This window comes from Sphingomonas sp., assembly GCF_039594485.1.
In the GTDB taxonomy this organism is placed as follows: Bacteria; Pseudomonadota; Alphaproteobacteria; order Sphingomonadales; family Sphingomonadaceae; genus Sphingomonas.
Window position 1 is genome coordinate 55,391 of the sequence record NZ_JBCNNI010000010.1, and the last position, 53,778, is coordinate 109,168.

Annotated in this window: 66 protein-coding genes (2 of these 66 only partly in view); 38 read left to right on the plus strand and 28 right to left on the minus strand. The window is 67.1% G+C overall.

Translation table 11 applies throughout. The features are described from left to right. Positions 1-482, plus strand: the 3' end of a protein-coding gene (locus ABDV78_RS06575) for a cystathionine gamma-synthase family protein (RefSeq protein WP_343526555.1). It extends 850 nt beyond the left edge of the window; only the last 482 of its 1,332 coding nucleotides appear in the window; its start codon lies off the left edge, out of view; the stop codon is at positions 480-482. A gap of 37 nt (positions 483-519) precedes the next feature. Here the strand turns inward: ABDV78_RS06575 and ABDV78_RS06580 are convergent, their stop codons facing one another. From ABDV78_RS06580 to ABDV78_RS06600, 5 genes are all read right to left on the minus strand, one after another. Beyond that, positions 520-1,098 carry a TetR/AcrR family transcriptional regulator gene (locus ABDV78_RS06580; protein WP_343526556.1) on the minus strand — a complete coding sequence of 193 codons (579 nt, stop codon included), beginning with the start codon at positions 1,096-1,098 and terminating at the stop codon, positions 520-522. A gap of 3 nt (positions 1,099-1,101) precedes the next feature. After that, complete coding sequence (locus ABDV78_RS06585) at positions 1,102-1,566, minus strand: nuclear transport factor 2 family protein (protein WP_343526557.1); 465 nt, start codon at positions 1,564-1,566, stop codon at positions 1,102-1,104. Positions 1,567-1,670: 104 nt separating this feature from the next. Continuing rightward, positions 1,671-2,195, minus strand: coding sequence for a GNAT family N-acetyltransferase (locus ABDV78_RS06590; RefSeq protein ID WP_343526637.1), 525 nt, complete (start codon positions 2,193-2,195; stop codon positions 1,671-1,673). A 5-nt stretch (positions 2,196-2,200) separates the two neighbouring features. After that, complete coding sequence (locus ABDV78_RS06595; RefSeq protein WP_343526558.1) at positions 2,201-2,758, minus strand: XRE family transcriptional regulator; 558 nt, start codon at positions 2,756-2,758, stop codon at positions 2,201-2,203. Between the two features lie 229 nt (positions 2,759-2,987). Continuing rightward, on the minus strand, positions 2,988-3,836 hold the full coding sequence (locus ABDV78_RS06600; RefSeq protein ID WP_343526638.1) for a cold-shock protein: 849 nt from the start codon (positions 3,834-3,836) through the stop codon (positions 2,988-2,990). 299 nt (positions 3,837-4,135) lie between these two features. Between ABDV78_RS06600 and ABDV78_RS06605 the strand changes: the two genes are divergently transcribed. The 6 genes from ABDV78_RS06605 to ABDV78_RS06630 all read left to right on the plus strand — a co-directional run bounded on the left by ABDV78_RS06605 (position 4,136) and on the right by ABDV78_RS06630 (position 8,869). Further along, on the plus strand, positions 4,136-4,756 hold the full coding sequence (locus ABDV78_RS06605) for a ribonuclease D (RefSeq protein WP_343526559.1): 621 nt from the start codon (positions 4,136-4,138) through the stop codon (positions 4,754-4,756). A gap of 37 nt (positions 4,757-4,793) precedes the next feature. Further along, positions 4,794-5,432: an LPS export ABC transporter periplasmic protein LptC gene (gene lptC / locus ABDV78_RS06610; protein WP_343526560.1), complete on the plus strand. Its 639-nt coding sequence runs from the start codon at positions 4,794-4,796 to the stop codon at positions 5,430-5,432. Between the two features lie 6 nt (positions 5,433-5,438). Continuing rightward, positions 5,439-5,978: an LptA/OstA family protein gene (locus ABDV78_RS06615; RefSeq protein ID WP_343526561.1), complete on the plus strand. Its 540-nt coding sequence runs from the start codon at positions 5,439-5,441 to the stop codon at positions 5,976-5,978. A 59-nt stretch (positions 5,979-6,037) separates the two neighbouring features. Next, on the plus strand, positions 6,038-6,826 hold the full coding sequence (gene lptB / locus ABDV78_RS06620; protein WP_343526562.1) for an LPS export ABC transporter ATP-binding protein: 789 nt from the start codon (positions 6,038-6,040) through the stop codon (positions 6,824-6,826). Positions 6,827-6,904: 78 nt separating this feature from the next. Next, complete coding sequence (gene rpoN / locus ABDV78_RS06625; RefSeq protein ID WP_343526563.1) at positions 6,905-8,389, plus strand: RNA polymerase factor sigma-54; 1,485 nt, start codon at positions 6,905-6,907, stop codon at positions 8,387-8,389. Between the two features lie 72 nt (positions 8,390-8,461). After that, entirely contained in the window at positions 8,462-8,869 is a 408-nt protein-coding gene (locus ABDV78_RS06630) for a hypothetical protein (protein ID WP_343526564.1), read from the plus strand. 304 nt (positions 8,870-9,173) lie between these two features. Here ABDV78_RS06630 and ABDV78_RS06635 read toward each other — a convergent pair whose 3' ends face one another. Continuing rightward, positions 9,174-9,425, minus strand: a complete 252-nt coding sequence (locus tag ABDV78_RS06635; protein ID WP_343526565.1) for a hypothetical protein — start codon at positions 9,423-9,425, stop codon at positions 9,174-9,176. 60 nt (positions 9,426-9,485) lie between these two features. On the opposite strand from ABDV78_RS06635, the gene ABDV78_RS06640 reads away from it, so the two are divergent. Beyond that, on the plus strand, positions 9,486-9,977 hold the full coding sequence (locus ABDV78_RS06640; RefSeq protein ID WP_343526566.1) for a MucR family transcriptional regulator: 492 nt from the start codon (positions 9,486-9,488) through the stop codon (positions 9,975-9,977). 230 nt (positions 9,978-10,207) lie between these two features. On the opposite strand, the gene ABDV78_RS06645 is transcribed toward ABDV78_RS06640, so the two are convergent. The 14 genes from ABDV78_RS06645 to flgB all read right to left on the minus strand — a co-directional run bounded on the left by ABDV78_RS06645 (position 10,208) and on the right by flgB (position 21,524). Next, entirely contained in the window at positions 10,208-10,624 is a 417-nt protein-coding gene (locus ABDV78_RS06645; RefSeq protein WP_343526567.1) for a VOC family protein, read from the minus strand. Between the two features lie 243 nt (positions 10,625-10,867). Further along, on the minus strand, positions 10,868-11,758 hold the full coding sequence (locus ABDV78_RS06650; protein ID WP_343526568.1) for a flagellar motor protein MotB: 891 nt from the start codon (positions 11,756-11,758) through the stop codon (positions 10,868-10,870). 3 nt (positions 11,759-11,761) lie between these two features. Then, positions 11,762-12,625, minus strand: a complete 864-nt coding sequence (gene motA / locus ABDV78_RS06655; protein WP_343526569.1) for a flagellar motor stator protein MotA — start codon at positions 12,623-12,625, stop codon at positions 11,762-11,764. A 114-nt stretch (positions 12,626-12,739) separates the two neighbouring features. Beyond that, positions 12,740-13,630: a flagellar hook-associated protein FlgL gene (flgL, locus tag ABDV78_RS06660; RefSeq protein WP_343526639.1), complete on the minus strand. Its 891-nt coding sequence runs from the start codon at positions 13,628-13,630 to the stop codon at positions 12,740-12,742. A 5-nt stretch (positions 13,631-13,635) separates the two neighbouring features. Beyond that, the gene (gene flgK, locus ABDV78_RS06665; RefSeq protein ID WP_343526570.1) at positions 13,636-14,979 is read right to left on the minus strand and encodes a flagellar hook-associated protein FlgK; all 1,344 of its coding nucleotides are present in this window, start codon (positions 14,977-14,979) and stop codon (positions 13,636-13,638) included. 15 nt (positions 14,980-14,994) lie between these two features. Continuing rightward, positions 14,995-15,315, minus strand: coding sequence for a rod-binding protein (locus ABDV78_RS06670; protein WP_343526571.1), 321 nt, complete (start codon positions 15,313-15,315; stop codon positions 14,995-14,997). Then, entirely contained in the window at positions 15,312-16,406 is a 1,095-nt protein-coding gene (locus tag ABDV78_RS06675; RefSeq protein WP_343526640.1) for a flagellar basal body P-ring protein FlgI, read from the minus strand. Before ABDV78_RS06675 ends, ABDV78_RS06670 begins: the two co-directional genes overlap by 4 nt. A gap of 15 nt (positions 16,407-16,421) precedes the next feature. Then, positions 16,422-17,081: a flagellar basal body L-ring protein FlgH gene (locus tag ABDV78_RS06680; protein WP_343526641.1), complete on the minus strand. Its 660-nt coding sequence runs from the start codon at positions 17,079-17,081 to the stop codon at positions 16,422-16,424. Positions 17,082-17,155: 74 nt separating this feature from the next. Further along, positions 17,156-17,944, minus strand: coding sequence for a flagellar basal-body rod protein FlgG (gene flgG / locus ABDV78_RS06685; protein ID WP_343526572.1), 789 nt, complete (start codon positions 17,942-17,944; stop codon positions 17,156-17,158). A gap of 13 nt (positions 17,945-17,957) precedes the next feature. Beyond that, positions 17,958-18,713 carry a flagellar basal body rod protein FlgF gene (gene flgF, locus ABDV78_RS06690; protein ID WP_343526574.1) on the minus strand — a complete coding sequence of 252 codons (756 nt, stop codon included), beginning with the start codon at positions 18,711-18,713 and terminating at the stop codon, positions 17,958-17,960. Positions 18,714-18,742: 29 nt separating this feature from the next. After that, positions 18,743-20,032: a flagellar hook protein FlgE gene (locus ABDV78_RS06695; RefSeq protein ID WP_343526576.1), complete on the minus strand. Its 1,290-nt coding sequence runs from the start codon at positions 20,030-20,032 to the stop codon at positions 18,743-18,745. 27 nt (positions 20,033-20,059) lie between these two features. After that, positions 20,060-20,758, minus strand: coding sequence for a flagellar hook capping FlgD N-terminal domain-containing protein (locus tag ABDV78_RS06700; protein WP_343526577.1), 699 nt, complete (start codon positions 20,756-20,758; stop codon positions 20,060-20,062). 2 nt (positions 20,759-20,760) lie between these two features. Further along, positions 20,761-21,171, minus strand: a complete 411-nt coding sequence (gene flgC, locus ABDV78_RS06705; RefSeq protein WP_343526642.1) for a flagellar basal body rod protein FlgC — start codon at positions 21,169-21,171, stop codon at positions 20,761-20,763. A gap of 2 nt (positions 21,172-21,173) precedes the next feature. After that, positions 21,174-21,524 (minus strand): flagellar basal body rod protein FlgB, encoded by a 351-nt coding sequence (gene flgB / locus ABDV78_RS06710; protein WP_343526579.1) that lies wholly within the window; start codon positions 21,522-21,524, stop codon positions 21,174-21,176. A gap of 250 nt (positions 21,525-21,774) precedes the next feature. Between flgB and ABDV78_RS06715 the strand changes: the two genes are divergently transcribed. The 10 genes from ABDV78_RS06715 to ABDV78_RS06760 all read left to right on the plus strand — a co-directional run bounded on the left by ABDV78_RS06715 (position 21,775) and on the right by ABDV78_RS06760 (position 29,844). Next, positions 21,775-22,464, plus strand: a complete 690-nt coding sequence (locus ABDV78_RS06715; protein ID WP_343526580.1) for a MotA/TolQ/ExbB proton channel family protein — start codon at positions 21,775-21,777, stop codon at positions 22,462-22,464. Then, positions 22,461-23,003: a flagellar motor protein MotB gene (locus ABDV78_RS06720; protein WP_343526581.1), complete on the plus strand. Its 543-nt coding sequence runs from the start codon at positions 22,461-22,463 to the stop codon at positions 23,001-23,003. The genes ABDV78_RS06715 and ABDV78_RS06720 overlap by 4 nt, the downstream gene beginning before the upstream one ends. Continuing rightward, the gene (locus ABDV78_RS06725) at positions 23,000-23,494 is read left to right on the plus strand and encodes a flagella basal body P-ring formation protein FlgA (protein WP_343526582.1); all 495 of its coding nucleotides are present in this window, start codon (positions 23,000-23,002) and stop codon (positions 23,492-23,494) included. Before ABDV78_RS06720 ends, ABDV78_RS06725 begins: the two co-directional genes overlap by 4 nt. A 167-nt stretch (positions 23,495-23,661) precedes the next feature. Continuing rightward, the gene (gene flgM / locus ABDV78_RS06730) at positions 23,662-23,919 is read left to right on the plus strand and encodes a flagellar biosynthesis anti-sigma factor FlgM (RefSeq protein ID WP_343526584.1); all 258 of its coding nucleotides are present in this window, start codon (positions 23,662-23,664) and stop codon (positions 23,917-23,919) included. Continuing rightward, positions 23,906-24,217 (plus strand): flagellar protein FlgN, encoded by a 312-nt coding sequence (locus ABDV78_RS06735; protein WP_343526585.1) that lies wholly within the window; start codon positions 23,906-23,908, stop codon positions 24,215-24,217. The genes flgM and ABDV78_RS06735 overlap by 14 nt, the downstream gene beginning before the upstream one ends. Positions 24,218-24,451: 234 nt before the next feature. Then, positions 24,452-25,309 (plus strand): lytic transglycosylase domain-containing protein, encoded by an 858-nt coding sequence (locus ABDV78_RS06740; protein ID WP_343526586.1) that lies wholly within the window; start codon positions 24,452-24,454, stop codon positions 25,307-25,309. Between the two features lie 3 nt (positions 25,310-25,312). Next, on the plus strand, positions 25,313-27,394 hold the full coding sequence (flhA, locus tag ABDV78_RS06745; RefSeq protein ID WP_343526587.1) for a flagellar biosynthesis protein FlhA: 2,082 nt from the start codon (positions 25,313-25,315) through the stop codon (positions 27,392-27,394). Further along, on the plus strand, positions 27,391-28,200 hold the full coding sequence (locus ABDV78_RS06750; protein ID WP_343526588.1) for a FliA/WhiG family RNA polymerase sigma factor: 810 nt from the start codon (positions 27,391-27,393) through the stop codon (positions 28,198-28,200). The genes flhA and ABDV78_RS06750 overlap by 4 nt, the downstream gene beginning before the upstream one ends. 64 nt (positions 28,201-28,264) lie before the next feature. Next, positions 28,265-29,002, plus strand: a complete 738-nt coding sequence (locus ABDV78_RS06755; protein WP_343526589.1) for a HipA family kinase — start codon at positions 28,265-28,267, stop codon at positions 29,000-29,002. Beyond that, a complete protein-coding gene (locus ABDV78_RS06760) occupies positions 28,999-29,844 on the plus strand; it encodes a DUF3037 domain-containing protein (protein ID WP_343526590.1) in 846 nt (281 codons plus the stop codon). Before ABDV78_RS06755 ends, ABDV78_RS06760 begins: the two co-directional genes overlap by 4 nt. 146 nt (positions 29,845-29,990) lie before the next feature. Here ABDV78_RS06760 and ABDV78_RS06765 read toward each other — a convergent pair whose 3' ends face one another. Together ABDV78_RS06765 and ABDV78_RS06770 are read right to left on the minus strand one after the other, a co-directional pair. Further along, positions 29,991-30,827: a flagellin gene (locus tag ABDV78_RS06765; protein ID WP_343526591.1), complete on the minus strand. Its 837-nt coding sequence runs from the start codon at positions 30,825-30,827 to the stop codon at positions 29,991-29,993. Positions 30,828-31,028: 201 nt separating this feature from the next. Further along, on the minus strand, positions 31,029-31,877 hold the full coding sequence (locus ABDV78_RS06770; RefSeq protein ID WP_343526592.1) for a flagellin: 849 nt from the start codon (positions 31,875-31,877) through the stop codon (positions 31,029-31,031). Between the two features lie 63 nt (positions 31,878-31,940). On the opposite strand from ABDV78_RS06770, the gene ABDV78_RS06775 reads away from it, so the two are divergent. From ABDV78_RS06775 to ABDV78_RS06865, 19 genes are all read left to right on the plus strand, one after another. Beyond that, on the plus strand, positions 31,941-32,186 hold the full coding sequence (locus tag ABDV78_RS06775; protein ID WP_343526593.1) for a hypothetical protein: 246 nt from the start codon (positions 31,941-31,943) through the stop codon (positions 32,184-32,186). After that, complete coding sequence (locus ABDV78_RS06780; protein WP_343526594.1) at positions 32,152-33,435, plus strand: sigma-54 dependent transcriptional regulator; 1,284 nt, start codon at positions 32,152-32,154, stop codon at positions 33,433-33,435. The genes ABDV78_RS06775 and ABDV78_RS06780 overlap by 35 nt, the downstream gene beginning before the upstream one ends. Next, a complete protein-coding gene (fliE, locus tag ABDV78_RS06785; protein WP_343526595.1) occupies positions 33,432-33,806 on the plus strand; it encodes a flagellar hook-basal body complex protein FliE in 375 nt (124 codons plus the stop codon). Before ABDV78_RS06780 ends, fliE begins: the two co-directional genes overlap by 4 nt. Position 33,807: 1 nt before the next feature. Continuing rightward, positions 33,808-35,658, plus strand: a complete 1,851-nt coding sequence (gene fliF / locus ABDV78_RS06790; protein WP_343526596.1) for a flagellar basal-body MS-ring/collar protein FliF — start codon at positions 33,808-33,810, stop codon at positions 35,656-35,658. Beyond that, on the plus strand, positions 35,655-36,686 hold the full coding sequence (gene fliG, locus ABDV78_RS06795) for a flagellar motor switch protein FliG (RefSeq protein WP_343526597.1): 1,032 nt from the start codon (positions 35,655-35,657) through the stop codon (positions 36,684-36,686). The genes fliF and fliG overlap by 4 nt, the downstream gene beginning before the upstream one ends. Further along, positions 36,679-37,479, plus strand: coding sequence for a FliH/SctL family protein (locus ABDV78_RS06800; RefSeq protein WP_343526598.1), 801 nt, complete (start codon positions 36,679-36,681; stop codon positions 37,477-37,479). The genes fliG and ABDV78_RS06800 overlap by 8 nt, the downstream gene beginning before the upstream one ends. Further along, positions 37,473-38,810, plus strand: coding sequence for a FliI/YscN family ATPase (locus ABDV78_RS06805; protein ID WP_343526599.1), 1,338 nt, complete (start codon positions 37,473-37,475; stop codon positions 38,808-38,810). Before ABDV78_RS06800 ends, ABDV78_RS06805 begins: the two co-directional genes overlap by 7 nt. A 17-nt stretch (positions 38,811-38,827) precedes the next feature. Then, a complete protein-coding gene (locus ABDV78_RS06810; protein ID WP_343526600.1) occupies positions 38,828-39,268 on the plus strand; it encodes a hypothetical protein in 441 nt (146 codons plus the stop codon). A gap of 13 nt (positions 39,269-39,281) precedes the next feature. Next, on the plus strand, positions 39,282-40,745 hold the full coding sequence (locus ABDV78_RS06815; protein WP_343526601.1) for a flagellar hook-length control protein FliK: 1,464 nt from the start codon (positions 39,282-39,284) through the stop codon (positions 40,743-40,745). A gap of 11 nt (positions 40,746-40,756) precedes the next feature. Further along, complete coding sequence (locus tag ABDV78_RS06820; RefSeq protein WP_343526602.1) at positions 40,757-41,458, plus strand: flagellar basal body-associated FliL family protein; 702 nt, start codon at positions 40,757-40,759, stop codon at positions 41,456-41,458. A gap of 3 nt (positions 41,459-41,461) precedes the next feature. Further along, complete coding sequence (locus ABDV78_RS06825; protein WP_343526603.1) at positions 41,462-42,448, plus strand: flagellar motor switch protein FliM; 987 nt, start codon at positions 41,462-41,464, stop codon at positions 42,446-42,448. After that, positions 42,445-42,735: a flagellar motor switch protein FliN gene (gene fliN, locus ABDV78_RS06830; RefSeq protein WP_343526605.1), complete on the plus strand. Its 291-nt coding sequence runs from the start codon at positions 42,445-42,447 to the stop codon at positions 42,733-42,735. The genes ABDV78_RS06825 and fliN overlap by 4 nt, the downstream gene beginning before the upstream one ends. A gap of 8 nt (positions 42,736-42,743) precedes the next feature. Next, positions 42,744-43,097: a flagellar biosynthetic protein FliO gene (locus ABDV78_RS06835; RefSeq protein ID WP_343526606.1), complete on the plus strand. Its 354-nt coding sequence runs from the start codon at positions 42,744-42,746 to the stop codon at positions 43,095-43,097. Continuing rightward, positions 43,094-43,972 carry a flagellar type III secretion system pore protein FliP gene (fliP, locus tag ABDV78_RS06840; RefSeq protein ID WP_343526607.1) on the plus strand — a complete coding sequence of 293 codons (879 nt, stop codon included), beginning with the start codon at positions 43,094-43,096 and terminating at the stop codon, positions 43,970-43,972. Before ABDV78_RS06835 ends, fliP begins: the two co-directional genes overlap by 4 nt. A gap of 111 nt (positions 43,973-44,083) precedes the next feature. Continuing rightward, positions 44,084-44,353 carry a flagellar biosynthesis protein FliQ gene (gene fliQ, locus ABDV78_RS06845; RefSeq protein WP_341505761.1) on the plus strand — a complete coding sequence of 90 codons (270 nt, stop codon included), beginning with the start codon at positions 44,084-44,086 and terminating at the stop codon, positions 44,351-44,353. A gap of 1 nt (position 44,354) precedes the next feature. Continuing rightward, positions 44,355-45,128: a flagellar biosynthetic protein FliR gene (fliR, locus tag ABDV78_RS06850; RefSeq protein WP_343526608.1), complete on the plus strand. Its 774-nt coding sequence runs from the start codon at positions 44,355-44,357 to the stop codon at positions 45,126-45,128. Further along, the gene (locus ABDV78_RS06855) at positions 45,128-46,252 is read left to right on the plus strand and encodes a flagellar type III secretion system protein FlhB (protein ID WP_343526609.1); all 1,125 of its coding nucleotides are present in this window, start codon (positions 45,128-45,130) and stop codon (positions 46,250-46,252) included. The genes fliR and ABDV78_RS06855 overlap by 1 nt, the downstream gene beginning before the upstream one ends. Positions 46,253-46,331: 79 nt before the next feature. Further along, positions 46,332-47,798 (plus strand): flagellar filament capping protein FliD, encoded by a 1,467-nt coding sequence (gene fliD, locus ABDV78_RS06860; protein WP_343526610.1) that lies wholly within the window; start codon positions 46,332-46,334, stop codon positions 47,796-47,798. 1 nt (position 47,799) lies between these two features. Beyond that, on the plus strand, positions 47,800-48,219 hold the full coding sequence (locus ABDV78_RS06865) for a flagellar protein FliS (protein WP_343526611.1): 420 nt from the start codon (positions 47,800-47,802) through the stop codon (positions 48,217-48,219). 58 nt (positions 48,220-48,277) lie between these two features. On the opposite strand, the gene ABDV78_RS06870 is transcribed toward ABDV78_RS06865, so the two are convergent. Genes ABDV78_RS06870 through argH form a run of 5 tightly spaced genes read right to left on the minus strand, consistent with a single transcriptional unit; the run spans position 48,278 to position 52,916 of the window. Continuing rightward, complete coding sequence (locus ABDV78_RS06870) at positions 48,278-49,231, minus strand: zinc transporter ZntB (protein ID WP_343526612.1); 954 nt, start codon at positions 49,229-49,231, stop codon at positions 48,278-48,280. Then, complete coding sequence (locus ABDV78_RS06875) at positions 49,228-50,001, minus strand: bifunctional precorrin-2 dehydrogenase/sirohydrochlorin ferrochelatase (protein WP_343526613.1); 774 nt, start codon at positions 49,999-50,001, stop codon at positions 49,228-49,230. The genes ABDV78_RS06870 and ABDV78_RS06875 overlap by 4 nt, the downstream gene beginning before the upstream one ends. A gap of 52 nt (positions 50,002-50,053) precedes the next feature. After that, positions 50,054-51,316, minus strand: coding sequence for a diaminopimelate decarboxylase (gene lysA / locus ABDV78_RS06880; RefSeq protein ID WP_343526614.1), 1,263 nt, complete (start codon positions 51,314-51,316; stop codon positions 50,054-50,056). Continuing rightward, on the minus strand, positions 51,316-51,552 hold the full coding sequence (locus ABDV78_RS06885) for a hypothetical protein (protein ID WP_343526615.1): 237 nt from the start codon (positions 51,550-51,552) through the stop codon (positions 51,316-51,318). Before ABDV78_RS06885 ends, lysA begins: the two co-directional genes overlap by 1 nt. Then, positions 51,549-52,916 carry an argininosuccinate lyase gene (gene argH, locus ABDV78_RS06890; protein ID WP_343526643.1) on the minus strand — a complete coding sequence of 456 codons (1,368 nt, stop codon included), beginning with the start codon at positions 52,914-52,916 and terminating at the stop codon, positions 51,549-51,551. The genes ABDV78_RS06885 and argH overlap by 4 nt, the downstream gene beginning before the upstream one ends. Positions 52,917-52,932: 16 nt before the next feature. Between argH and ABDV78_RS06895 the strand changes: the two genes are divergently transcribed. Further along, positions 52,933-53,553, plus strand: a complete 621-nt coding sequence (locus ABDV78_RS06895) for a redoxin family protein (RefSeq protein ID WP_343526616.1) — start codon at positions 52,933-52,935, stop codon at positions 53,551-53,553. A gap of 160 nt (positions 53,554-53,713) precedes the next feature. Here the strand turns inward: ABDV78_RS06895 and ABDV78_RS06900 are convergent, their stop codons facing one another. Beyond that, on the minus strand, positions 53,714-53,778 hold the 3' end of the coding sequence (locus tag ABDV78_RS06900) for a TonB-dependent receptor (protein WP_343526617.1). 2,773 nt of this gene lie beyond the right edge of the window; only the last 65 of its 2,838 coding nucleotides appear in the window; the start codon falls outside the window, past its right edge — the gene reads right to left on this strand; it ends in the stop codon at positions 53,714-53,716.

A 53,778-nucleotide genomic window follows, 5' to 3' on the forward strand; every position in this document is an offset into this window, starting at 1 on the left:
TCGGCACCATCTGCGACCCCAACACCGCCTGGATGCTGCTCCGCTCGCTGGAGACGCTGGAGTTGCGCATGAGCCGTGCGGGCGAGAACGCCGCCAAGGTCTGCGCCTATCTTCGCGACCATCCCAAGGTCGAGCGGGTCGGTTATCTCGGCTTTCTGGAGGGGACGCCGGGCATGGAGCGGCAGGCGGACATCTATCGCCGTCACTGCACCGGCGGCGGCTCGACCTTCTCGCTCTATCTGAGGGGCGGCGAGGCCGAGTCGTTCCGCTTCCTCGACGCGCTTCGCATCGCCAAGCTGGCGGTCAGCCTGGGCGGTACCGAGACGCTGGCCAGCCATCCCGCGGCGATGACGCATCTGTCGGTCCCCGACGAGCGCAAGGCAGCGCTGGGCATCACCGACAATCTCGTCCGAATCTCGATCGGGGTGGAGGATGCCGATGATCTGATCGCCGATTGCGAACAGGCACTGGCCGCGATCTGACGCACGGCCATGAGGGGGAGCGCGTCGCCCCTCCCCCTCATTCGGCGGCGGCGGCGAGCGCGGTGTAGAGCCGCGCGGTCAGCCGCCCCAGCGTCGCCCGGAACAGCGCGCTGTCGTTCAGCGCCCGCGACAGGGTGATCGCCCCCTGGATGCCGCTGACCACATCCTGCGCCAGCGTCGCCGCACGGTCGCCGGCCACGCCACCGCGTTCGAGCGCGTCCGCCAGCACCGCGATCCAGCGCCGAAAATACGCCGCGATCGCCGGACCGAAGGGCGCGCGCGTCGCCCCCAGTCCCCAGGCACCGACAAGGCAAGCCTGCTGGCCGGAGCGGAAATAGCGGTCGATCGCCATCATCATCGCATCGATGCCTGCACGCGGATCCTCCGCCTCGGCCAGCGGGGCGAATACCCGTTCCTCGAACCAGTCGCCGATATCGGTCAGGACCGCCTCGGCCATCTCGCGCTTGCCGCCGGGGAAGAAGTGATAAAGGCTCCCCCGCCCCAGCCCCGTCGCCGCGCCGATCAGCGACAGGCTGGCCCCGGCATAGCCATGCTCGCGAAAGACCTCTGCCAGACCCGGCAGCGTATCCGCCCGCTCGGCGATCAGTCGGGCCATGGCCTAGAGCCCCAATGCGCTCAGCGACGGGTGGGCGGCCGGGCGGGTGCCGAGCGGCCAGTGGAACAGCCGCTCATCCGTCGTGATCGGCAGGTCGTTGATCGACGCGATCCGCCGCCGCATCCGGCCGTCCTCGGCGAAATCCCAATTCTCATTGCCATAGGCGCGGAACCATTGTCCGCGATCATCATGCCATTCATAGGCGAAGCGCACCGCGATCCGGCTGCCCTGCTGGGCCCAGAGTTCCTTGATCAGCCGATAATCCCGTTCCCGAGCCCATTTGCGGCGGAGAAAGGCGACGATCTCGTCATGGCCGGCGAGGAACTCGGCCCGATTCCGCCAGATACAGTCGGGGGTATAGGCCAGCGCGACATGTTCGGGGTCTCGGCTGTTCCACGCATCCTCCGCCGCGCGGACCTTTTGCGTGGCGGTTTCGGTGGAGAATGGCGGCAGCGGAGGACGCGTCATACGAATAGGCCCTTCGACCGGAATGTCATCTCTGTATCGATTGGTACAGAGTCTAGGCGGAGCAGGCAAGCGACGATGCGCCGCGCGGCGTTACGCCGCCGGGATCATATCCTCGCGAACATGAAGGTGGTGGCGTGCCGCGTCCGACCATCCGCATCCCAGGCATAGCCGGGAATCGCGCCCGCGACCTCAAAGCCGAGCGATGCGTAGAGCGATTGGGCGGCATCACCGCTCCGCGTATCGAGCGTGACAAGGGTTTTGCCGATCGCCCGGGCCTGGTGCAGGGCATGACTCATCAGGGCCCGCCCAATGCCCAGACGGCGCGCCGCCGGATGGACGATCATCTTCGCAATCTCGCAGCGATGGGGTTGATTGGCGGGCATCGCGGTCAGGAGTTGCACGGTGCCGACCAGCTCTTCCCGATAACGGGCGACGAACATCCGCCGCCGCCCGGCCGCAAGTTCGGGGGACACCTGCTCCAGCCAGAAGCGCGCGGCATCCGCGTCCGACAAGGGCGCCATGAAGCCGATCGCAGCTCCCTGGTCGACACTATCCGCCAGGATGCGGATCAGGGGTTCGATTCCGTCCTTCACCGCTTGAGCGTCGGTGTCGAGAATGGCGATGGTCATGATCGTCACGCCATCGCGATGATATAGCGGGCGGGCTGCTCCGCCGTCTCGAACAACGACGCACCCTGCAGACGATAGCGCAGGCAGTCCCCCGGCAGGAGGTCATAGCGCGTGCCATCGACGGTCAGACCGAGCGCGCCCTCCAGCAGGGCCAGATGATGCTCATGGCCGGGGAAGGCCGGGCGTTCATAGGCAATGTGCTGATGCGGATCGATCGTGCACTCGATCATCTCCAGCCCGAGCTGGCCATTGGGCGGGGATAGCGCACGACGGACAAAGCCCTTTCCGGCGTCGCGCCACAGGCTTTGCGCCTCCCGGCGGATCAACGCTGGAAAGCCGGGTTCGAGCGGTGCCAGCAACCGGGACAGCGGCATGGCATAGGCGGAGGCGAGTCGACCAAGCGTTTCGGCGGCCGGGCTGACCTCGCCATTCTCGATGCGGGACAGGGTGGCACGGCTGACACCGCTCGACGCCGCGAGGTCCTGAAGACTGAGGGCGCGGTCCGTCCTCAGCGATTTCAGGTGATCGGCCAGACGACGGTTGGGGAAAATCGAATCACTCATAATCGGGATATAATCCCATTTATGAGATTATCCGAGAGTGTTTCAGTCCAGGGATGGAATCGGCTCACCCCCTTGACGGTGCCGTCGCGGGCCCTGATTCGATCGGATCATGCCGCGCCGGGACCACTGCCTTGAGCGAATCGACCGGCAAAACGAAAAGGCCCGGCGTCGCATCGCTGCAACGCCGGGCCCTGACGCCCGAAAAGGGATGGCTTCAGGCCGTTAAGGCTCAGCCTTCGTTCTGAAGGTTGACGGCGGCATACTTGCCGCGACGATCAACCTCGATCTCGAACTGCAGGCGGTCGCCTTCGTTCAGCGAACCCATGCCGGCGCGCTCAACGGCCGAGATGTGGACGAACGCATCGGGCTGGCCATCGTCGCGCTGAATGAAGCCGAAGCCCTTCATCGCGTTGAAGAACTTGACCGTGCCGGTCGCCTTCTCGCCGGTCAGCTGACGCTGCGGGGCACCGAAGCCGCCAGCGGCACCACCGCGCGGGCCACGATCACGATCGCCGCCGAAGCCGCCTTCACGCGGCTCGCGGGGCGCGCGTTCCTGGACCGGGAGCGGCTCGCCTTCGATCTTCAGCTCGGTGGCCGAGATGCGGCCGCCGCGATCGACGAGGGTGAAGCCGAGCGGCTGACCCTCGGCCAGACCGGTCAGGCCCGCCTGCTCGACGGCCGAGATGTGCACGAACACGTCTTCGCCGCCGTCATCACGCACGACAAAGCCGAAACCCTTCTGCGCGTTGAAGAACTTAACTACGCCGGTGCCTTCGCCGACAACCTGGGGGGGCATGCCGCGACCGCCGCCGCCACCACCGCCGAAGCCGCCACCGCCGCCACGGAAACCACCGCCGCCGCCGCCACCGAAGCCGCCGCGGTCACCACCGCCAAAGCCGCCACGGTCGCCGCCGAAGCCACCGCCGCCGAAACGGTCGCCACCGCCGAAGCCGCCGCCACCGAAGCGGTCACCGCCGCCGAAGCCGCCGCCACCGAAGTCGTCGCTGCCGCCGAAATTGTCCCGCTTGTCGCGACCACGCGTGCCGCGATTGCCCCGGCTACCTCTATCGAAACCCATAAGCCCTGTTCGTCTTCCCGGTTCGCCCGCAAATGCTATCTTCAAGAACCGTGCGCCGGACGAAGAGCGCGGGTCTTTAGGCGCCAAACCTTTTGCGCCTAGTTGCGATCCATAACGCAGAAGCGCTGCCATCGCGAACGAAATCGTGCAAACCCGTCTCGCTTTGGCGCGAACCAAGAGGATTGCGTCGAAATTGTGGCCGAAACTCCACAACTTCTCCCCAAGAACCATGGTGTACGCCGCCGCGACTCGCGCGATCGCGGTTGAGGGTTGGGCGTCGCCTCGCTAGGGCAGGTGCCATGACCGTTCATCTGCACGAAGAAGATATTGCCGCCGACCTGTTCGCGCCCGGTGCCGCGATCGCCGTCGATACCGAGACGATGGGGCTGATCACGCCGCGCGACCGGCTGTGCGTCGTCCAGCTTTCCGATGGCGGCCCGGACGAGCATCTGGTCCGCTTCGGGCCGGGCAGCGACTATGCCGCTCCCAATCTTCGCGCGCTGCTCGCCGATCCGGCCCGGCTGAAACTCTATCATTTCGGCCGGTTCGATATCGCGGCGATCCGCCATTATCTGGGCGTCGTCGCCGCCCCGGTCTATTGCACCAAGATTGCATCGCGCCTGATCCGCACCTACACCGATCGCCACGGCCTGAAGGAGCTGGTGCGCGAGTTGCTGGGCGTCGAGCTGTCCAAGGCCCAGCAATCCTCCGACTGGGGGGCCCCCGATCTGTCGGATGCGCAGCGCGAATATGCCGCCTCGGACGTGCGCTATCTCCACCGGATGAAGGTGGAACTGGACAAGCGACTCGAGCGTGAGGGCCGGATGGAACTGGCCCAGGCCTGTTTCGACTTCCTGCCCGCCCGCGCGGAACTGGACCTCGCGGGGTGGCCCGAGGTCGATATCTTCGCCCACGCCTGATCCACCCCGTCCCGGAGCCCCGCGCCAAGGAGCCTTCATGTCCGAGATCGCCGATCGCGTCCGCACCCAGCGTCAGCTCTGGGCCGCGCCGGGCAGCCGCCACGACCGATTCGTGACGGCGGCGCGCTGGATGCTGCCCAGCGCGATCGGCGTGCTGACCGCGTTCCTAGTGATGGCGCCGATCTATTCGTCGAGCGAGGTGTCCTTCGTCCTCGACAAGAAGAAGGTCGAGGTCGCGCAGGAACGGTTGAAGATCCAGGCCGCGCGATATCGCGGCGTCGACGACAAGGGACAGCCCTTCTCGCTCGACGCCGGGTCGGCGATCCAGCGTAGTTCGGCCGAGCCGGTGGTGCAGTTGAACCAGCTCGCCGCCGCCATCACCCTGTCGGACGGCCCCGCCACGGTCAGCGCCAATTCGGGCCGCTACGACATGCGGACCGAACAGGTGAAGCTGGACGGGCCGCTCGATTTCAAATCGGCGGGCGGTTACGACCTCCAGACGCACGACGCGACGATCGACCTGCAACAGCGCACCATGGAGTCGGGCGGCGCGGTGACGGGGCGCGTGCCCCAGGGAACGTTCAGCGCGAACAAGCTGCGCGCCAATCTGGAAGACCGGACCGTGACGCTGGACGGCAACGCCCGCTTGCGCATCGTCCCGCAAAGCACGAAATAGCCGGTCATGCACACGTTCATCGCCGCGACGGCGCCTGTCCTCATCGTCCTCGCGGCCGCGGCCCCGGCACAGACCCGGCACGACACGCGCGCGCCGATCGATTTTGGCGCGGACCATATCGAGTTGCAGGACAAGGCCAATCGCGGCGTGCTGTCTGGCAATGTCTCGGTACGGCAGGCGGAAATGACGCTGAACGCGGCGCGCATGACGGTGATCTATACCGGCCAGGTGATCGGCGGGAACCCGCAGGTCTCGCGGCTGGACGCCTCGGGCGGCGTGGTGGTCAAGCGGCCGGGCCAGACCGCGCGCAGCAACTATGCGGTCTATGATCTCAACCGGCGTGTCATCACCATGCTGGGCAACGTCACCCTGACCCAGGGCGGCAACACGGTGAATGGCGGGCGGCTGACCATCAATCTCGACACCGGGCGCGCGGTGATTGACGGATCGTCGGTGGCGGGCGGCGGTGGAGCCGGGACCGGCACGACGACGCGCGCACCCTCCGGGCGGGTTACGGGCACCTTCTCGGTCCCCAACCGCAACTGACGCGTGACGGACGGCGCCTTGCCGCGCTAACGTCCCGCAGGAAGAGAAGAGACTGGCCGATGGACATGGAAACCCCGATTCGCGAAGCGAGCGACCGCACCAGTCCGATCGAGGAGCCCCCGGTCGCCAATGGCCTTCAGGTCGTCTCGATCGCCAAGAGCTATGACAAGCGCACCGTCCTGACCGACGTGTCGGTATCGGTCGGGCGCGGCGAGGTGATTGGCCTGCTCGGCCCGAACGGTGCGGGCAAGACGACCTGCTTCTATTCGGTCATGGGCCTGGTGAAGCCCGATTCGGGTCGCATCATGCTCGATGGCGAGGATATCACGGGGCTTCCCATGTATCGCCGCGCGATCCTGGGCCTCGGCTATCTGCCGCAGGAAACCTCGATCTTTCGCGGGCTGTCGATCGAGAAGAACATCCTGACCGTGCTGGAACTGGCCGAACCCGATCCGGCCGAGCGCGCGCGCAAGCTGGACAAGCTGCTCGAGGAGTTCGGCCTGACCCGGCTGCGCGCCGCGCCCGCCATGGCGCTGTCGGGCGGCGAGCGTCGCCGCGCCGAGATCGCCCGGGCGCTGGCCGCCGATCCCTCGATCATGCTGCTCGACGAGCCGTTCGCGGGCATCGACCCCATCTCGATCGCCGACATCCGCGATCTGGTGAAGGATCTGAAACGGCGCGACATCGGCGTGCTCATCACCGACCATAATGTCCGCGAGACGCTGGACATCGTCGACCGCGCCTACATCATCTATGATGGCCGGGTGCTGTTCACCGGATCGCCGGAGGAGCTGGTCGCCGATGCCAATGTCCGACGCCTCTATCTGGGCGAGGGCTTTTCGCTCTGAGCGCATGAGGACCGCCCGTCGACCCGCACCTGATGGCTTGACCGGCGCGGCCCCTCTCCCGGGCGTGGGAAACGCGGCGTGAGCCTCGCCCCGCGCCTCGACATCCGCCAGTCGCAATCGCTGGTGATGACGCCCCAGCTCCAGCAGGCGATCAAGCTGCTGACGCTGTCCAACCTGGAGATCGAGGCCTTCATCGCCGAGGAGGTGGAGAAGAATCCGCTCCTCGACGCGACCGCCATGCGCGAGGTGGCGACCCCGGAGCGCCCCGAGCGCGAGGCCCCAGCCGGGGCCGACGAACTGGTGACGGGCACCGCCCCAGCCGAGGATCGCGGACTCGACCTCGATTATGCGACCGAAAGCCATCAGCAGGACAGCGTGGCCGATGGCGGCACCGGCCCCGATGGCGGCCTGTCGCTGAACGGCGGCGTCTCGGGGAGCGGGTCGGGCGGCGAAGACGGCCCGGACTGGGACGCCCTGCCCGACGCCGCGCCCAATCTCGCCGAGCATCTGGATGCGCAGGTCGCGCTGATCCTGTCGGGGCTCGACCGGACCATCGCGGCGCATATCATCGATCAACTCGACGAGGCGGGGTATCTGACCGTGCCGCTGTCCGACATCGCCGATCGTCTGGGCGTGTCCCTGTTCCGAGTCGAAGCGGTGCTGTCGGTGGTGCAGGGACTGGATCCGACCGGCGTGGGCGCGCGCGACCTGGCCGAGTGCCTGGCCCTCCAGGCGCGCGAGGCGGATCGCTATGATCCGTGCATGGCGCGGCTGATCGCCAATCTGGACCTGCTCGCGCGCGGCGACCTGGCCCGGCTGAAGCGGCTGTGCGGCGTCGATGACGAGGATATGGCGGACATGATCCGCGAACTGCGCAGCTATGATCCCAAACCCGGCTGTCGCTATGGCGGCGAACCCTGCCAGGCGGTGGTGCCCGACCTGTTCATCACGCGGACACGGAATGGCTGGGGCATCGAGCTGAACACCGCGACCCTGCCCCGGGTGCTGGTCAACCGGCGCTATTATCAGGAACTGCGCCAGGGGCCGCAGGACAAGGGGTCCAAGGCGTGGCTGGCCGACTGTCTGGCCAGCGCCAACTGGCTGATGAAGGCGCTCGATCAGCGGCAGCGGACGATCATCCGGGTCGCGACCGAGATCGTGAAGCAGCAGGAAGCCTTTTTCCTCCACGGGGTCGCGCATCTCCGCCCCCTGACGCTGGCGCGCGTGGCCGAGGCGATCGAAATGCACGAATCGACGGTCAGCCGCGTGACCAGCAACAAATATCTGAGCTGCGCGCGCGGCCTTTTCGAGCTGAAATATTTCTTCACCAGCGGCATCGCGGCGGCGGATGGCGGCGACGCGGTGTCGGCCGAGGCCGTGAAGAGCGCCATTCGGGCCCTGATCGCCAATGAGGGTGCCAAGATCCTGTCCGACGACACGCTGGTCGATCTGCTGCAGGCCAAGGGTTTCGACATCGCCCGACGGACGGTCGCCAAGTATCGCGAGTCGATGGGGATCGGCAGCTCGGTGCAGCGCCGCCGCGCCCGGACGCTGAACGGCTGAACCGCCGGCCGTCTTGTCCGGCTTCCAAGGTGTATTATATTTCAGATACACTGGCACAGGAGCCTGAGAGCGATGGGCAAGAAGAAGCACAAGAAAAAGCAGAAAAAGGCGGCGAAGGCCGACAATGCCGGGCCAGCCATGGCCTCGCCGCTCCACCGGATCGGCCAGACCCTGCTGGATCAGGCGCGCAGTCCGCTGGGGCGACAGGTGATCGCCGCCGGGCTGGTCGTCGCCGCGTCCGCGCTGGCGCGGGATGCCGCCCGACCCGCTTCCGGTGAAAGCGAGCCGCACCAGCCCGGCAACGAGGAGGATTCCGTGGCGCCGGTCGAATCCCAGCCGACCTCGCCGGGTGCGACATCCTCGGCCGCCGCGACCTCTGGTGCATCGCGTGACCTCCCGGACGTTGCCGGTCTGGCCGGTCTGGCCCTGTCGGCGCTGGACCATTTCATCCATCGCAAGGCCCCGACCGACAAGGCGTGACCCCGGATCGGCGCGACTCGTCATGTTGGCGATTCGGACCAGAGGCGTTGGTGCAAAACGGGGGGAGCAACTCAAGGCCGCTCTACCCCCGGCACCGGCGCGCGATGCCGGTCTTTCCGGCGGCTTCCACTCCTGCTTATCTTTTATTTGAAGCGCGACGACGGCAGCAGCCTAGGCCGAGCCGCGCGATATGCAAAGCCCAAAAAAAAGGCTGGTCGTGAGACCAGCCGTGAAAGTTTTTAGGAGAGGATGCCTGAAAGGCCCTTTCCCTCTGCCGCACGCTCACGATTAACACAATTGCAAGCTAAACAATTTTTGTTGCAATTATTGCAATCGTGCCCCGGCGACGCCCATCACGGGCCGCTCCGATCGTGACATCGACGTCATCTGAAATTTGCAATGGCTTCATGTATGTTTGTTCACACGGATATTTTGCCGTCGCGGCGGCCAAGATGGCTATTGTTACCACGCTGAATATCCGGTCGCTGTGGTGATCTTCGTGCAAAGTGATCCCGAACAACTCCGAAAAGAGATATATTTCGATCAAATCCTGCATCTAAAGGTTGACGTCGTGCGATTGACGGTTAGGTCAAGCCACAAATAACAGGAGCGTATCATGGCCGACGACCCTATCGATGTGAATGCCGTAGAACTGGCGACCGAATTGACCATCGCGTGGTTGGGTAATCCCAATACCCGCACCTCGTCGGAAGAGGTTCCGGCTTTCCTCAACAAGATGCACGAAACCGTGTCTTCGCTTCTGGGTTCGGCGCCGCAGACCGCCGATGTCGAAGCACCGACCGAGTATGTTCCGGCCGTTTCGGTCCGCAAGTCGTTGGCGTCGAAGGATCACATCGTTTCGATGATCGACGGCAAGCCGTACAAGACGCTGCGCCGCCACCTCGCGACCCATGGGCTGACCCCCGAAGAGTATCGCGAGCGCTATGGCCTGAAGCCCGATTATCCGATGGTTGCCGAAAGCTATTCGGAGAGCCGCCGTGCGATGGCCAAGAAGATCGGCCTGGGCCGCAAGCCCGGCCCGCGTAACGGCACCGCCGCGCCTGCGCCCCGCAAGTCGCGCAAGGCCGAGGCGACCGACGCCGAATAAGATCGGCGCGATCCCCTGATCGCGAAAGACCCGTCCGACCGCCCGCTCATCTCCCGGAGCGTGGATGGTCGGGCGGGTCTTTTTTTTCGTCGCGGAGCCGCCGATCGACGCAAGTCGAATGCCCGGACGAAACCGCCAGCGCCGACAGCCCTTCGCGCGGAGACCCGTTTTCCGAGGGCGTCTGTCGCATGGCGATGGATGTCATGGTCGACGGACGATGCCGCCGCGCATCACCGCGATGATCGGGGATTGCCCTGCCACGCCTCTCCGGGACGGATCGGGGTCGATGTCGTGACCTCGATGAAATAGCCGCCCTTGGCCCGCATGTAGAAGGACCAGGCGCCATGCATCTCCTGCGGCGCACGGACGTCCCACCCGTCCCCGCTCAGGCGGGCATGGAGGATATCCACCGCCTCGCGGGAATCCCGGATGAAGCCGACATGCAGGATGTCGAAACTCGCCGGATAGTCAAAACCGTCCAGCTTGGGCGTGAAATGGTTGAGGATCAGGACGAGTCCGTCATCGTCCTGCATGATCGCCATCATCCGCCCGCGCACGACCAGGGTACGCAGTCCGAAATAGCGCTCGAACATCACCCGATCGGCTTCGGTATCGTGGCTGTAGAGATTGATGTGGTCCAGCTTCATGCTCGGTCCCTTCCGTTCGAGAAACGGACACGGATCGACCAGAGCCTTTGGCGGCCATGACCGACCACGGGCATGGAGCAACCTCCATGTCGTGTCCGGCCAGGGCCAAGAGCGGGATCACCCGCTCAAGCGTGACTGTCTCCGCAGAGACCGCAGGTTGTCACCATACCTGCATCGCTGTCTTTTTAGGCGCACGAACATTGCCGCCGCGACGGGGGCGACGTCAAGCGATGCCTGGGGCGCTCACTGCCCGAAGCTGCCCTTGCGATAGAGCAAGGTGATCGCGACCCGACGGTTGCGAGGGTCCGACGGATTGTCGGTGATCATCGGCTCGCGATCGGCGACGCCCTCGATCCGCTCGAACCGCGACTCGGGCAGGCCACCGGCCGCCAGGCGGCGGCGGGTCGTCTCGGCGCGGCTGGACGACAGCATCCAGTTGTTCATCGCGCGCGGATCGCCATAGGGCACGCTGTCGGTATGGCCACGGATCATGATCGTATTGGGCAGTCCCGCGACCGACTGGGCGATGGTGCCGATCAGCGCCGAGGCTTCCGGCTCCAACTGCGTCGTGCCGCTGGCGAACATCGAATAATCGGCGTTGTCGACCAGGTCGATGCGCAGGCCGTCCTGGGTCGGGATGAAGCGGACATGCCGGGCCAGCTTCTTCAGCTCGGGCGTCGACTCCATCTTCTTCTGCACCGCCCTTTGCAACTCGGCAAAGCGCTTGCGGTCCAACGCCATGGTATTGGGATTGCGCAGCGAGCCCTTGTCGCCGGTCCCCGCCCTTTCGCCGCCATCGCCCGCCACCTTGGGCACGATGAGTTGGATGAGGCCGTTGCTGCCGCTCTGCTTCTCGCCCGCACCGGGGCCACCGTTCAGCACGCCGCCGCCGACGCCCTGCGACCGGGTATCGAGCAGGGTCGGCGCGAAATAGTCGGCGATGCCCTTGCGCTGCTTCTCGGTGGTCGCGCCCAGCAGCCAGAGCAGCAGGAAGAACGCCATCATCGCGGTCACGAAGTCGGCATAGGCGACCTTCCACGCGCCGCCATGATGACCGCCATGACCATCGGCGATGATCTTCTTGACGATGACGATCTTAGGCGGTTCGTTCTTCCCGTGCGGTGCGCGCGCCATCGCTTAGCGTCCCCGCAGGCCGTCAAACACCTCGGCGAAACCGGGCTGGTCCTTGTGCTTGATCCCCGAGCGCGCGGCTTCGATGACCAGCGGCTGCGGATGGCCGTGAAGCGAGGCGATGATGATCTGCTTGACCACGTGATAGATGGCGGCATCGGCGTCGATCACCTGCTTCAGGCGGCCCGCGAACGGATTCACGATACCATAAGCGAGCAGCACGCCCATGAAGGTGCCGACCAGCGCCGATCCGATCATGCCGCCCAGCACGCTCGGCGGCTTGTCGATCGAACCCATGGTCTTCACGATACCCAGCACCGCCGCGACGATGCCGAGCGCGGGCAGCGAGTCGGCCAGGCTCTGAAGCGTGCCCTGCGGCCCCTCCACTTCATGGTGATGGGTCTTGATGGCGTTGTCCATCACCTCCTCGACCGCATGCACGTCCAGCGTGCCCGACGACACGACGACCAGGCGCAGCGTGTCGGCGATCAGATTGACCAGCGTATGGTCGGCGAGCAGGCGGGGATATTCGGCGAAGACCGAGGAGGACTTGGGGTCCTCGACATGCGGCTCCAGCGCGATCGGGCCTTCGGTACGCAGCATCTTCATCAGCTTCGACACGAGGAAGATGACGTCGAGATAATCCTGCTTCTTGTATTTCGGCCCCTTGAAGATCTTGCCCATCGCGCCGCCCAGCGCCTTCAGCTCGGCCCCGCTGTTGCCGATGATCAGCGCGCCGACGGCCGCGCCGCCGATGATGAGCATTTCATGGGGAATCGCCTCGAACACGGGCCCCAGCGCACCGCCAGTGATGGCGAAGCCCCCGAAGACCATGCCGAGCAGGATGACAAGGCCGATGGCAGGAAACATGGTGAACCGATTCTCCAGCAGGGAGCGGCGCAAGGGCCGGCAGGTGTCTGGATTACAGTGACTTCGTCACCATAGGGTTACCGCGCGGGGAAAGGATGCGGGGGCGCGTGACGATTATTTCAGATAGTCGAACAGCGACAGGCCCGACAGCTTGGTGAAGCTGGCCTGCGTCGCCTGCAGCACGGTCATCGTCTGCTGCAACTGGGCGATATTGGTGGTGATGTCGGCATCCTCGACATTGGAGCGCATGGTGGCCCGGTCCGTGCTGGCCGTCCCCATCAACGTCTCCTGCAACGACACCCGCGTCTCGCGCGCGCCGATCGACGCCTGGACCGAGCCGACATTGTCGTTCGCGGCCTTCAGCTTGTCGATCGAATTGCGTACCGTGTCGTTCGACGAACCCGATGTCTTCAGCGCCGTGATGAGATCGCCCAGCACCGCGAAAGCGTCGGTGCTGCCCGACTGAAAGACCTGTTTGGCGCCCACCGTGACCTCGACCGACTGGTCGCGATCGATCGGCACGGCCGACACCGTGGAATCGGCATAGCTGACCGTGCTGCCCGACAACTGGACCGCGTTGGTGCCGTCGTTCGTGCCGAACAGCGGCTGGCCCCGCAGGTCGCGGGTATTGCCGAGCGTCACGAGCTGATCGCGGATCGCGCTCAACTGGTCGCCGATCACCGACCGGTCATAGTCGTTGAGCGTGCCGTTGGCCGCCTTGGTCGCCAGTTCGATGGCGTTGGTCAACTGGCTGCTGATCGATCCCAGCGTCGTATCGACCTGTTGCAACACCGATCTGGCGAGCGACAAATTGCTTTTATAGGCATCGGCATCCGCGTCGGCACGATCGAGCTGCGCGATCTGCGCGGAGGCGGCGGCATCGTCGGACGGCCTGGTCAGCCGCTTGCCGGTCGCGTTCTGCGTCATCAGGTCGTTGGCCTTGCTCTGCAGGGCCGCCATGCGCCGCGTGGCGCTGTCATACAGGGTGGAGGTCGAAATCTGCATCGCCGTCACCGAATATCCAATATGGTTTGAAGGGTTTCGCGCGCGATCTGGACGACGCGGCTCGACGCGGAATAGGCCTGCTGAAAGCGCATCAGCGACACCGCCTCATTGTCCAGCGTGACGCCGGTCGACCCGCTCAGCGCGGCCACGGCACCTTCGCGTATCGCGGTCTGCGCGTCCGCCACCGTCTGGCGCTGTTTCAGCGCGGCCGCGTTCTGCGTGATGATCTGGGTGACGCGGTTCTCAAACTGGCCGCTGGTGCGCGACGCTTCGATCGCCGAAAGATTGTCCGCGTTGCGCGCGCCCTGCCCGTTCGTCGCCGCCGCGATCTTCGAAGCATCGGTCAGCGCGACGGTCATCGACGCGGTCCCCGCGGTCAGGGTGAAGAGCGGCTGGCCGGTGGCGCCGTTCAGGTCCTGGCCCTGACCCTGGATCGTGTTGACCGTATCGGTGAAGTCCTTGGCGACCTGGGTGAAACTGTCGCGCATCGTGGCGATCCGCTCGGCCCCGTCGATCATCCCGCCGATCGTGCCCCCGCTGGGCACGATTTCGGAGGACTGGCCCTGCGACATGATGGTGAAGCTGATCCCGCCGCCGGTCTGGCGCTGATAATTGACCGCCGCGACCGTATCCGGGGACGCAAGGACAGGCCCGGAGCGATCGCCCATCCGCACGGTCGCGCGGCCCAGTTCGTCGGTGGTGACGTTGATGTCGGCCAGCGCGCTCATCTGCGACAGGATCTGGTCGCGCTGGTCTGCGAGCTGGGCCGCGGCGGAGCTGCCCGCCTGGGTGCGGGTCATGCCGTCATTGACCTTGGCCAGCGACGTCGCCAGCGAGGACAATCCCTGCGCGGCGTCGCGGGCCTTGCCGTCGAAATCGCTCTCCATCGCGTCGAACGCCCTGTCCGTCGCGGTGAAGGCCTGGGCCACCGACTTGGCGGATTCGAGCATGGTGGTGCGCAGCGCGCTGGAGGTCGTGTCCGCCGCCAGCGCGCGCGAGGCCGTGAAGAAGCTGGTCAGCCGGTCGGACACCTGGTCCCCGGTCATCACGTCCTGGATACGATTGAGCCAGACCGCGGCCGCCTCGGTCCGCTGCAGGTCCGAGGTCGCGGTCCGCACGCTCGCCGTCGCATAGCTGTCCGTGGCGCGGGCGATGCCCGTCACGATGACGCCACCGCCCGCCGTCAGGCGGCTGGCGGTGACCCCGCCCGGGGATGTCACCTCGCGAACATCGACGGAGCGACGCGAATAGCCGTCCGTGCCGGTGTTGGCGATGTTTTCGCCAACCGCCGTCAATGCGGTCTGATACGCCCGCACGCCCGAAGCGCCGATGGAGAGCAGGTCGCTCATGCGATTCGGAATAGGTTATGCGTGGTTAAGATCGGGTTTCGATTTGGCGAGAAACGCCGTGACCGCCTTGCCGATACCCATCGGCGCATGTTCCGCCATGGTCTGCGCCACCTGCTGGTCCTGCATGTCGCGGAACGTGTCGAGCGCCTTGGACTCGAACAGCGTGTCGCCCAGCTTGGTCTGGCGCATCGCCTTCAGCATCATGCCGTTGAAGATCGCCTCGAACTGGGTGCCCGCCTTGTCCAGATTGGCGCCGCTCGCCAGCCGCTTGGTATCGGTGGAAACCGATCCGGTGATCGGCGCGGCGGCGGGGGTGGATGCGATGCTCTGTGTCACAGGACGATCAACTCCGCCTTGAGGGCTCCGGCTTCCTTCAGCGCTTCGAGGATGGCGACCAGGTCGGACGGGGCCGCGCCGATCGCGTTCACCGCCTTGACGATATCGGCCAGCTTGGGGCCCGGGGCCAGGACGAACATCGGACGGCGCTCCTCCTCGACCGACACGCCCGACTTCTGGGTGATCGCGGTCTGGCCGCCGCTGAACGGACCGGGCTGGCTGACGCGCTGATTCTCGTCGATCTTGACGGTCAGCTTGCCATGGGTGACCGCGGCGGGACCGACCCGGACCGCCGAGTTGATGACGACGGTGCCGGTGCGGGCATTGACGATCACCCTGGCAGGCGGTTCGGCCGAGGCCACGTTCAGATTCTCGATCTCGGACATCAGGGTCGCACGGACATCGGCGCCCATCGGCGCGCGGACCGCGACCGACACGGCATCCATCGCCTGCGCACTGCCCATCCCCAGCCGGGCGTTGATCGCCTGCGCGACATTCTGCGCGGTGGTGAAGTCGGCGCGGGCCAGGTTGAAGGTCAGGGTCGGCGCGGTGTCGAAGCCGGTGGCGACCGCCCGCTCGACCGTCGCCCCCTCCGGGATGCGGCCGGTGGAGGGGACGTTGACGACGATCTTCGATCCGTCCGCGCCCTCCGCGCCCAGGCCGCCAACCGCCAGATTGCCCTGCGCCATCGCATAGATCTGGCCATCGGCACCCTGAAGCGGGGTGAGGATCAGGCTGCCGCCGCGAAGCGACTTGGCCTTGCCCATCGAGGAGACGGTGATGTCCAGCTTCTGCCCCGGCTTGGCGAAGGGCGGCAGTTCGGCCGTGACCATCACCACCGCGGCATTCTTCATGCCCGGATTGGCATTGGGCGGAAGCTGCAACCCGAAGCGCGAGACGACGGCCTTCAGCGACTGGACGGTATATTCCAGATTGTCGTCGCCCGTGCCCGGCAGACCGACGACGACGCCATAGCCGGTCAACTGGTTGGTGCGGATACCCTGGAACCCGCCCAGATCCTTGATCCGGTCGGCCGAGGCCGGACCCGCGATGCAAAGGCCGGCGAGAAGGATGGCGAGGAAGCGGAACATCATCGGTCTCCTGCCTCAGAACGGGCTGACGGCCTGGAAGAAGCGGCTCAGCCAACCCTGACGGCTGGCGCGGGCGACGTCCCCCTTGCCGGTATAGGCGATCTGCGCATCGGCGACGCGGGTCGACGCGACCCGGTTGTCGATGCCGACATCCGCCATGCGGACCAGGCCCTTGATCTGGATGAATTCGTCGCCGCGGTTCAGCGTCACGCGCTTCTGTCCCTGGACCAGCATGGTGCCGTTGGGGAACACCTGCGCCACGGTCACGCTGATCTCGCCCGACAGCGAATTGGACTGGTCGGCGGCGCCCGATCCGGTGAAGTTGCGGCTGCCGCTCATGCCGATGTCGGTCGACTTCAGCAGCGATCCCAGCGGCCCGGTGGTGGGCGGGGCCAGGCCCAGATCGCCCGACGAGCCAAGCTTGGACCCGGCGGACTTGGACGCCGCCGTCCGCTCGACCAGCACGATGGTCAGCGGGTCGCCGACGCGGCGCGCGCGCCAGCCTTCGTAGAGCGCGGCATAGCCGTCCGACGCCTGGAAGATCCCTCCGGTCGGCTGCGCGGGCGGCGCCATCGGCGTGGCCATGGGACGAACGGTGGTGAAGTCCTCGACCGGCTTCTTCCTGCCGAAGAGGCTCGCCTGGGCCGGGGCCGGAAGCATCGCGGCGGCGACCATCGCACCGGCCGCCGCGGCCAGCGCCAGCTCGATCGCATATTCGACGCGCGGAAGGGGGATGCGGCTCGCCATGGTCACAGATTCTGGTTCGCGTACTGGAGCATCTCGTCGGTCGACTTGATCATCTTCGAGTTGACCTCATAGGCACGCTGCGTCTCGATCATGTCGACCAGTTCCTCGACGACATTGACGTTCGAGCCCTCCAGCATGCCCTGGCGGATCTGGCCGCGCCCTTCGAGCCCCGCGACGCCCATGTTCGCCACGCCCGAGGCGGCGGTCTCGGTCAGGTAGTTGTCGCCCTTGGACTGAAGGCCCGCCGGGTTGGGGAAGCTCGCGATCTGGATCTGGCCGATCTCGGCCGGGGCGGTCTGGCCCGGCAAGGTCGCCGAGACGGTGCCGTCGGTGCCGATGGTGATCTGGGTCGTCCCCTCCGGCACGGTGATGCCCGGCATCACCTGATAGCCTTCCGACGTGACCAGCAGGCCCTCCGCCGAGCGCGAGAAATTGCCCGCGCGGGTATAGCCCAGCGTGCCGCCCGGCATCTGCACCTGGAAATAGCCATCGCCATCGAGCGCGAGGTCGAGGCTGTTGTTGGTGGTCTGCATCGCGCCCTGGGTGTTGATGCGCGCGGTGCCCTGGACGCGGACGCCGGTGCCCAGGTTCAGGCCGGTCGCATATTTGCTCTCGGTCGAGCTGGCCGCGCCCGGCGCGGTGACGACCTGATAGGCCAGGGTCTCGAACGCGGCGCGATCGCGCTTGAACCCCGTGGTGTTCACGTTGGCCAGATTGTTCGAGATGACCCGCATGCGCATATCCTGGGCATCGAGCCCGGTGCGCGCGACGTGCATGGCGGCGGAAGACATGTCTCTCTAATCCTCAGCTCGGCAGCCGCATCAGCGATGCGCTGTTCTCGTCCATCGACTTGGCCTCTTTCATCAGGTTGGCCTGAACCTCGTAACTGCGCTGGTTCTCGATCATGTCGACCAGCGTCTGCGTCATGTTGACGTTGGAGCCTTCCAGCGCACCCGCCTGGACGGTGGCGTCCATGTCCTGCGGCAAGGCGCCCCCGCCCTTCACGCGCAGCAGATTGTCCAGCCCCTTGACCGTCTGCGACCCGCGCGTGTCGGCCAGCTTGATACGGTCGATCACCTGCGGCTGCGTGTCGGAGCCGGAGCCCAGCGGCACGATCGACACCGTACCGTCGGGCGCCACGGTCAGCGAATTATAGGGCGGGACCGTGATCGGGCCGGTCTGGCCGACCACCGGAAAGCCGTCGCCGGTCTGGAGCACGCCCGAGGCCGTCACCTCCAGGTCGCCGCGACGCGTATAGGCCTCCGACCCGTCGGGCGCCTGCACCGCCAGCCAGGCGGTGCCGGTCGCGATCGCGACGTCCAGCGGGTTGCCCGTCTGCTGCACGGTGCCCGGTGCGCGGTCGGCGTCGGTCACTTCCTCGGCACTGGGCATCCGCGCCTCGAAGGCCGCGCCGCCGCCCTTCAGGTCGATACGGTCGAACACGACCCGGTCCGAACGGAATCCGATCGTCGAGGCATTGGCCATGTTGTTGGCGATCGCGGTCTGCGCCGCCATGTGTGCGCGCAGGCCCGTCGCCGCCGTATAGACCAGCTTGTCCATCGCTGTCCCCTGTTAGCCCCCGCCTTCGCTTAGCTGCGGATGTTGAAGATGGCCTGCGAGATCTGGTTGGCGGTATCGAGCGCCTTGGCATTCGCCTGGAAATTGCGCTGCGCCGAGATCAGGCTGACCAGTTCCTCGGTGATGTCGACGTTGGAGCCTTCCAGCGTGCTCGACCGGATCGCCCCGTACGAGCCCTGATTGGCGGTGCCGATCACCGGATTGCCCGACAGGCCGGTCGCCTGCCAATAGCTGTCGCCTTGCTGGCGCAGGCCCGGCATGTTGACGAAATCGGCCAGCGCGACCTTGCCCAGCTTGGCCGTCTCGCCATTCGAGAAGGAGGCGGTGATCAGGCCGTCATTGCCCACCGACAGGCCCGACAGGGTGCCGATCGCCTTGCCGTCCTGGGTGCGCGACGCGACCGAGAAGATCGACCCCGCCTGCGACGTGCCGGTATAGTCGATCGACAGCGGCTGCGCCGTCGTCGAGGTGTGCGGGGTGAAGGAGTCGAACGCCACCGCCTTGGTCGGGGCGGTCATGTTGCCGTTCGCGTCGAAGGTCAGCTGGACGGGATTGGTGGACCCGCCATTGGTGGTGAGCTGCTGGTCGTCGACGAAGCTATAGACCAGCCAGGCGCTGCTGCCGTCGGCCGTCGGGATGTCGTTGCCCTGCGCGTCCTTCTCCAGCGGCTTGCGGACATAATAGTTGGTCAGGGTCATGGCGTTGCCCGACGTGTCGTAGATCTTGGTCTGCGTCGTGTTGTTGTAGCTGCCCATGTTCGACCGGTTGAACGCGATGGTGGGCGCGACCGTCGTGGAGGACAGATTGAGGTCCATCGACACCTTCTTGGTGGCGACGGGCTGGCCGCTGGTCGCGGGAAGCTGCAGGCTGGTCAGCCCGTCCAGTCCGGTCGCTGTGGGGTTGCCGTCGACGTCCACCGGGATCACCTGCAGCCGACCGCCATTGACGTCGGTCACATAATTCTGCTGGTCGACCTGGAAGGCACCGTTGCGGGTATATTGCAGCGGCCCCTTGCCGGGGGACTGCACCGCGAAGAAGCCGTCGCCCTGGATCGCGAGGTCCAGCGCGTTGGCGGTGGTGTTGTAATTGCCTTCCTTGAACTGCTGGCGATTGGCCTTGACCATCACGCCCGAGCCGACCTGCTTGGTGGGATCGGTCGCGAAGCTGGCGGCCATGACGTCGGTGAACTGCGCGTCGCTCTTCTTGAAGCCGTTGGTCGCGACATTGGCGACATTGTGCGAGATGACGGCCAGATCGGTCTGCGAAGCCTGGAGGCCGCTCAGCGAGGTATAGAAGGACATGGGCGATTTTCCTCTATGGAAAGGGGATCAGCCGACCGAGCGGACGGCGGAGATGTTGATCTGGCCGAGGCCGGCGACGGTCAGGACGGGATCCCCGCTGCTCGGCATCGACACCGACTGGACCGGCGCCCAGACCAGCGGGCGGCCCGACACGGCCGAGACGCCGTCATTGGCGTTGAGCGTGACGGTGAAGGGGCCGCTGCCCGCGTCCTGGCCGCTGTCGGTCTTGCCGTTCCAGTCGAAGCTGGCGGTGCCCGCCTTCTGCGCGCCCAGCGACAGCGTCTTCAGCGGATTGCCCTGCGCGTCCGCGATCGTGACCGAGACGTTCGACGCCGCGCTGTCCAGCTCGACCGCGCCCGCAATGCCGCCGCTGGTCCGGCCATAGGCGACCGATCCGGCGGTCAGCACCGTCTTGCCGACATAGCTCATCGCGTCGGCCCTGGTCGTGCCGCTCATCTTGGCGGCCATCGCCGTCAGGGTGGTGTTCATCTCGGAGATGCCCGCCACGCTGGAGAACTGCGCCATCTGGGCCACCATCTGGGTGTTGTCCATCGGCGAGAACGGATCCTGGTTCTGCAACTGCGCGGTCATCAGTTTGAGGAAGGCGGACTGGTCGAGCGTGTCCGACTTCTTCGTCGTGGTCGTCGCGGTGGAGCCGCTGGCCGCGCCAGACCGACGTACGCCGAGCGAGTCGAGAGTCGAATCCAGGGTGGTGGAAGTGGTCATGATCAGCGGCCCAGCTTGAGGGTATCGAGGATCAGCGACTTGGCGGTCTGCATCACCTCGACATTGTTCTGATAGGTGCGGGCCGTCTCCATCATGTCGACCAGCTCGCGGGTCTCGTCGACGGCGGCCTCGTAGATATTGCCGTCCTTGTCGGCCAAGGGGTTGTTCGGATCGTGCCGCTTGGTCGGCCCTTCGCCCGCCGTCACGATCCGCTCGACATCGACCGTCGACAGGCCGGTCGCGGCATCGAAGCTGGTGCGGAACACCGGCTTGAGCGTGCGGTATGCGGTGTCGGCCGAGCCGGTGACGTCCCCGGCATTGGCCAGGTTCGACGCGGTGGTGTTCATGCGGATCAGCTGCGCCGACATGGCGCGCCCCGAAACCTGGAAGATCGAAAGAGGAGCCTCGCCCATGGTCATTCGCCCTTCAGCGCGCGGGTGATGGTGGCGATGCGACCGTTCAGGAACGACAAGGTCGTCTGATACTGGACCGCGTTCTCGGCAAAGGCGGTCTGCTCCTGGTTGAGTTCGACCGTATTGCCATCGAGCGACGTCTGGATCGGCACGCGATATTTCGTCGCCCCGCCAATCCCCTGGCTGTCCGCCTGGCCGCCCTCGACCGCGGCGAGCGCCGCCTTGAAATCGATGTCGCGCGCCTTGAAGCCCGGGGTGGAGGCATTGGCGATGTTGGAAGCCAGCACACCCATCCGCTGCGCCCGAACCTCAAGAGCGGCGCCGTGCACGCCGAACAGTGTCTCATTGGCCATCGTCAAAACCTCCTTTCCGGTGCACCCTCGCGGCGCAGGCGAAGGTTACGCAACAGCCGTGCCAATTTGACGCCCGCGAAGGGGAGAGGCCCGGAAGGCCATCGACGGCACCCCGCATCCGGCAATGCCTTGCCGCCACCTTGCCGGTTGGCGGCAAAGCGGCGGCAAGGCGCTGGCGGGGACGGCAGGGGCGAGCCCGCGGCGACAGGCAAGGCATGAAACTGGCCCGCCGCTTGCAAAGCACGGGCGCATGAACGGATTGCCGCCTCTTTCCCACTTCCTGGACCCCGCCGCTTTCGCCATCGTGCTCGGCGGCACGCTGGTCGCGACCCTGCTTCGCACGCCGTGGCGCGATGCCCGGCGCAGCGTCCGCGCGCTGCGGGTGCTGGGCCGCGCGCCCTGGTCGGCCGATCCGCTGCTCGAACAGATCACCCATCTGGCCCGGATCGCCCGGCGGCACGGCGTGGTGACGCTCGACCGCTCGGTCATCACCGACCCCGACCTGGCCGAGGCGATCGGCGCGATCGTCGATGGCGAGCGGCCCGAGACGGTGACCTCGCGCATGCGCCAGGCGCGCCTCGCCCGGATCGAGCGCCATATGGCGGTCGCCGATATCTGGGCGGGGGCGGCCGAGGCGGCCCCGGCCATGGGCATGGTGGGCACCTTGATCGGGCTGGCGGCGATGTTCGCGACCATGAACGATCCCCAGCGTATCGGTGGCGCGATGGCGATTGCGCTGCTCGCGACGCTTTATGGCGCGCTGTTCGCCAACATGGTCGCCCAGCCCATCGCCATGCGCCTGCGCCGCGCCTCCAGGATCGAGGCGTTCGAACGCGCACGGATCGAACTGCCGCTTGCCGCGCTCGCCGCGCGGGAGGCCCCGATCACCGGTGTCAGCGGCCCCACGCCGCCGCGCCGCCCGCTGGCGACCGTCGCATGACCGACTTTGATTACCCCGCCCCTACCCCCAGCCGCCCGCTCTGGCTGGTGACCTTGGCCGATCTGGCGTTGCTGCTGATCGGCTTCCTGGTGCTGGTGCAGGCGATGGGCAAGGATCGCCGCCCCGCCCTGGCCGACAGCCTGCGTGCCGAATTCGGTCCGGCGGGCCTGACGCAGCCGGCCCCGGCCCCCACCCCTGCGCCGATCATGCCGGTGGCCGCCGCCGCCCTGCACTTCGCCCCCGGCTCGGCGATCCCGGTCGCGCCCGATGCCGATCTGGGCCGCTGGGCGCGCGAGGCGCTGGCCGATCCGCGCGTTCGCCTGTCGATCACGGGCGCGACCGACGGCAGCCCCGCCGATGTCGACCCGGTGAGCCGCAGCGCGATCGTACTCGCCGCCGACCGGGCGCGCGCCGCCGCAGCGCTGATCGGCCCGGCCGCCGCCGACCGCGTGATCCTGTCGACCGCCACCGCGCCCGGGCGGCGACACGCCCTGGTCACCCTCGTCTTTTCCGGTGAATCCCGAAGGAAGCCCCGATGATCCTGCCCCTCTTGCTGGCCGCCGCCGGCTTTCAGAATGTCGCCGCGCTCGATTCCGCCGTGGCCGCCTTTACCGGGCGGCCGATCGGGGTGGAGGGCGGCGCCCGCTCGGCGATCGATGCCCGGCTGAAGCTCGCCCAATGCCCGACGGTCGCGCTGTCATGGCGGACCGACACGCATGACGCGGTGGTGGTCACCTGCTCCAGCCCGCAATGGCGCATCTTCGTCCCGGTTCTCGCCGCGCCGCGCGCGGTCGCTGCGCCGGCGGCCATGACCATCGCCGCCGTCAAGCAGGAGCCCGTCATCCGGCGCGGCGACCCGGTGATCATCGAGGCGGGATCGGACGGCTTCTCGATCACGCGCGACGGTGTCGCCATGGCCGATGCCGCGCCGGGCGCGCATTTCCTCGTCAAGATCGACTCCGCGCGCCAGCCGATCCAGGCCGTCGCACTGGCCAGCGGCCGCGCCACCCTGCCCGGCTGGTCCGAATAAGCGGGCGGAGTGATCGGACAGGTTTGTCGGCATGCGCGATTTTACGACTAAAGGATTTCACCGCCCGGCCGTTTCATGGAATGTCAGCGAAACCGATAGGTGCGGGCATGGTGGAAATTTCAACGTCAAGGCTGAATGCCGGGGATATAAGGGTCGCGCGGGTCGCCGTGTCGACGCACGCCTCCGCGACGGCCGCCGGGACCGCCCCGGTCGGTGCACAGACCGCCTCTACGGCGACAGAAGGCAATACGAGCGCGCTGAGTGGGCTGGCGAGCGTCATGGCCGCGCAGCCCCCGGTCAATCAGGAGCGTATCGCCCAGATCAAGAAGGCGATCGCGGACGGCAATTTTCCGATCCTGCCGGCGACCATCGCCGACCAGATGATCGCCCTGAAGCTGAGCTGGAGCGACAATGACGCGGCGTGACGCCCTGATCCGGGTCATCGAGGCCCTTCATCGTGAGATCGCGGCCCTCAAGGTCAATGATGTCGCCGGCCTGGAGCGCGCGACCCAGGACAAGCTGGCCGCGATCGAGGAGGTCGCGTCGCTGGGCACCGGCCCGGCCGGCCCCGAACTGCGCGAACTGGCCGACGAAGCCAATCGCCTGAACGAGACCTGCCGCATCTATGTCAACCTGATGGCGGCCAATGTCCGTCGCCGGTTGCAGACCCTGACCGGCGATGCCGGTGCGGGCTATCGGCCGATGATGCGCGCCTACGCCTGATTGCCGCTTGCCGGACGGCAAGGCCTTGCCGCTTTGCCGGATCGGCCGGAGACAGGGCGGCACCACGTTCCGCTACCCGCCCCGCCGCAACCCTGCCCCGATGAACCAAAGCCCGGTGATTCCGGGCTTTTTTGCTGCCCACTGCCGTTTTTACGCCTGGCCGGAACCGGCACCGGACTGAATTGGCACGCCCCTTGCTGTGTGGAGCCCGAACAAGGGCCTTAACCAAACAGCATGACCGTCCAACCCGTCTCTCAAGCCAGAGTCCAATCGGCCATCGCGCTGGCGTCCAGCCGCACGGGTGTCGATTTCGGCTATCTGCTCGGCCAGGCCAAGCTGGAGTCGGGGCTGAACGCCAATGCGCGGGCGGGCACCTCCTCGGCCTCGGGGCTGTATCAGTTTGTCGAGCAGAGCTGGCTGTCGGTGCTGAAGAAGCATGGCGCCGAACATGGCCTGGGCTGGGCGGCGGACGCGATCGGCCAGTCGGGCGGGCGCTATTATGTGGCCGGTGCTTCGCGCTCGGCGATCATGGGCCTGCGCAACGATCCCACCGCCGCCTCGCTGATGGCGGCCGAACATGCCTCGGACAACAAGGCCGCGCTGGAATCGACGCTGGGCCGCGAGGCCAACGGCACCGACCTGTACATGGCGCATTTCCTGGGCCTGGGCGGCGCGACCAGGTTCCTGGGCACGATGGCCAGCAACCCGCAGGCGAGCGGTGCGGCGCTGTTTCCCGCCGCCGCCCGCGCCAACCGCTCGGTCTTCTATACCTCGAACGGTCAGCCGCGCTCGCTGTCCGACATCTATGACCGCTTCGCCGCCAAGCTGTCGGACACGCAGACCGACAGCGATGAGACGCGCGCCGCCAACCTGCAATTCGCCGCCCAGGCCCTCGCCCTGTCCGGCATGAACGGGGACGCCACCGTCGTCACCGGCAACAATGAAAGCGCCGCCGATGCGATCGCCTGGGCCAACAGCACCATGAGCCAGCTCGGCCTGCGCGGCGGCGCCGCGACCGGCGACAGCGTGCTGCGGCCCAAACCGGATCATGCCCGCCTGGCATACATGATGCTCGCGAGCATGGGGGGCTAAGGAATGGGCAAGCTCCTCTCCAGCGGCCGGACCATGGCCCTGCCGACCGCGATCCTGCTGCTCGTCCTCGTGATGGTCGTGCCGATCCCGCCGGCGCTGCTCGACATCTTCTTCGTCGCCAATATCGCGATCAGCCTGGCCGTGCTGATGGTCGCGCTGAACGCGGAAAAGCCGCTCGACTTCTCGGCCTTTCCGACCGTCCTCCTCTTCGCCACCCTGTTCCGCCTGGGCCTGAACGTCGCGTCCACCCGCATCGTGCTGGTCCATGGCCATGAGGGCGAGAGCGCGGCGGGCCATGTCATCGAAGCGTTCGGCACCTTCCTGATCGGCGGCGATTATGTCGTCGGCCTCTTCGTCTTCGCGATCCTGATGATCATCAACCTGATCGTGGTGACCAAGGGCGCGGGTCGCGTGTCGGAAGTCTCGGCCCGTTTCACCCTGGACGCCCTGCCCGGCAAGCAGATGGCGATCGATGCCGACCTGAACGCCGGGCTGATCACCCCGGACCAGGCCAAGGCGCGCCGCGTCGAGGTGTCGACCGAAGCCGATTTCTACGGATCGATGGACGGTTCGTCCAAGTTCGTGAAGGGCGACGCGGTCGCCGCGATGCTGATCCTGGCGGCCAATGTCATCGGCGGCCTGATCCTGGGCCCGGTCAGCCACGGCATGGGCGTCGCCGACGCCGCCAAGACCTATATCCTGCTCGCCATCGGCGACGCGCTGGTCGCGCAGCTCCCCTCGCTGATGCTGTCGATCGCCGCCGCCGCCATCGTCACCCGCGTCTCGTCCGACAAGGATCTGGCCGGCCAGATCGGATCGCAGTTCGGCGCGTCCAAGACCTGGATTCCGGTCGCCGTCATCCTGGGCCTGCTCGGCGCGCTGCCCGGCATGCCGCATCTCGTCCTGCTGCCCGCCGCCGCCATTGCCGGGTTCACCGCCTGGAAGCTGCGCCAGATCGAGAAGCGCCCGGTCATCGCCGCCGCACCGCCCGCCGCCGAGCCGGTCGACCCCTCGCGCATCGCCTGGGACGAAGTCATCGACGGCATGCAGGTGCATATCGACATCGGCTATGGCCTGGTGCCGCTGGTCGACGAGCGTCGCGGAGCCCCGCTGATGGCGCGCATCACCGGCGTCCGGCGCCAATTGTCCAAGGATCTGGGCTTCGTCGTGCCGCAGGCCCGCGTCCGCGACGACATCAACCTGGCGCCCTATAGCTATCGCATCCTCGTCAACGGCGTCGTCGCCGCGGAGGATCAGGTGTCGCCCGACGAGATGCTGGCGCTCGACACCGGCCAGGCCTTCGGCACGCTCAATGGAAAGCCGGTCAAGGACCCCACTTTCGGCCTGCCCGCCACCTGGATCCTGAAGGGCGATGCCGATGCCGCCACGGGCATGGGCTATCTCGTCGTCGATCCGGGCACCGTCATGGCGACCCATCTGAACCATGTGCTGTCCACCAACGCATCCGAACTGCTCGGCCCCGACGAGGTGCAATCGCTGCTCGACGGCCTGAAGGAACGTGCCGCGCAACTCGCCGCCTCGCTCTGCCCGACGCCGCTGCCGCTGACCACGCTGACCCAGGTGCTGAAGGGCCTGCTCGCGGAGAATATCAGCCTGAAGGAATTCCGGCGTATCGCCGGGGCCATCGCGGTCGCCGCGCAGAAGTCGCAGGACGCCGAGGACATCATCGAGATGATCCGCCCGAATCTCGGCGCGCTGATCGTCCAGAAGCTGTGCGGCGTGCGCGAACCCTTGCGCGTCATGACCCTGGACGCCCAACTCGAAGGACTGCTGGGCCAGGCGATGCGCGCCGACGTGTCGCGCCGCCATGTCATCGAACCCGATCTGGGCCAGCGGATCACCACCGCGCTGACCCAGGCCGCCCAGCCCCTGATCGCCGAGGCCAAGCCCTTTGCCCTCGTCGTCCAGCCGGGCGTGCGTCTGGCGATGCGCAAGCTGTTGCGCACCTGCCTGCCGGACACACCCGTCCTCTCCTTCTTCGAAGTACCGGAAGACAAGCCGGTCGAAGTCGTCGCCGTCATCGGCGCCCCCCATCACTCCCAGCAACAGGCGATTGCTGCATGACCTCGCACCCTTTCAGCGGCGCATTCATGAACGCCCAGCCGATCAATCCGGCGAGCTTCGATCCCGCGCTGGCCAACCCCACCATGGCCGACAAGCCGATCACCTATCGTCCCGCGCAACGCGGTGCCGGGGGCGATCCGGGCGCGCTGATCCGCCAGCACCTGCCGCTGGTCCGGCGCATCGCGTGGCATGTCCATGGCTCGATGTCGAACCTGATCGAGGTCGAGGATCTCGTGCAGGTCGGCCTGGTCGCGCTGGTCGAGGCCGCCGCCTCGTTCGAGGAGCGCGGGGTCGAGTTCGGCCATTATCTGAAGGCCCGGCTGCGCGGGGCGATGATCGATGAGTTGCGGCGTCAGGCGACGACGACGCGCGGGGCGATGCGCCGCCGCCGCGACTATGCCAAGGCGGTCGCCGCCCTCACCCAGGCGAGCGGCCAGGCCCCGACCGACGAAGCGGTCGCGCGGACGCTGGGCGTCACGGTCGAACGCCTGCGCACCGAATACCGGACCGCGGAGGCCGTGCGGATGGAGGCGATCGAGGATGTCTATTCGGACGATCTGCCCTGGTTCGCCGACGACACGCCCGACGCCTTCGAGCAACTCGCCGAAAGCGACCTGCGCGACGCGCTGATCGCCGCGATCGCCGGATTGCCCGAGCGCGAGGCGCTGGTGATCCAGCTCTATTATGTCGAGGAACTCAATCTGGAGGAAATCGGCCAGGTGCTGGGCGTCGGCGCCGCGCGCATCTGCCAGATCAAGAGCGCGGCCCACGCCAAGCTGAAAAAGGCGCTCGCCGCGCAGGCGTGAGGGGGTGCTTTTTCCCATTACGGGTCATGGCCGTCGTCATGACAAGCTGATAGGCTGAAGCGCGATGGCGCTTCCGCTCGATACCCTGGATATTGTCGAGATCGTCCGGCCGATCGACAGTGGCATGACACATCCTTTTCTTTGTCAGCTCGAGGATGATCAACTCTATGCGGTCAAGGGGCGCCAGGCCCTGCCCCATGGGCTGGTCGCCGAGGTCGTGGCAGGGTGTTTGGGCCAGGCCATGGGCCTGCCGATCCCACCGTTCGTCATTGGCCGAATGCCGGGATCGCTTCTGCGCCATCATGGCGAAACGCGTGCGGCGCGCGCGATCGGCGAAGGTCTGGTCTTCGCATCCGCCTGGCAGGAAGCGGTGCAACCGGTAACTCCGGCGACCCTCGATGCGCAACCCGCGGTGCTGCTGGCCCAGCTCTACATCTTTGATCACTGGATCGGGAATGGCGACCGGTCACTGACGGAACATGGCGGAAATCCCAATCTTTTCGTGCGACTGGAGAATGGCCAGCTCGTCGCGATCGATCACAATCTCGCATTTGCGCTGGATTACGATCCCGGACATGAGCTACCGCTCCATGCCGGACGCAGCGCGTGGAGCGGCTTGCGCAACCGCGATGCACTGTGCCGCCGGATCAACGAGCGAATGACCGACGCGCAGGCTCTCCTCCCCGCCATCCTGGATAGCCTGCCCGAGGAATGGCTGGACGGACAGGGCAGTATGCTCGATCATATCGCCAGCATGCTGGATCGGCGAACCGATCCGTCTTTCTGGGCGGAACTGGGATGAAGACGCTTTATCGCTATGCGATCATTCGGTTCAGCCCTTTTGCCGAAACCGAGGAATTCGCGAATATCGGCGTTATTGCCGTCGATGTTGCGCATGGCCAGATCGGATATCAGATCGCGCCCAAGCGTTTTTCGCGGATCCGCCATTTCTTCGACGAACAGGGCTATGCCGCCTATGCCGGCGCGGTCGCGCTGCTCGAACTGGAACTGGGACGGATCAGCGAGTTTCTGCCCAGCTATGGTTCATGGGACGGCGAGCAGGCTTTCAACGAGATCGTCACGCGCCGGGAATCCAGCATCCGCTTCAGCGAACCGCGCGTTGCGCAGGCGGATCCGCCCCTCTCGCATTTCGTGGCGCAGCTCTATGGCCGCTTCGTCAAGCGCGACTTTTCGACCGATACGCCGGAAGTTGCCCTGACCCGCGATATTCGCAAGGCCCTCAAGCGCCGCCATCTCGGCTTTTTCAAGCAGATCGAGATCGACGACGAGGTGGTTTCGGTCCGCTTCCCGCTGGCGCATCGGGGTGATCGGCTGCGCGCCATCCGGCCGCTGTCCTTCGGCCACAAACGCCCCATGGCGATCGTCGACTATGCGGCGCACTGGCGCAAGCGATTGGAATATCTGCTCGACCGGAACCAGATCACGCCGCGCGACATCCTGATTGCAACGCAAGGGCCTACGCCGGATGCCGAGTCCGCAGCCCATCATGCCTATCGTCTGGCGAAGGAAGAACTGGGCGACCTGCCTTTCGACGTCGTGCCTGGAGAGGTCGATGGCGATATCAATGAACGGATCATCGCCTTTGCACGGGATTCGATCGGCCCGACCCGGTTGACTTTCTGATCGTCTGGAATTGGCCCTGCAACACATAAACCCCGACGGCATCGCTGCCGCCGGGGTTTGTCCTGCAAACCGGTCCGCAATGGCGCAGCCGGTTGGCCCCGGCACCCGAGTGGGGGCGCGGTGCCAGGGCGCTCAGGAACCGGAAATTACTGTCCGAGCAGCTTGAGCACGCCTTGCTGCGACTGGTTGGCCTGGCTCAGCATCGCGGTCGACGCCTGGCTCAGGATCTGCGCCTTGGCGAGCGCGGTCGTTTCGACCGAGTAATCGGTATCCTCGATCCGGCTACGCGCGGCGGAAAGATTGGTGGCGTTGGACGTCAGGTTGTTGATCGCCGACTGCAGCCGGTTCTGCACCGCGCCCAGGCCAGACCGGAAATTCGCCACCTTGGCGATCGCGGTGTCGAAATCCTCCAGGGTCGGCGGCGTGGTGGACTGGAGCTTCGAATTGGTGAAGTCGATGATGGTGGTCAGGGTGGCGTCGGTCTTCAAATTGCCGAACGTCATGGTCAGCGCATCGGTACTGTACGCGCCCGCCTGGATCTGCACCGATCCGGCATTGCCCGCGGTGCCGTCGAACAGCTTCTGACCATTGAACGTGGTATTGGTCAGGATCGTCGAGATCTGGGCCGACAGGGCGTCCTGTTCGACGGTGATGCTGGTCTTGTCCTGCGTCGAATAGGTCGCATTGGCCTTTTGCACTGCCAGCTCGCGCATCCGCTGGAGCATGTTGCTGACTTCCTGGAGCGCGCCTTCCGCTGTCTGCGCCATCGAAATGCCGTCATTGGCATTGCGAACGCCCTGATTCATGCCACGGACCTGGGCGGTCATGGAGGACGTGATGGCCAGACCGGCCGCGTCGTCCATGGCGGAATTGATCCGCTTGCCGGTCGAAAGGCGGTTCATCGACACATCCAGACCGGTCTGGGCGGATACGGATGCGTTGGCGGCGCGTAAGGCAGAGATATTGGTGGCGATCACCGTCATGGTTGTTCTCCAAGGCTGGAGCTCTCCGCCGCCCCCAAGGCGAAGGTCGAGCTGCCACCACGGAAAACGGCCGCCTTTCGCCGCACTTTAGGAAAAAAAGTGCAGCGGGCGACGAATTCTTTTGGCTGCCCCCCGCCATCTCATTGAAATAGCGGGGGAACAGTTATCGGGGGTTCAGGGGATAAACCCCCGAGCCGGGGATTAACCGAGCAGCTTGAGCACGCCCTGCTGCGACTGGTTGGCCTGGCTCAGCATCGCGGTCGACGCCTGGCTCAGGATCTGCGCCTTGGCGAGCGCGGTCGTTTCGGCCGAGAAGTCCGTGTCTTCGATGCGGCTCTTGGCCTCCGACAGGTTGGTCATGGTCGAGGTCGTGTTGTTGACCGCCGACTGAAGCTGGTTCTGCGTCGCACCCAGGCCGGCACGGGCCGTCGCCACCGCGCTGATCGCCGAGTCATACTGGTCGAGCGTCACTGCCCCGACCGAGGTGGCCGTCGGCGCGGTGCCACCGGCGCCACCCGTCACGGCCTTCATGGCTGCATTGCCGTTCGTGCCACCGGTGAAATCGGTCGACTTCAGCGTCACCGTATCGTTGGTGCCCGCACCGGTCTGGATGGTGAAGCCGGTCGCGGCACCCGAGTCGAACAACTTGTTCTTGTTGAACGTGGTATTGCCCAGCACGCTGTTGATCTGGTTGGCGAGCGCCAGCTGCTCGTTGTTGATGTTGGCGGTATCGGTGCTCTGATAGGTGCCGTTGGTCGACTGGACCTTCAGCTCGCGCATCCGCTGCAGCATGTTGTTGACTTCGTCCAGCGCACCCTCGGCGGTCTGCGCCATCGAGATGCCGTCATTGGCGTTGCGGATGCCCTGCGCCATGCCGCGGATCTGCGAGGCCATCGACGAGGAGATCGCCAGGCCCGCCGAGTCGTCCGCTGCCGAATTGATCCGCTTGCCGGTCGACAGGCGCTGCATCGACACGCTCAGCGCATTCTGGGCCAGGTTGCTGGCGGCAGTGGCGCGCATCGCATTCACGTTCGTCGCAATAACAGTCATCGTTCATCCTCCGAATAGCCTGACGGGTCCCTCGCTGTCCCCTGGGACCGTCGAGCCGTCGAAGTGGAGAACGGCCGCATTCCGGCAGGTTTTAGCCGCCGCCCGGCAAATATTCGCCGTAAAGTTTTGCCGGTTTTGCCGTTTTATGCGCGGGCGATCGCACCTGCGCATCCGCCCGCCCGCGCCCGGAAAAAACTTGCCGTCGTGATTGCCGTATTAACCACGGTTTTACCAAAGATGCCGCATTCGGGAGTCGCGAAAGGACTTCCCACCGATGCCGTCGATTCACCCCACTCCCGCGCTGGTTAAGCAGAAATATGCGCTGATCTCCGCCTTGCGGGCGCAAGGTCTGGCGATCGCCGAACCGGATTCGCCGGTGCAGGCCGGGGACATGATCCTGGCGGCCCCGGGCGATGCGATCACGCATCCCGCCCGCACGGTGATCGTCGGCGATGGTCCGGTCCCTGCCATCGTTCCGATGCGCGACGGCCGCCCGACCACGGTGACCTATCCGTCGAGCGAGGCGGGTGTCGGCAACAGCTTCGTCCGCGCGCTGGTCGCGGGGCCGGAGATGCCGACCGCCGCCGATCCAGAAAGCCTGGCGCTCTTCACCCTGGCCGAGCGTGTCGCCCAGTCGGACATCACCGTCCTGATCAACGGCCCGACCGGCACCGGCAAGGAAGTGCTGGCCCGTACCATCCACGCACAGTCCAGCCGCGCCGCCAAGCCGTTCGTCGCGATCAACTGCGCCGCGCTGCCCGAATCGATGCTCGAGGCGCTGCTCTTCGGGCACCAGAAGGGCGCGTTCACCGGTGCGGCGCAGGCGGGCGAAGGCTTCTTCCGCGCCGCAGATGGCGGCACGCTGCTGCTCGACGAGATCGCCGAGATGCCGCTTCAGCTCCAGGCCAAGCTGCTCCGCGTGCTGCAGGAGCGCGAGGTGATCCCGCTCGGCGCGTCGATGCCGCAGTCGGTCGATGTCCGCGTCATCGCCTGCGCCAATCGCGACCTTCAGGCCGAGGTGGCCGCTGGCCGGTTCCGCGCCGACCTCTACTACCGCCTGTCGGTCTTCCCGCTGACCACCAAGCCGCTGGCCGAGCGTCGCCTGGACATCCCCGCGCTCGCCGCGACGATGATCCTGCGCCACGCCCTGGGCCGTGCCGTGATGCCCTGGCCCAGCGCCGCCGCGATCGAGAAGCTGGCGACGCACAACTGGCCGGGCAATGTCCGCGAGCTGGAAAACGTCATCCAGCGCGCGCTGCTCTTCGCGGGCGGCGCGACCATCGAGCCCGAGCATATCGTGTTCGACCGCCCGATGGTCGCCAACGACACCGATGACATGCCGCTGACCGTGACGACCGCGGAAGCCACGCTGGGCAAGGTCGTGCAGATGAGCGAGTTCGCCGCGATCCGCGAGATGCTGGCCGCGTGCGGCGGCAACCGGGTCGAGACCGCCAAGCGCCTGGGTATTTCGGAGCGCACGCTGCGCTATCGCCTGGCCAAGGCGCGCGAGCAGGGCGAGGAGATCATCCGTCCCTCTAGCCGGGCCATGATGGCATGAGCGTCGGCGGTGTCGGCGGCGCGATGAGCGTCGACCGGGTGATGGCGCTGCGCGCCCAGATCCTGGAACGCAATCAGGCGCTCAAGGCGGCAAGCCAGGCCGGTGCCAACCAGGCGGCACAGGCCGCCCAGACTCAAGCCCCGGCCGCCCCGGCGACCTTCGCCGACACGCTGGAAACCGCGCTGAAGGGCGTGAACGAAGGCCAGCAACAGGCCGCCCGCCTGTCCGAATCCTACGAACGCGGCGAAACCGTCGACATCGCCAAGGTGATGATGGCCCGCCAGCAGGCGTCGGTCGGGTTCGAGGCCACGCTGCAGGTCCGCAACAAACTCCTGTCCGCCTACAAGGACATCATGAGCATGCCGGTGTAAGATGAGCACAGCCCTCACCCCCGCATCGACCAGTCCCGCACCGGCCCTGCCGCCGCTGCCGGAAAAATTCGCCAACCCGCTTCGCCAGATCAAGTCGGTGATGGCGCAGCCTGCCGTGCGCCGCTCCGCGCCGATGGCGCTGCTGATCGGACTGATCGCCGCCGCCGCGCTCGCCTGGATGGCGCTGTCCAGCCCGACGCAGAAGACGCTGTTCGAGAATCTCTCGGACGCCGACAAGCAGGCGGTGACGAGCGCTCTGTCGGCGGCGAACATCAAGAGCAAGATCAACGACGGCACCGGCGCGCTGACCGTCAACGAGGAGGATTATTCCCGGGCGCGGATGCTGCTGGCGGGCCAGGGGCTCCCGAAGCAGGCTCCCGGCGGCTATGCGATCCTCGACCAGCTTCCGATGGGCGTCAGCCGCGCGGTGGAGGGCGAACGGCTTCGCCAGGCGCGCGAGAGCGAGCTGGCCCGCTCGATCCAGGAGATCGACGCGGTGGCCGAGGCGCGCGTGCACCTCGCCATGCCGGAGGCTTCGGTCTTCGTGCGCGACCATGCCTCGCCATCCGCCTCGGTGGTGCTCAAGCTCAATGCCGGACGCTCGCTGTCCGAGGCGCAGGTCCAGTCGATCGTCAACCTCGTCGCCTCGTCGGTGCCGGGGATGAAGCCCGAGGATGTGACCGTCGTCGACCAGATGGGCGGCCTCCTGTCCAAGAAGGGCGCGGACGGCGCGACCGGCGACGATCGCCGCATCGATTTCCAGCGCCGCCTGGAAGAGAAATACCGCACCCAGCTCGTCCAGCTACTGACCCCGCTGGTCGGCGCGGGCAATTTCAGCGCCGAGGTGCAGGCCGAGGTCAATCTGGACGAAACCAGCGCGACCCGCGAACGCTATGACAAGGATGGCGCGCTGCGCGCCGAAACAGGCAACTGGACCGGCAACCAGAAGGACCCGACCACTCCGGGCGGGATTCCGGGTGCGCTGTCCAACACGCCGCCGCCGGCCAGCACCCTGCAGCAGCCGCAACCCGCCAATGGTGCGCCGGGCACGCCGCCCGCCGACGGCAAGCCCGTCGCCGGTGGTCCGGGCGTCAACCCGGAGAAGCAGTCGGACGCCTTCCAGCGCGCCTATGACCTGAACAAGGAAGTTTCGGTCACTCGCGCCGCGCCGGGTTCGATCAAGCGGCTGACCGTCGCGGTCCTGCTGCGCGACCCCGCCACCGGCAAGCGCAGCCAGGTGGAGATCACGCAGATTTCCGACCTGGTGAAGTCGACCGTCGGTTTCGACGCGCAGCGCAACGACAATGTGACCGTCATCAGCCGCAAGTTCGCCGACGCCACCATCGAGGACAAGCGGGCATGGTACGACAATAGCTGGCTGCCCGTCGTCGCCCGCAATGCGACCGCGCTCATCATCGCGCTGCTCGTCCTGCTGCTCGGCGTGCGGCCGCTACTGAAGGCGATGACCAAGAAGAAGGACGAGGCCGCCGCCACCAGGGCGCTGCCCATGGGAGCCGCCGACGGCGCGCAGTCGAACCTGTCCGGCCAGCCGGGCCAGATCGTCACCGGCCCCAACGGGACGCCGATGATCATCGGCGTGAACGGCGTGGCCGTGCCGATCGACGCCACCGCGCTGGCCGCGCTGGCCGCCGCCGGGATCAGCGTGAGCAACGCCCCGACCAACGGGCGCGAGCAGATCGAGGTGCAGGCGCCGGTGACGCTGGACGATATCGAGGAATCGACCGTGCTCGACGAACGGATCGTCAAGGTGCGCGGCTTCACCCGCGACAATCCCGCGCGTGCCGCGCTCGCCATCCGTGACATGATCCGCATGCCGGAGCCCCAGGAATGAGCGCCGCCGACGGCCCCCGCGTCTATTCCGGGGTCGAGCGCGCCGCCGTCCTGATGATGCTGGTCGGCGAGGACGAGGCCGCCGCCATCCTCCAGAAGCTGGACCCCGAAGAGGTTCGCGAGCTGGGCAAGGCGATGTATTCGATCGCCGATGTCAGCGAGGACGATGTCGGTGCGGTGCTCGACAATTTCGTCGGCTGCGCCCGCGCCCGGGCCTCGATCGCCTTCCAGCCCAAGCCGCTGGTCGAAAACATGATGAACCGCGCGCTCGGCCCCGAACGGGCGGGCAGCGTGCTGTCGCGCATCGTCCCCCCCGAGGCCCAGTGCGAGATCGAGATGCTCGACTGGCTCGATGCCACCGACATCGCCAAGATCGTCGAGAAGGAACATCCGCAGATCGGCGCCGTCCTGATCGCCAATTGCGACCCCACCGTCGCGGGCCAGGTGCTGGAACTGCTGCCCGAGACGATGCAGCCCGACATCCTCCACCGCGTCGCGCGGCTGGGGCCGGTGACGCCACAGGCGATCGAGACGCTGAATGCCGTGCTGTCCCGCCATGCCAGTGGCGGCAATGCGGGCGGCGGCGCCGGTGGCGGCAACGGCCTGGCGATGGGCGGTTCGCGCGAGGCCGCCAAGATCCTGTCGAGCGCGCGCAAGTCGACCGAGCAGCGGGTCATGCCCAAGCTGTTCAAGATCGACCGCGACGTCGCCAAGCAGATCGAGGAGGCACTGTTCATCTTCGAGAACCTGCTGGAGATGGACGACAAGAATCTGGGCACCCTCATCCGCAATGTCGACGGCGAAATCCTCATCCGCTCGCTCAAGGGCGCGGACGAGGCGGCGCGCGAACGCTTCCTGGGCTGCATGTCCTCGCGGGCGGCGGCGGGCATCCGCGACGAAATGGAAGGTCGTGGGCCGATGAAGCTGTCCGAAGTGCTCGAAGCGCAAAAGGCGATGATCGCCGTCGCGCGCAACCTGGCCAAGGAAGGAACGATCATGATGGGCGGCGGCGAGGACGATTATGTCTGATTTCGTCGCCGGTTTCTCCGCCCGCCAGAACGCCGCCGCCGCCGCGCTGCACCAGGCCTTCGCCCCGCCGGGCGGATTCGCCCGGTCGGACATGGCGGGCCTGGGCATCGACCTGGACTCGGGGCCGATCTCCTTCCGTCCGCGCTCGCCGGTACCCGGCGGCGCGGGTGATTCCGCGCCGGATGCGACGGCGCGTCCCCGCCATTTCCATCCCGCCAATCGCCAGGACGATCCGACGGAGGGCTGGGACCCCTTTGCCGCCTGCGAGAATCCGAGCACCGCGCAAACCGCCCCCGATCCGATCGAGGCAGCCCGCGCCGCCGGACATGCCGAGGGCTATGCCCAGGGCGTCGATACCGCGACCCGCGAATATCAGGCGCTGTTCGAGGCCCAGACCCGCGACGGCCAGCTGGTCGACGGCATCGCGCAGGCCATGGCCTCGCGCATCGACCGCAACCTGATGGCGACCCAGCTCCGCCAGACGGTGATGGCGCTCGTCACCCGACTGGTCGGCGAGGTCGGGATCGACGCCGACCGCCTGGCCGCGCGGATCGAGGGGGCGATCGACCTGCTCGCCGACAGCCATGAATCGGCGATGCTGCGCGTCCATCCCGACGACGTCCCGCTGCTCCAGGGTCGGGTGCCGCAAAGCATCTTCCCGGTCGGCGACCCGACCATCGAGCGCGGCGGCTTCGTGCTGGAAAGCGCCTCGACCATCGTGGAGGACGGCCCGACCCAATGGCTGCACCAGCTCGCGCAGGTGATCGACAAGGTGCAGGTACCGTCATGCTGAACCGTTTCACCGTCGATTATCTGGAAACGCTGGCCCAGGCCGATTTCTCGCCGCGCGCCACCGTCTGCGGCCGCCTGTCCTCCTTTGACGGGCTGTTGATGGAGGCGGTCGGGCTGACGCTGCCGGTCGGGACCGTCTGCGCGATCGGCGATACGGCCGAAGCCCGGGTCGAGGCGGAGGTCATCGGGTTCCGCAACGGCCGCACCCTCCTGATGAATCTGGGCGGTCCCGCCCCGCTGCTCCCGCGTGCGCCGGTGCGCCCGCTCGGCCCTCCGGGCGAGGCAGAGGTCGGCGCGGCAATGCTGGGCCGCGTGGTCGACGGGTCGGGCAAGCCGATCGACGGCCTCGGCCCCATTCGCGGCGCGGGACGCTGGCCGCTGGCGGGCAAGATGCAGTCGCCGCTCGATCGCGGCCGGGTGCGCGAGCCGCTCGATGTCGGCGTCCGCGCGATCAACGGCCTGCTGACCATCGGCCAGGGCCAGCGCGTCGGCATCATGGCCGGATCGGGCGTCGGCAAGTCGGTGCTGCTCGGCATGATGGTACGCGCCGCCAGGGCGGACGTGATCGTCATCGGCCTGATCGGCGAACGGAGCCGCGAGGTGGCCGACTTCCTGGAAACCAAGGTCGCGGGCGAGGCGCGCGCGCGCTCGGTCGTGGTCGCGGTGCCCGCCAATCACTCGCCGGTGCTGCGCATTCGCGGGGCCCTGCGCGCCACCGCCATTGCCGAGGCGTTTCGCGCCGAAGGCAAGAAGGTCCTGCTGATCATGGATTCGCTGACCCGCGTTGCGCATGCCGGTCGCGAGATCGGGCTGGCGCTGGGCGAGCCCGCCTCCGCGCGCGGCTATCCGCCATCGGCCATCGCGATGCTGCCCAACCTGATCGAGCGCGCGGGCGCCGATGCGCATGGCACCGGTTCGATCACCGCCATCTACACGGTGCTGGCGGACGGCGACGACGGCAACGACCCGGTCGTCGACTCGGCACGCTCGATCCTGGACGGCCATATCGTGCTCAACCGCCATCTGGCCGAACGCGGCGTCTATCCGGCGATCGATATCGGCCCGTCGGTCAGCCGCGTGATGACCGATATCGTCGGCAAGCCCCATGCCATGGCCGCCCGCACGCTCCGCCGTCATCTGGCGACCTATGAGGAGAATCGCGACCTCGTGCTGATGGGCGCCTATCGGGCGGGCGCGGACCCGGCGATCGATGCGGCCATCGCCTGCCACCCGGCGGTGATGGAATATATCCGCCAGGACGCCGATGAGATCGTGCCGCTCGACCATGCGGTCGAGGAACTGGTCGGCGTGTTCGGTCAGCCCGGCGCCTGATCCGGGGATAGCGCATCATGGCGACCCGACAACAGACGATGCTGAACCGGCTCCACCGGGTCCGCACCCTGCAACTCAACCTGACCATGGCGGACGAGGCACGCGCGCAGGCGCGGCTGGCGAGCGAACACCAGCTATCCGACCGTATCACGCAACTGGTCGAGGCGGTGACCCCCGCCCCGGCTCCGCCCATGTCCGCGGCCTCGCTGATGGCCAGCGCGCATTTCCGCCACCGCCTGCTCGAATCGTCCGACGCGGCGCAGGGCCGGATCGCCGCCGCCGAGCAACAGGCCGCCCGCGCCGCCGAGCAGACCCGCGATGCCAAGCGCGACCAGACGGCGGTCGAAAAGCTGCTCGAACGGGCCCGCGCCGCCGCGATCCGTGCCGAGATGCGCGCGCTGGAAGATATGCCCGCCACCGCCGGGCGCCATGCGCGAAACCGGCACGATCCTTGCTGATGAAGCTCTCGTCATGTCATCGATCCCCATCAGCCTCGCGACCGACACGCCGCCCGCCAGCCGGGCGCTGACCGCCCGCAACCGCGTGCCCGGGCAAAGGATGCAGTTTGCCGACCTTCTGAGCATCAAATCGACGGCCCCCGCGTCGCAAGCCGACCCGAGGTCGGTCAAGGATGACGACGACGCCTCAGATACCATGGACGGCAGCGGCGGCATGACCGGCAATGCCATGCGGCAAGAACCTGCCCCCTTGCCGCCGATCGACATCCCCATCGCACCGGATGAAAGCGCGGAGGCGGGCTCTCGCGAAGATATCGCTTCGGCAATCGGCTCCACCGATCAACGCGGCGGCCAGCACACCGTCACGGTGGCGACCGACACCATCGCCACCGTCCCGGCCGGGCTTGCCGAAGCGTCCCCCCCGTTCGACACCGCGCTGCTCGACAGGCTGGCCCAGGCCCATGGAACGGCAGCGACCGGCACGGACGGTTCCGCTTCCCGGCCTGCCCTGCGGCCGGTGGCCGTTTCCTCTGCCCCGGCCGCGCCGCTCGATACGGCCCTGCCCTCGACGTCCGCCGTCGGGACACAGGGGCCAGTGAACGTCGCCACGCCGGGCCAGGGCGCGCCGGTGGACACCGCGACCAGGGGTTCGGCAAGCGGGGCCAAGGTCGACACCGCGCTGCTCGACATGCTGGCCCGGGCCAATGGCATGGCAACGACCGATACGGGCGACTCCAACAGCAGGCCCAGCTTCCGGCCGGTCGCCGACCCTGCCATCCTGGGCAGGCCGCTCGATGCTCGCCTGCCCCTGACGTCCGCCATCGTGCCGCCGGGGCCGCTGAGCGTGACGGTGCCGGGCCAGGATGCACGGATCATGAGTCTGTTCGCCGGAACCCTGCGCGGCCTGTCCACCACCACCGGGGGAAAAGACGAGATCGGGGACGCGCCGAATCCGGCGCCCCCGACCGGGATCGATCCCGCCGCGCTGGGCGCCACCGACGGCATGTTGCCGGTCGCGGCCGCGCCCGGGGGCAGCGATCAGGCCCCCCTCGACATGACGCAGCAGCATTGGCCGCAGACCATGATCGACCGTATCGCCCGGATGAGCGAGGATGCCGCGACCGCCGATACGCGAATCCAGCTTTCGCCCGACGCGCTGGGCGGCGTCGCGGTCGCGATTCGCCAGGACGAGGGCACCACCCATATCCACTTCACCGCCGAACAGGCGGGTACCGCGACCCTGCTCGCCGATGCCCAGCCCGTGCTGCACCGCCTGGCCGAGGAAAAGGGCATGCGGCTGGGCGAGACGGCCGTGAACGGCGGCGGCGCCGGCCAGTCCGGCGGCGAGCAGCGCCCCGCGCCCCAGCCCTATCCCGCGCCCGGCACGCCTGCGCGCACCCGCGCCAACCCGTTTTCCGAGACGGCCACGGCTTCGAACGCCGACGCCGCCTCGCCTTCTTCCACCCGAATCGCCTGAGGAACCGACATATGAGCGACGCGAAAGTGACAGCCGAAACCGGGGATGCCCCCAAGAAGAAGAAGGGCAAGCTGGGCAAGATCATCGTCATGGTCGTCGGCGTCCTCGTCCTGCTGGGCGGCGGCGTGGGAGCCGGTCTCTATGCGGCCAGTTCGGGCCTGATCGGCGGCCATGGCGGGTCGTCGGAAAAGGACAAGGCCGCCAAGGAGGAAGCCGAGGCCGATGCCAGCCATCCCGGCCCCAAGCTGGTGCCCAAGTCCGAGCAGAAGCGTGCCGGTTCCGGTGGTGAAGGCGGCGAGGGCGGCGAAGGGGGCCATGGCGGTGGCGAGGGCGGCGAAGGCGGCGGGCACGAGAATGTCGGCATGAAGACGCCGATCGGCGACGGCGGCGAGCGCTATGCCTCCAACTATTACCAGCTTCCCAAGGACTTCACGTCCAACATGCGCGACTCGGTGCATATCATCCAGGTCGGCCTGGCGGTGTCGACGCCCTATGACGACACGGTCATCAACAATCTGAAGACCAACGACCTGGCGGTCCGCTCGGCGATCCTGATGACGCTGGGCGACGCCAATGAGGACATGGTGTTCTCCAGCGAGGGCAAGCGCCAGCTTCAGCGCAAGCTGGTCGACTCGATCAACGAGATTCTTCGTCAAAAGGAAGGATTCGGGGGGGTCGCTAACGTCTACTTTACCAATTTCGTTGTTCAGTGAGGCATGGTTAACGCCGCCCCTCAGGTTGAACGACGCGAGCGCGATCGGGAACAGCCCGGCACCGCCGATCATGGCGTGCTGGGTTCGGCCAAGCTCAATCCGTTCGGCGATCTGCACACGATGCAGCATCTGTCCGCGCGTCTGGCGCGGAGCCTGCGGGGCCTGTTCGAATCCCTCATTCGCGAAGAGCTGCGCTGCTGGGCCGAGCCGCTGGTCGTCCAGCGTTTCGCCGATTACCGGGCGGAACGCGGTGACGGACTGAGCGCCTGGTTGCCGATGGCGATGACCTCGACTGCGGCGTCCTCCCCACCCGATGCGCAGGCCCTGATCGTCATCGACGGCAGCTTCAGCCTGTCGTTGATCGACCTGTTCTTCGGCGGCACGGGCAGCGTGCCCGATCCGCTGCCCGCGGAATTCTCGCCCGCGGCCGATGCGATGATCACCCGGCTGGGCGGCATGATCGCCACGCCGCTGCGCAACGCCTGGGAATCGCTCGCCCGGCTGGACTTCCATCCCGGCCGCCCCGAATCCTCGCCCGCCATGCTGCAAGGCATCGAGGCGGACGATGCGATGATCGTCACGCGCTTCGGCATCGCCGGACAGGTTCGCCGCCCGACGATGATCGATATCCTCTATCCGGTCAGCGCGATGAAGCCGCACGGCTCCGCCCTGACGGGCAAGGTGGTCGACCGGCAGGCCGAGGCCGATCCCACCTGGCGCGGCGACCTGACCCGCGCGGTGATGACCGTCCGCTTCCCGGTCCGCTCGGTGCTCGCCGAACCCGTCGTCTCGCTCCAGCGCCTGATGGAGCTGAAGACCGGTGACGTTATCCCGATCAGTTTCGGCCCGGAAGTGCCGGTGATGGTCGGCGGCGATCTGCTCGGCATGGGTACGGTCGGCACCGCCAATGGCCGCGCCGCCGTCCAGCTTACCTCGCTCAACCGGTCCCTCGACGGACTGGCTCCCGCCTATGAAGGACCTGCAGAATGAACGATATGACCGGCGGATTTTCGGTCGATACCTCGGTGGCGGCCAATTTCCGGCTGCTCCAGGACGTCGACGTCAAGCTGACCGTCGAGATCGGTTCGACGCAATTGTCCCTGCGCGAGCTGCTGGCGCTGTCCGAATCGAGCGTGATCGAACTGGACCGCCAGGCCAATGAGCTGCTCGACGTGCTGGTCAACGGCACGCTGATCGGCCGGGGCGAGGTGGTGACGGTCGGCGACCGCTTCGGCGTGCGCATGACCGAGCTGGTCAACCCCGACAAGCGCGGCTGATCCCCGCCATGCTCTGGTCCTACATCCTGAAGCTGGTCATCCTGTTGCCGCTGATCTGCGGCCTGATGATCGGCTGCCTCTATCTCTGGCGCCGTCTGGAAAGCCGGATGCCGGGGCGGCCCGCGACGCGGCTGATCCATGTCCGCGAGACGATGATGATCTCGCCCGGCCTGCGCCTGGCGGTCATCGAGTTCGAGGGGCGCAACCTGCTTGTCTCGGTCGGGCGCGGCGGCGTGCAGCTTGTCGACAAGGTGGAGGGCGGCGGAACCGCGTCGCTCACGCCAGGACCGGTGCCGCCCGCCGCGCCGCGCCGCGCCACCGATTTCGTCTCGCGCTTCGCGCCGAAGAAGTTCGATCAATGACCATCTCCGTGACCCGCCGGGGGACCGGCCCCGCGCTGATCCGGCCACGTGCCGGCACCGCCCCGACACGCAGCCTGCAACCGCTTTGGATCGTCCTGGCGCTGCTGCTGGCGCTGGTGATCGCGATGCCCGCCTTTGCCCAGGTCGCCCCGGCGGCGCCCGCGGCCGCCCCCGCACCGGGTGTCGGCGACGCGGTGGACCGGGCGATCGGCCAGCTTGGCGGCGGTGGCAATGGCGGCTCGGGCTCGCTGAGCCTGTCGCTCCAGGTCCTGATCATCATGGGCCTGCTGACGATCCTGCCGGGCATCATCCTGATGATGACCAGCTTCACCCGAATCGTCATCGTGCTCGCCATCCTGCGCCAGGCGCTGGGCCTGCAACAGACGCCGCCCAACCAGGTGCTGATCGGCTTGTCGGTCTTCCTCTCGCTGTTCATCATGGCCCCGACGATCAGCCAGATGAACAGCCAGGCGATCCAGCCCTATGCCGAGGGCCGCCTGCCCGGTACCGAGATGATCAAGGCCGCTGGCGCGCCGCTCCACGCCTTCATGGCCAAGCAGACCCGGATCAAGGACGTGACGATGTTCGCCGAAATGGCGAAGTCCGGCCCCTATGCCAGCCCCAACGACATTCCCTATTCGGTGCTGCTGCCCGCCTTCGTGACGTCGGAGCTGAAGACCGCGTTCCAGATCGGCTTCCTGATCTTCCTGCCCTTCATCGTCATCGATCTAGTGGTCGCCACCGTGCTGATGGCGCTGGGCATGATGATGCTGTCGCCCTCGATCATCTCGCTGCCCTTCAAGCTGCTGCTGTTCGTGCTGGTCGATGGCTGGGCGCTGACCATGGGCAGCCTGGCGAACAGTTTCGCGACGTAAGCGGTGCCAAGGCGCGACAGGCCTTCGTTAACCAATATCGACCATGATCGCGTCAGCCCGAAGTGACGCCGACGGCCACGAAAAACCGCCTCACAGGACGAAGACCGCATCATGGACGCCGATTATTTCCTGACGCTGGCCAACCAGACCATGTGGGTGCTGGCGCTCGCCGCCGCCCCCATCCTGCTGCCCGTGCTGGTTTCGGGCCTGGTAATCGGCATGGTGCAGGCCGCGACCTCGATCAACGAACAGACCCTGTCCTTCGTCCCCAAGCTGATCGTCGTCGCCGTCTCGATCCTGATCTTCGGCAGCCTGATCATGGGGCTGCTCAGCGACTTCACCGTCAGCATGTTCGAGCGCATCCCGGATCTCGTCAAGTAGGATGCTCGGCTTCGGCCTCTCGATCGAGCCGCAGGCCTGGGCGATCCTGTTCATCATGATCCGGGTCGGGGCGGCGTTCATCACCGCGCCGGTGTTCGGCGCGGTGTCGATCCCCCTGCCCGTGCGCGTCAGCCTGGCCGGAGCCATCGCCTTCCTGGTCAACATGGCGCATCCGGTCGTGCCGCCGCCCGTCATCTTCGCGCTGCCCACCATCATGTCGGTCGCGGCCGAGGCGATCGTCGGCCTGGCGCTGGGCCTGATCCTGCAGGTCGCCTTCACCGCGCCGCTGGTCGCCAGCGAGTTGATCGGCGGGTCGATGGGGATCAACTTCGCCGCGACCGTCGATCCGCTCAACGGCCGCTCGACCCAGGCGCTGGGCCAGTTCTTCACCGTCATGCTGACCCTGTTGTTCCTGTCGGTCGACGGGCACCTCGTCCTCGTCGATACGATCGTGAAGAGCTATGAGGCGCTGCCCCCCGGCCATGCCTGGATGGTCCCGGCGCAGTTCCGCGCGATCGCGCTGTTCGGCAGCTATGCCTTCCTGGCCGGACTGTTGCTGGCGCTGCCGGTCGGCTTCCTGCTGCTGTGCCTCAACCTCGTCATGGGGATGATGAGCCGCGCCGCACCCTCGCTCAACCTCTTCTCGGTCGGCCTGCCCGCCGCGCTGTTCATCGGCGTCATCGCCATCGCCATCGCCTTCCCCGCCATGGGTGACTATATGCTGGTCATCATCCGCGAGGGCCTGTCCGCCACCCAGACCTTGGTGCTCGGCTGATGTCGGAGGGTGGCGAGAAAACAGAAGCCCCAACCCAGAAGCGCCGCCAAAAGGCGCGCGACGACGGGCAGATCCTGCGCAGCCGCGACCTGGCCGCCGCACTTGTGATGATGGCGGGCATTGCCTGGCTGATCTTCGCGGGGCCGACCCTGCTGGGCGCGTGCAAGGCGGTGATGGCCGCCAGTTTCCAGTTCGGCCGTGCCGATGTCGAGGATTTCGAGCCGTTCCGGCCGCTCGCCGAAGCGGGCTGGAAGCTCGCTCCCTCGCTCGCCTCGCTGTTCGCGGTCACCATCGTCGCGACCATCGCGTCGCAGGCGGGGCTGGGCGCGCTCCATTTCAACCCCAAGGCGCTGACGCCCAAGCCCTCCAAGCTCAATCCCGCCTCGGGCCTGAAGCGCATCTTCGGCGCACAGGGCTGGACCGAACTCGGCAAGTCGCTCCTGAAGGTCGTGCTGCTCGGCGCGATCGGCGCGTATATGCTGTGGAAATCGGCGCACACCACACTGGGCCTGGCGCAATCGGATCTCAACAGCGCGATCGGTTCGCTGGGCGGCACCTTCATCACCATCCTGCTGGTGATGGGCTTCGGCCTGATCCTGATCGCGGGCTTCGACGTGCCGCTCCAGATCTTCCAGCTTTTCTCCAAGCTCAAGATGACCAAGCAGGAGGTCAAGGACGAGCATAAGGAAAGCGAGGGCAATCCCGAGGCAAAGGCGCATATCCGGGGCAAGCAGCGCGAGATGTCGCGCCGGGCGGTGCGCGCGGCGGTGCAGGAAGCGCATGTCATCCTGACCAACCCGACCCATTTCGCGGTCGCGCTGCGCTATGAGCGCGGCCAGGACGAGGTGCCGGTGGTCGTCGCCAGGGGCCGCGGCGCGACCGCGCTTGCCATCCGCGAGATGGCGGCCGAACTGGCGACGCCGGTGCTGGAATATCCCCAGCTCGCCCGCGCGGTCTATTATACCAGCCGCGAGGGCCAGGAAGTCCGCGCCGACCTGTACCAGGCGATCGCCGTCGTCCTCGCCTTCGTCTTCGGCCTCAATGCGGGGGCGGGCGGCACGTCGCAGCCGCCGGTCGAGGTCCCGGTCGGCGCCCGCTTCGACGAAAACGGCATACCGCAATGACGATCCGTTCGTCGCATCCCGCTAAAAAAGGCACGCTTATGGCCGTTAACGTCGGAGAACGCGTGCAGGAGCTCCGTCGATGACGACCATATCTTCTACCTCGTCGTCCTCCACGGCGACCAGCACGTCCACCACCCAGTCGACGACCGACGCGACCAAGTCCGCCGCCCAGGCGCTGTTCACCTCGCTCCAGACGGGCTCGGGCATCGACCTGTCTGCGCTGGTCCCCTCGCTGGTCCAGGCGCAGTTCGCCGCGCGCACCGCCGCGTTGAAGGCGAAGGCCGACACGCTGACCACCCAGATCTCGGCGGCGTCGACGGTCATGAGCTCGATCACCGACTTCGCCAGCTCGCTCGCGACGCTCGCCAAGGGCGGCACGCTCGCGACCCAGGCGACCAGCAGCAACGCGGCCGTGCTGAGCGTGACGACGCAACCCGGTGCGAAGCTGTCGGGGCTGTCCAAATCGATCACGGTCAATGCGCTGGCGACCGCGCAGACCAGCGTGACCAGCTCCAGCTATGATCCGAGCGAGTCGATGGGCACCGGCACCCTGTCGATCAAGGTCGGCTCGAACGATGCGGTCAACGTGACCTTCGACGACGGTACCAGCCCGACGATCGATCAGATCGCGTCCAAGATCAACGCCGCCAATACCGGCGTCACCGCCTCGGTCATCACCAATGCGGACGGCAAGGCGTTCCTGTCCTTCACGGGCAAGACCGGCTCGGCGAACAGCTTCACCATCACTGCCACGGAAGGGCAGACCGCCGGCCTGTCGAAATTCAACGTGGGCAGCGGGTCGAGCACGCAGACGACCTCGACCGCGGGCAACGCCAAATTGACCGTCGATGGCGTGTCGATCGAGCGGACGAGCAACACCGTCAACGATCTGGTCGCGGGCGTGAACATCACGCTGAACGCGGTATCGACCAACGCGGTCGCCCTCACCGGAACGCGGCCGACCGAAGCCCTGACCTCGATCGTGTCGAGCTTCGTCTCGACCTTCAACGACAATATCACCGCGCTGAACAAGGAACTCGATCCGGTGACCGGCGACCTGCGCTCCGATGTGGCGACGCGCACTTTGGCCCAGTCGCTGGGTCGGCTGACCACCATGAAGATCGTGCCCGGCGACGGCAGCGCGCCCGGCCCCCAGACGCTGGCCGATCTGGGCGTCGGCACCAACAAGGACGGCACGCTGAAGGTCGATGCGACCCGCCTCTCCCAGGTGATGTCGCAATATCCCGATGCCGTCGAGAAGATGTTCCAGTCGAGCGGCGACAATCTGATCGGCCTGTCGGCCCAGCTGAACTCGATCCAGATGGCCGCGACCAGCTCCATCTATGGCCTGGGCGCGACGTCGCAGCGGCTGACCAAGGCGCAGAGCGACAACAGCCTGGCCCAGAGCGATCTGACCGACGACCAGAACGCGACCCAGGATCGCATGACGGCGCAGTTCTCCGCGATGAACGCCCGTGTTTCGAGCTACAAGTCGATACAGAGTTTCATGGACCAGCAGGTCAAGATGTGGACGAAGAGCAGCTGACATGGCCTATGCAACCGGACTGCTCGCCGATCCCGCCGCCACCTATCGCCAGATCGACGTCGTCGGCCGCACCGCGATGGCGGACGGCCCCGCGCTCGTCCAGCTCCTGTACGAGGAACTCATCTCCGCGCTCCGCTCGGCGGCCTGGGCGACCGAACATGGCCAGCTCGCCCGCAAGAGCGAGCGGGTGACACGCGCCACCGCCATCCTGTTCGCCCTGGAGGCGGGCCTCGATTTCGACAATGGCGGCGAGATGTCGATCACCTTCGCCAAGCTCTATGCGGGCGCGCGGCGGCAGATCGTCGACGGCTCGCTCGACCAGGATCCGCAGGTCTTCCGCGACGTCGCGACCAACATCGCCGATATCGCCGAAGCCTGGGAAACCGTGCGCCGGATGAACAGCGCGAAGGCCGTGTCGTAAGGGGCGGCCGCCCCCTCCCCACCCCAGCTATCCGTTCAGCGCGAACGGGCGGGGCAGGTCACCGCCGGAACCAGTGCCTCTGGACGAAATAGATGACGATCCCCGCCGCGATCAGCGCGCAGGCCCCCAGGATCGCGTCGAAGGACCAGGGCTCCTCGGCATAGGGCAGGTTCTTGACGTTCATCCCGTACAGGCCGGTGATGAAGGTCAGCGGCAGGAACACCATCGCGACGATCGAGATGACCAGCGCGCGATTGTCGATCTGTTCGGCGCGCATGTCGGTCAGCGTCTCGTGGATCAGCGCCGACCGTTCGCGGATCGATTCCAGCTCCTCGGCCATGCGCGCGGCGCGGTCGGCGGCGGCGGACAGGTGCAGCCGGTCGTCATCGGCCAGCCAGTCGCCGGGCAGGGCCGCCAGCTTCTCCAGCGCCGCACGCTGCGGATTGAGGAAGCGGCGATAGGCGATGGCGGCGACGCGCACCCGGCTGACCGTCCGGCGAAGCTGGAAGACGCGGTGTTCGTCCAGTTGCTCCTCGCAATCGTCCAGATCGTCGCCCAGCCCCGCGACATCGGGGTCGAGATCGCTGGTGATCGCGGTGGCGAAGGCGGAGATCAGGTCGCCGGGGTCCTGCACCTCGCCACGCTCGACGCATTGCCGGACCGCGTCCACCGCGATCAGCGGACGGCGGGTGACCGAATAGACGCGGCCCTTCACCGCCCAGATGCGGACCGAGGCGAGCAGGTCCGAACTGTCGAGCGGCTCGCTGCTCCGCCCCCGCAGATTGAGGAATGCCCCCTCGCCCATCGCCTCGCAACGGGGCCGCGTCTCGGTCGCGGTCAGCGCATCGACGACATAGTGCGACAGATGCGCGTCGTCGCGCAGCCAGCCTTGCGCGACGGCATCGTTGGTCTCCAGATGAACCCAGACCAGCCGTGCCTTGTCGGACACCGCCTGTCGCACATCGATGGCCTGGGCCGCGCCGTTCTCGATCCGATAGGCGAACCCGGTCACGCGCGCGCCGCCATCGACAGATCGACCACCTGTCCCTCCACCGCATCGCCGGGCGCGGCATCGCTTTCGATCCGCACCGCATCGGCGCGCGCGCGGTCGAGGATCGCGGGCGGCACATCGGCACGGTGATAGACCCGGTCGGCGGCGGCCAGCGCGCGCGCCTGGCGCAGGGTCAGGTCGTCGGGATCGGGGGAGGTCAGCACGAACGCCTCCACCCTCGCCGCCGGTCGATCCGCGCCCGCCAGCCAGTCGGACACATCGCCCTCCGCCCGCAGCGGGTCGAGCGGGCCGCCGGGCGACAGCGCCGCCCCGATCACGCGCCGCCGCTCCGCCGCGTCCGGGAAGCGCGCCCGCAATCCCGCGCGCGCGGCGTAGAGCCCCTCCGCCAAAGCCCCCAGCCCGGCGGGCAACAACGCCTCCAGCCGCTGGCGCAACGCCGCCGCCAGCCCGGCGGACACGCCGCCGGTGCCGATCGCGACGATCACCGGCCCCCGTTCGACGATCGCGGGCAGGGTGAAGTCGCATGCCGCCGGGCGGTCGACCGCATTGACCAGCACACCGCGCGCCTTCAGCCGGGCGATCGCAGCCTGCGCCTCGTCCTCATCCTCGATCGCGACGATGGCGAGTGCGGCCTGCGCCTCTTCGCCGACGACCCGCGCGCCCGCCCGGTCGAGCAGGCGCCGCTTCGCCTCGGCGGGCTCGCCATCGCCCAGCAGGATCACCGGACGCCCGCCCAGCCGGACGAACAGCGGCAGGCTGGCGAGGCTCACCCCATCCTCCCCGAGACAGGCCGGGGGAGCAAAGGGCCACGCCCCGCCGACGTCACTTCTTCAGCCACTCCGGCACGCGCTCGGCGGCGATGATCGTCTCGGCGGCGATGCGGTCGGCGACGACGGCATAGCGATCGCCCTCGACCATCACCTCGGGCACGAGCGGGCGGCTGTTATAGGTCGAGGCCATGGTCGCACCATAGGCCCCCGCCGTGCGGAACACGGCCAGGTCGCCCGCCTTCACCGCGTCGATCTGGCGGTTCATCGCGAAGGTGTCGCCCGTCTCGCACACCGGCCCCGCGATATTGGCCATCATCGTCTCGCCGGTCGGCTTGACCGCGACGAAATCATGATAGGCGTCGTAGAGCGCAGGGCGCGCCAGATCGTTCATCGCCGCATCTACGATCACATAAGGGTTGGCGACACCGGGCTTGACCCAGACGACCTCGGTCGCGAGCACGCCGGCATTGCCCGCGATGACCCGGCCGGGCTCGAACATCAGCTCGACGTCCCAGTCCTTGGTCACGGCGGCCACCATCGCACCATAGGCGGCGGGGGCGGGCATCACGTCGTCGGGCTTGTAGGGCACGCCGAGACCACCACCCAGATCGACACGGGTGATGCGGTGGCCCGCGCCGCGCAGCTCGGCGACCAGCTCGCCGATGCGCCGATACGCCGCCTCGAGCGGCGCGAGATCGCCCAACTGGCTGCCGATGTGACAGGCGACGCCCTTCAGGTCGATGCCCGGCAGGCCCGCCAGACGGTCGAACATGCCCAGCGCCTGGTCGATCGGCACGCCGAACTTGTTCTCCTTGCGGCCCGTCGAGATCTTGGCATGGGTGCCCGCATCCACGTCCGGGTTCACCCGCAGCGTGGCGGGAGCGACGAGGCCGCGTGCATGGGCCAGTTCGGCAAGGACCGCGCCTTCTTCCTCCAGCTCCAGGTTGAACTGGCCGATCCCGGCCTCCAGCGCGGCGATCAGCTCGGCGCGGGTCTTGCCGACGCCGGAGAAGACGATATCCTCGGCCTTCATCCCCGCCGCCAGTGCGCGGCGCATCTCGCCGACCGAAACCACGTCCGCGCCATAGCCCTCATCGGCCAGAACGCGCAGCACGGCGAGGTTGGGATTCGCCTTGATCGCATAGGCCAGATGGACGCGCGGCAGGGCGCTGAGCCCGTCGCGGAACACCTGCGCATGGCGGCGGAAGGTGGAGGCGGAATAGATATAGACCGGGGTGCCGACCTCTTCGGCGATCCGGGCGACGGGCACATCCTCCACATGGAGTTCGCCGTTCGAGAAATGAAAATGATCCATCAGCGGGGGGGCAAATCGAAATCGTCCGAACGGCGTTCCTCGGACTGGCGAAGCAGTTCGTCGGAGCGTTGCGGGCGTTGTTGAGGGGTGGCCGTCAGCAATTGCTGCGGCGTCGGCGTGGCGGTCGCGCCGCGCGGGGCGACGGGCAGGCTGTCGCCCTTGGCGGGTTGCAGCTTGTTGGCCGCACCACAACCGGCAAGGCCCAGTGCGACCAGCAGGACCAGCGCCCGCCTCACGGGCGAAGGCCCCGTGCGGTGGCGATGGCGGCGCGGACATTGGCGGGCGCGGTGCCGCCGAAGCTGACCCGGCTGGCGACCGAGGCATCGACCGACAGCACGTCATAGATGCCGTCGTTGATCCGCGCGTCGATCGCGGTCAGCGCGTCGATCGACAGTTCGTGGAGCATCACGCCCTTCTCCTCGGCCAGCTTCACGGCGCGCCCCGTGATGTGATGCGCCTCGCGGAAGGGAATGCCGCCGACGCGAACCAGCCAGTCGGCCAGATCGGTCGCGGTCGAGAAGCCCGCCTCCGCCACCTGCCGCATCCGCGGGGTGCGGAAGGTCGCGCTTTCGACCATGCCGGTCATCGCCGCGATCGACAGCGCCAGCAGGTCATGCGCCTCGAACACCGGCGGCTTGTCGTCCTGCATGTCCTTGGAATAGGCGAGCGGCAGGCCCTTCATCGTGACCATCAGGCTGGTCATGCAGCCCATGATCCGTCCGGCATGGCCGCGTACCAGTTCGGCCGCGTCGGGGTTGCGCTTCTGCGGCATGATCGAGCTGCCCGTCGACCATTGGTCGCTGAGCGCGACGAAGCCGAAGGGCTGCGACGCCCAGAGCACGAACTCCTCGGCCAGCCGCGACAGGTGCAGCGAGCAGTTGGTCGCCGCCTGCAGATAGTCGATCGCGAAATCCCGGTCACTGACCGCATCCAGCGAGTTGCGCGTCGGCCCGTCAAAGCCCAGCGCCGCCGCCGTCGCGTGCCGGTCGACCGGAAAGCCCGTCCCGGCCAGCGCCGCCGAGCCCAGCGGACACTGGTTCATCCGCGCGCGCGCATCGGCAAAGCGGCTGGCGTCGCGCACGACCATCTCGTGATAGGCCATCAGGTGATGGCCCAGCGTCACCGGCTGCGCGGACTGAAGGTGCGTGAAGCCCGGCATCACGCTGTCGGCATGTTCCTCGGCGCGGGTCAGCAGCGCCTCGCGCAGGGCACCCAGCGCCACAAGCGTCTCGTCGATCGCATCGCGGACCCACAGGCGGAAGTCGGTCGCCACCTGGTCGTTGCGCGACCGGGCGGTGTGCAGACGCCCCGCGACCGGACCGATCAGCGCGGCCAGCTTCGCCTCGGTCTGCATATGGATGTCTTCGAGGGTCAGGTCCTCGGCCACGCCGTTCGCGGCATAATCCTCGGCCACCTGGTCCAGCCCGGCGGAAATCGTCGCCGCGTCCTCGGCCGAGACGATGCCCTGTTTGCCCAGCATCGCGACATGCGCCTTGGATCCGGCGATGTCCTGTTTCCACAGTCGCTTGTCGAAGGGGATGGACGCGTTTATCTCGCGCATCACCGCGGCGGGACCTTCTGCGAAGCGCCCGCCCCACATTGCGTTGGAGCCGCCCATGTCGTCGCGTACCGTGATCGCCTGTCTCCTGGGGCTGATGGTCGCCGGGTGCGATAAGCAAAGCCCCGCCCCGGAGCAAGCCGCCAACACCTCCGACACGCAAGTTTCAAGCGGTGAAGTGACGGGTGGAGAGGTGACGGGGGGCGAGGTCCCCGCCGCTTCCGCGCCCGAAGCGCCCAGGCCCGTGAGCGCGGTCGACCGCAGCCATAAGGGCGAGGCGGCCCCCACCTTGGCCTTCACCAGCCTGGACGGCAAGGCCACGAGCCTGGCCGATTTCCGGGGCAAGCCAGTGCTGATGAACCTCTGGGCTACCTGGTGCGGCCCCTGCGTGGCGGAAATGCCGACGCTGGCCGCCACCGCCAAGCGCCTGTCGGGCAAGGTCGCGGTGATTGCGGTGGCGCAGGACAGCGCCGCCAAGGTGAAGCCGTTCCTTGCTGGCAAGTCGCTGGACGCGCTGCCCATCTATCTCGACCCCAACCTGGGGCTGAGCGTCCATTACAAGGCCAATCTGCCGACCACGATCCTGTACGGCGCGGACGGCAAGGAAATCTGGCGCGTCACCGGCGGCTTCGACTGGGCGGACGCGGAGGCCGGGAAAATCCTCGCCGAGGCGCGCTGAACCGGAACACCCGCCTCCCCCAGCGACCTTTATCGGTCCTGGCGGGCCGTCCCCTGTCCCATGCAAAAAGTCCCGCTCGGCGCGAACCGGGCGGGACAGGCTGGGGTAAAACCATTCCAACAGGGTCGGGGGCGGCACGCCGGCCACCCCCTTCTCCGCATCAGAATTCCGCCGTCAGGCCGATGAACACGGTGCGTCCCACCGCATCATACACGCCCGGATAGG

Coding starts and splice junctions, on each gene's coding strand:
- flgK (WP_343526570.1), bottom strand. CDS start 14,979: ATGAGCGACCTGCTCTCCATCGGCGCTTCGGGCGTGCGGGCGTATCAG.
- ABDV78_RS06720 (WP_343526581.1), top strand. CDS start 22,461: ATGACCGACTTTGATTACCCCGCCCCTACCCCCAGCCGCCCGCTCTGG.
- fliE (WP_343526595.1), top strand. CDS start 33,432: ATGAGCGTCGGCGGTGTCGGCGGCGCGATGAGCGTCGACCGGGTGATG.
- flgL (WP_343526639.1), bottom strand. CDS start 13,630: ATGCAGATTTCGACCTCCACCCTGTATGACAGCGCCACGCGGCGCATG.
- ABDV78_RS06675 (WP_343526640.1), bottom strand. CDS start 16,406: ATGTTCCGCTTCCTCGCCATCCTTCTCGCCGGCCTTTGCATCGCGGGT.
- ABDV78_RS06725 (WP_343526582.1), top strand. CDS start 23,000: ATGATCCTGCCCCTCTTGCTGGCCGCCGCCGGCTTTCAGAATGTCGCC.
- ABDV78_RS06755 (WP_343526589.1), top strand. CDS start 28,265: ATGGCGCTTCCGCTCGATACCCTGGATATTGTCGAGATCGTCCGGCCG.
- ABDV78_RS06835 (WP_343526606.1), top strand. CDS start 42,744: ATGCTCTGGTCCTACATCCTGAAGCTGGTCATCCTGTTGCCGCTGATC.
- ABDV78_RS06740 (WP_343526586.1), top strand. CDS start 24,452: ATGACCGTCCAACCCGTCTCTCAAGCCAGAGTCCAATCGGCCATCGCG.
- argH (WP_343526643.1), bottom strand. CDS start 52,916: ATGTGGGGCGGGCGCTTCGCAGAAGGTCCCGCCGCGGTGATGCGCGAG.
- ABDV78_RS06820 (WP_343526602.1), top strand. CDS start 40,757: ATGAGCGACGCGAAAGTGACAGCCGAAACCGGGGATGCCCCCAAGAAG.
- ABDV78_RS06750 (WP_343526588.1), top strand. CDS start 27,391: ATGACCTCGCACCCTTTCAGCGGCGCATTCATGAACGCCCAGCCGATC.
- fliN (WP_343526605.1), top strand. CDS start 42,445: ATGAACGATATGACCGGCGGATTTTCGGTCGATACCTCGGTGGCGGCC.
- ABDV78_RS06630 (WP_343526564.1), top strand. CDS start 8,462: ATGGGCAAGAAGAAGCACAAGAAAAAGCAGAAAAAGGCGGCGAAGGCC.
- fliD (WP_343526610.1), top strand. CDS start 46,332: ATGACGACCATATCTTCTACCTCGTCGTCCTCCACGGCGACCAGCACG.
- flgF (WP_343526574.1), bottom strand. CDS start 18,713: ATGGACAAGCTGGTCTATACGGCGGCGACGGGCCTGCGCGCACACATG.
- ABDV78_RS06605 (WP_343526559.1), top strand. CDS start 4,136: ATGACCGTTCATCTGCACGAAGAAGATATTGCCGCCGACCTGTTCGCG.
- ABDV78_RS06825 (WP_343526603.1), top strand. CDS start 41,462: ATGGTTAACGCCGCCCCTCAGGTTGAACGACGCGAGCGCGATCGGGAA.
- ABDV78_RS06700 (WP_343526577.1), bottom strand. CDS start 20,758: ATGACCACTTCCACCACCCTGGATTCGACTCTCGACTCGCTCGGCGTA.
- fliR (WP_343526608.1), top strand. CDS start 44,355: ATGCTCGGCTTCGGCCTCTCGATCGAGCCGCAGGCCTGGGCGATCCTG.
- ABDV78_RS06765 (WP_343526591.1), bottom strand. CDS start 30,827: ATGACGGTGATCGCCACCAATATCTCTGCCTTACGCGCCGCCAACGCA.
- lptB (WP_343526562.1), top strand. CDS start 6,038: ATGGACATGGAAACCCCGATTCGCGAAGCGAGCGACCGCACCAGTCCG.
- ABDV78_RS06635 (WP_343526565.1), bottom strand. CDS start 9,425: ATGCAGGATTTGATCGAAATATATCTCTTTTCGGAGTTGTTCGGGATC.
- flgG (WP_343526572.1), bottom strand. CDS start 17,944: ATGTCTTCCGCCGCCATGCACGTCGCGCGCACCGGGCTCGATGCCCAG.
- ABDV78_RS06780 (WP_343526594.1), top strand. CDS start 32,152: ATGCCGTCGATTCACCCCACTCCCGCGCTGGTTAAGCAGAAATATGCG.
- ABDV78_RS06590 (WP_343526637.1), bottom strand. CDS start 2,195: ATGACCATCGCCATTCTCGACACCGACGCTCAAGCGGTGAAGGACGGA.
- ABDV78_RS06580 (WP_343526556.1), bottom strand. CDS start 1,098: ATGGCCCGACTGATCGCCGAGCGGGCGGATACGCTGCCGGGTCTGGCA.
- fliF (WP_343526596.1), top strand. CDS start 33,808: ATGAGCACAGCCCTCACCCCCGCATCGACCAGTCCCGCACCGGCCCTG.
- ABDV78_RS06585 (WP_343526557.1), bottom strand. CDS start 1,566: ATGACGCGTCCTCCGCTGCCGCCATTCTCCACCGAAACCGCCACGCAA.
- flgB (WP_343526579.1), bottom strand. CDS start 21,524: ATGGCCAATGAGACACTGTTCGGCGTGCACGGCGCCGCTCTTGAGGTT.
- ABDV78_RS06855 (WP_343526609.1), top strand. CDS start 45,128: ATGTCGGAGGGTGGCGAGAAAACAGAAGCCCCAACCCAGAAGCGCCGC.
- ABDV78_RS06865 (WP_343526611.1), top strand. CDS start 47,800: ATGGCCTATGCAACCGGACTGCTCGCCGATCCCGCCGCCACCTATCGC.
- ABDV78_RS06805 (WP_343526599.1), top strand. CDS start 37,473: ATGCTGAACCGTTTCACCGTCGATTATCTGGAAACGCTGGCCCAGGCC.
- fliG (WP_343526597.1), top strand. CDS start 35,655: ATGAGCGCCGCCGACGGCCCCCGCGTCTATTCCGGGGTCGAGCGCGCC.
- ABDV78_RS06600 (WP_343526638.1), bottom strand. CDS start 3,836: ATGGGTTTCGATAGAGGTAGCCGGGGCAATCGCGGCACGCGTGGTCGC.
- ABDV78_RS06695 (WP_343526576.1), bottom strand. CDS start 20,032: ATGTCCTTCTATACCTCGCTGAGCGGCCTCCAGGCTTCGCAGACCGAT.
- flgC (WP_343526642.1), bottom strand. CDS start 21,171: ATGGGCGAGGCTCCTCTTTCGATCTTCCAGGTTTCGGGGCGCGCCATG.
- fliP (WP_343526607.1), top strand. CDS start 43,094: ATGACCATCTCCGTGACCCGCCGGGGGACCGGCCCCGCGCTGATCCGG.
- ABDV78_RS06815 (WP_343526601.1), top strand. CDS start 39,282: ATGTCATCGATCCCCATCAGCCTCGCGACCGACACGCCGCCCGCCAGC.
- ABDV78_RS06895 (WP_343526616.1), top strand. CDS start 52,933: ATGTCGTCGCGTACCGTGATCGCCTGTCTCCTGGGGCTGATGGTCGCC.
- lysA (WP_343526614.1), bottom strand. CDS start 51,316: ATGGATCATTTTCATTTCTCGAACGGCGAACTCCATGTGGAGGATGTG.
- ABDV78_RS06650 (WP_343526568.1), bottom strand. CDS start 11,758: ATGGCGCGCGCACCGCACGGGAAGAACGAACCGCCTAAGATCGTCATC.
- lptC (WP_343526560.1), top strand. CDS start 4,794: ATGTCCGAGATCGCCGATCGCGTCCGCACCCAGCGTCAGCTCTGGGCC.
- motA (WP_343526569.1), bottom strand. CDS start 12,625: ATGTTTCCTGCCATCGGCCTTGTCATCCTGCTCGGCATGGTCTTCGGG.
- flhA (WP_343526587.1), top strand. CDS start 25,313: ATGGGCAAGCTCCTCTCCAGCGGCCGGACCATGGCCCTGCCGACCGCG.
- ABDV78_RS06615 (WP_343526561.1), top strand. CDS start 5,439: ATGCACACGTTCATCGCCGCGACGGCGCCTGTCCTCATCGTCCTCGCG.
- ABDV78_RS06735 (WP_343526585.1), top strand. CDS start 23,906: ATGACGCGGCGTGACGCCCTGATCCGGGTCATCGAGGCCCTTCATCGT.
- fliQ (WP_341505761.1), top strand. CDS start 44,084: ATGGACGCCGATTATTTCCTGACGCTGGCCAACCAGACCATGTGGGTG.
- ABDV78_RS06645 (WP_343526567.1), bottom strand. CDS start 10,624: ATGAAGCTGGACCACATCAATCTCTACAGCCACGATACCGAAGCCGAT.
- ABDV78_RS06715 (WP_343526580.1), top strand. CDS start 21,775: ATGAACGGATTGCCGCCTCTTTCCCACTTCCTGGACCCCGCCGCTTTC.
- ABDV78_RS06760 (WP_343526590.1), top strand. CDS start 28,999: ATGAAGACGCTTTATCGCTATGCGATCATTCGGTTCAGCCCTTTTGCC.
- ABDV78_RS06800 (WP_343526598.1), top strand. CDS start 36,679: ATGTCTGATTTCGTCGCCGGTTTCTCCGCCCGCCAGAACGCCGCCGCC.
- ABDV78_RS06810 (WP_343526600.1), top strand. CDS start 38,828: ATGGCGACCCGACAACAGACGATGCTGAACCGGCTCCACCGGGTCCGC.
- ABDV78_RS06595 (WP_343526558.1), bottom strand. CDS start 2,758: ATGAGTGATTCGATTTTCCCCAACCGTCGTCTGGCCGATCACCTGAAA.
- ABDV78_RS06770 (WP_343526592.1), bottom strand. CDS start 31,877: ATGACTGTTATTGCGACGAACGTGAATGCGATGCGCGCCACTGCCGCC.
- ABDV78_RS06640 (WP_343526566.1), top strand. CDS start 9,486: ATGGCCGACGACCCTATCGATGTGAATGCCGTAGAACTGGCGACCGAA.
- ABDV78_RS06680 (WP_343526641.1), bottom strand. CDS start 17,081: ATGGTCGCCGCCGCGATGCTTCCGGCCCCGGCCCAGGCGAGCCTCTTC.